At 64.0% G+C, this 57,671-nt stretch carries 43 protein-coding genes and 1 pseudogene (1 of these 44 running past the window's edge); 17 read left to right on the top strand and 27 right to left on the bottom strand.

Features of this window, described 5'->3' with window-relative positions:
• Positions 1-308, bottom strand: the 5' portion of a protein-coding gene (locus C7H84_RS19945; RefSeq protein WP_240462057.1) for a hypothetical protein. Its footprint begins 223 nt before the window's first position; the window shows 308 of its 531 coding nt (coding positions 1-308); the start codon lies at positions 306-308; its stop codon lies beyond the left edge, outside the window.
• A gap of 392 nt (positions 309-700) precedes the next feature.
• Between C7H84_RS19945 and C7H84_RS19940 the strand changes: the two genes are divergently transcribed.
• Together C7H84_RS19940 and C7H84_RS19935 are read left to right on the top strand one after the other, a co-directional pair.
• Entirely contained in the window at positions 701-1,276 is a 576-nt protein-coding gene (locus C7H84_RS19940) for a hypothetical protein (protein ID WP_162999328.1), read from the top strand.
• A 60-nt stretch (positions 1,277-1,336) separates the two neighbouring features.
• The gene (locus C7H84_RS19935; protein WP_162999327.1) at positions 1,337-1,939 is read left to right on the top strand and encodes a DUF1780 domain-containing protein; all 603 of its coding nucleotides are present in this window, start codon (positions 1,337-1,339) and stop codon (positions 1,937-1,939) included.
• Here the strand turns inward: C7H84_RS19935 and C7H84_RS19930 are convergent.
• Positions 1,902-2,672 carry a hypothetical protein gene (locus C7H84_RS19930; protein WP_121860406.1) on the bottom strand — a complete coding sequence of 257 codons (771 nt, stop codon included), beginning with the start codon at positions 2,670-2,672 and terminating at the stop codon, positions 1,902-1,904. The genes C7H84_RS19935 and C7H84_RS19930 overlap by 38 nt on opposite strands.
• Before the next feature lie 374 nt (positions 2,673-3,046).
• Here C7H84_RS19930 and C7H84_RS36490 point away from each other — a divergent pair, with 374 nt between their 5' ends.
• Positions 3,047-3,487 carry a hypothetical protein gene (locus tag C7H84_RS36490; RefSeq protein ID WP_162999326.1) on the top strand — a complete coding sequence of 147 codons (441 nt, stop codon included), beginning with the start codon at positions 3,047-3,049 and terminating at the stop codon, positions 3,485-3,487.
• Positions 3,488-3,491: 4 nt separating this feature from the next.
• Here the strand turns inward: C7H84_RS36490 and C7H84_RS36485 are convergent, their stop codons facing one another.
• The 4 genes from C7H84_RS36485 to C7H84_RS19920 all read right to left on the bottom strand — a co-directional run bounded on the left by C7H84_RS36485 (position 3,492) and on the right by C7H84_RS19920 (position 6,503).
• Positions 3,492-3,956: a hypothetical protein gene (locus C7H84_RS36485; RefSeq protein ID WP_162999325.1), complete on the bottom strand. Its 465-nt coding sequence runs from the start codon at positions 3,954-3,956 to the stop codon at positions 3,492-3,494.
• 104 nt (positions 3,957-4,060) lie between these two features.
• The gene (locus C7H84_RS36480; protein ID WP_162999324.1) at positions 4,061-4,423 is read right to left on the bottom strand and encodes a hypothetical protein; all 363 of its coding nucleotides are present in this window, start codon (positions 4,421-4,423) and stop codon (positions 4,061-4,063) included.
• Positions 4,424-4,558: 135 nt separating this feature from the next.
• A complete protein-coding gene (locus C7H84_RS19925; protein ID WP_121860405.1) occupies positions 4,559-5,470 on the bottom strand; it encodes a hypothetical protein in 912 nt (303 codons plus the stop codon).
• 295 nt (positions 5,471-5,765) lie between these two features.
• On the bottom strand, positions 5,766-6,503 hold the full coding sequence (locus C7H84_RS19920; RefSeq protein ID WP_276208409.1) for a hypothetical protein: 738 nt from the start codon (positions 6,501-6,503) through the stop codon (positions 5,766-5,768).
• Positions 6,504-7,002: 499 nt separating this feature from the next.
• Here C7H84_RS19920 and C7H84_RS19915 point away from each other — a divergent pair, with 499 nt between their 5' ends.
• Positions 7,003-9,195, top strand: coding sequence for a TonB-dependent siderophore receptor (locus C7H84_RS19915; protein ID WP_121860404.1), 2,193 nt, complete (start codon positions 7,003-7,005; stop codon positions 9,193-9,195).
• Positions 9,196-9,223: 28 nt separating this feature from the next.
• Here C7H84_RS19915 and C7H84_RS19910 read toward each other — a convergent pair whose 3' ends face one another.
• The 3 genes and pseudogenes from C7H84_RS19910 to C7H84_RS19900 form a co-directional block, all read right to left on the bottom strand.
• On the bottom strand, positions 9,224-11,146 hold the full coding sequence (locus C7H84_RS19910) for an SMP-30/gluconolactonase/LRE family protein (protein ID WP_121860403.1): 1,923 nt from the start codon (positions 11,144-11,146) through the stop codon (positions 9,224-9,226).
• A 551-nt stretch (positions 11,147-11,697) separates the two neighbouring features.
• Positions 11,698-11,841, bottom strand: a pseudogene (locus C7H84_RS37195) (aldehyde-activating protein); the annotation flags it as partial.
• A 15-nt stretch (positions 11,842-11,856) separates the two neighbouring features.
• Positions 11,857-13,050, bottom strand: coding sequence for a porin (locus tag C7H84_RS19900; protein WP_121860402.1), 1,194 nt, complete (start codon positions 13,048-13,050; stop codon positions 11,857-11,859).
• 325 nt (positions 13,051-13,375) lie between these two features.
• Between C7H84_RS19900 and C7H84_RS19895 the strand changes: the two genes are divergently transcribed.
• From C7H84_RS19895 to C7H84_RS19885, 3 genes are all read left to right on the top strand, one after another.
• Positions 13,376-14,008, top strand: a complete 633-nt coding sequence (locus C7H84_RS19895) for a LysE family translocator (protein ID WP_121860401.1) — start codon at positions 13,376-13,378, stop codon at positions 14,006-14,008.
• 42 nt (positions 14,009-14,050) lie between these two features.
• Complete coding sequence (locus C7H84_RS19890; protein ID WP_121860429.1) at positions 14,051-14,587, top strand: GNAT family N-acetyltransferase; 537 nt, start codon at positions 14,051-14,053, stop codon at positions 14,585-14,587.
• 121 nt (positions 14,588-14,708) lie between these two features.
• The gene (locus C7H84_RS19885) at positions 14,709-15,443 is read left to right on the top strand and encodes a metallophosphoesterase family protein (protein WP_121860400.1); all 735 of its coding nucleotides are present in this window, start codon (positions 14,709-14,711) and stop codon (positions 15,441-15,443) included.
• A gap of 17 nt (positions 15,444-15,460) precedes the next feature.
• Here C7H84_RS19885 and C7H84_RS19880 read toward each other — a convergent pair whose 3' ends face one another.
• Positions 15,461-16,783, bottom strand: coding sequence for an ATP-binding protein (locus C7H84_RS19880; RefSeq protein WP_121860399.1), 1,323 nt, complete (start codon positions 16,781-16,783; stop codon positions 15,461-15,463).
• Positions 16,780-17,520, bottom strand: a complete 741-nt coding sequence (locus C7H84_RS19875; RefSeq protein WP_121860398.1) for a response regulator — start codon at positions 17,518-17,520, stop codon at positions 16,780-16,782. Before C7H84_RS19875 ends, C7H84_RS19880 begins: the two co-directional genes overlap by 4 nt.
• Positions 17,521-17,742: 222 nt before the next feature.
• Here C7H84_RS19875 and C7H84_RS19865 point away from each other — a divergent pair, with 222 nt between their 5' ends.
• A complete protein-coding gene (locus C7H84_RS19865) occupies positions 17,743-18,339 on the top strand; it encodes a thioredoxin family protein (protein ID WP_121860397.1) in 597 nt (198 codons plus the stop codon).
• Between the two features lie 41 nt (positions 18,340-18,380).
• Here C7H84_RS19865 and C7H84_RS19860 read toward each other — a convergent pair whose 3' ends face one another.
• Positions 18,381-19,025, bottom strand: coding sequence for an FMN-binding negative transcriptional regulator (locus C7H84_RS19860; protein ID WP_121860396.1), 645 nt, complete (start codon positions 19,023-19,025; stop codon positions 18,381-18,383).
• A 127-nt stretch (positions 19,026-19,152) separates the two neighbouring features.
• Between C7H84_RS19860 and C7H84_RS19855 the strand changes: the two genes are divergently transcribed.
• Positions 19,153-20,655, top strand: a complete 1,503-nt coding sequence (locus C7H84_RS19855) for a PLP-dependent aminotransferase family protein (protein WP_121860395.1) — start codon at positions 19,153-19,155, stop codon at positions 20,653-20,655.
• Positions 20,656-20,810: 155 nt separating this feature from the next.
• Positions 20,811-23,009, top strand: a complete 2,199-nt coding sequence (locus C7H84_RS19850) for a transglycosylase domain-containing protein (protein WP_121860394.1) — start codon at positions 20,811-20,813, stop codon at positions 23,007-23,009.
• Between the two features lie 19 nt (positions 23,010-23,028).
• Here the strand turns inward: C7H84_RS19850 and add are convergent, their stop codons facing one another.
• Positions 23,029-24,129, bottom strand: a complete 1,101-nt coding sequence (gene add / locus C7H84_RS19845) for an adenosine deaminase (protein WP_121860393.1) — start codon at positions 24,127-24,129, stop codon at positions 23,029-23,031.
• Positions 24,130-24,178: 49 nt separating this feature from the next.
• Positions 24,179-25,528, bottom strand: coding sequence for an NCS2 family permease (locus tag C7H84_RS19840; protein WP_121860392.1), 1,350 nt, complete (start codon positions 25,526-25,528; stop codon positions 24,179-24,181).
• Positions 25,529-25,622: 94 nt separating this feature from the next.
• Between C7H84_RS19840 and C7H84_RS19835 the strand changes: the two genes are divergently transcribed.
• Positions 25,623-26,534 carry a LysR family transcriptional regulator gene (locus C7H84_RS19835; RefSeq protein ID WP_121860391.1) on the top strand — a complete coding sequence of 304 codons (912 nt, stop codon included), beginning with the start codon at positions 25,623-25,625 and terminating at the stop codon, positions 26,532-26,534.
• A gap of 43 nt (positions 26,535-26,577) precedes the next feature.
• On the opposite strand, the gene C7H84_RS19830 is transcribed toward C7H84_RS19835, so the two are convergent.
• The 4 genes from C7H84_RS19830 to C7H84_RS19815 all read right to left on the bottom strand — a co-directional run bounded on the left by C7H84_RS19830 (position 26,578) and on the right by C7H84_RS19815 (position 31,925).
• Positions 26,578-27,630: a nucleoside hydrolase gene (locus C7H84_RS19830; RefSeq protein WP_121860390.1), complete on the bottom strand. Its 1,053-nt coding sequence runs from the start codon at positions 27,628-27,630 to the stop codon at positions 26,578-26,580.
• Positions 27,631-27,640: 10 nt separating this feature from the next.
• Complete coding sequence (locus tag C7H84_RS19825) at positions 27,641-28,753, bottom strand: porin (RefSeq protein WP_121860389.1); 1,113 nt, start codon at positions 28,751-28,753, stop codon at positions 27,641-27,643.
• A gap of 184 nt (positions 28,754-28,937) precedes the next feature.
• Positions 28,938-30,212, bottom strand: coding sequence for a hypothetical protein (locus C7H84_RS19820; protein WP_121860428.1), 1,275 nt, complete (start codon positions 30,210-30,212; stop codon positions 28,938-28,940).
• A gap of 294 nt (positions 30,213-30,506) precedes the next feature.
• On the bottom strand, positions 30,507-31,925 hold the full coding sequence (locus C7H84_RS19815) for an MFS transporter (protein ID WP_121860388.1): 1,419 nt from the start codon (positions 31,923-31,925) through the stop codon (positions 30,507-30,509).
• Positions 31,926-32,345: 420 nt separating this feature from the next.
• Between C7H84_RS19815 and C7H84_RS19810 the strand changes: the two genes are divergently transcribed.
• Positions 32,346-34,790, top strand: a complete 2,445-nt coding sequence (locus C7H84_RS19810) for a DUF3772 domain-containing protein (protein ID WP_121860387.1) — start codon at positions 32,346-32,348, stop codon at positions 34,788-34,790.
• Positions 34,791-34,841: 51 nt separating this feature from the next.
• Here C7H84_RS19810 and C7H84_RS19805 read toward each other — a convergent pair whose 3' ends face one another.
• The 7 genes from C7H84_RS19805 to C7H84_RS19780 all read right to left on the bottom strand — a co-directional run bounded on the left by C7H84_RS19805 (position 34,842) and on the right by C7H84_RS19780 (position 48,738).
• Positions 34,842-36,284 carry a TolC family protein gene (locus C7H84_RS19805; protein ID WP_240462056.1) on the bottom strand — a complete coding sequence of 481 codons (1,443 nt, stop codon included), beginning with the start codon at positions 36,282-36,284 and terminating at the stop codon, positions 34,842-34,844.
• Positions 36,274-37,617, bottom strand: coding sequence for an HlyD family type I secretion periplasmic adaptor subunit (locus C7H84_RS19800; protein ID WP_121860385.1), 1,344 nt, complete (start codon positions 37,615-37,617; stop codon positions 36,274-36,276). Before C7H84_RS19800 ends, C7H84_RS19805 begins: the two co-directional genes overlap by 11 nt.
• Positions 37,614-39,800 carry a type I secretion system permease/ATPase gene (locus C7H84_RS19795; RefSeq protein WP_121860384.1) on the bottom strand — a complete coding sequence of 729 codons (2,187 nt, stop codon included), beginning with the start codon at positions 39,798-39,800 and terminating at the stop codon, positions 37,614-37,616. The genes C7H84_RS19800 and C7H84_RS19795 overlap by 4 nt, the downstream gene beginning before the upstream one ends.
• A gap of 99 nt (positions 39,801-39,899) precedes the next feature.
• Entirely contained in the window at positions 39,900-44,498 is a 4,599-nt protein-coding gene (locus C7H84_RS19790; protein WP_240462055.1) for a calcium-binding protein, read from the bottom strand.
• Between the two features lie 3 nt (positions 44,499-44,501).
• Positions 44,502-45,083 carry a hypothetical protein gene (locus C7H84_RS19785; protein WP_162999323.1) on the bottom strand — a complete coding sequence of 194 codons (582 nt, stop codon included), beginning with the start codon at positions 45,081-45,083 and terminating at the stop codon, positions 44,502-44,504.
• A 681-nt stretch (positions 45,084-45,764) separates the two neighbouring features.
• On the bottom strand, positions 45,765-46,337 hold the full coding sequence (locus C7H84_RS36475) for a hypothetical protein (protein ID WP_162999322.1): 573 nt from the start codon (positions 46,335-46,337) through the stop codon (positions 45,765-45,767).
• Between the two features lie 889 nt (positions 46,338-47,226).
• Positions 47,227-48,738 carry an aldehyde dehydrogenase family protein gene (locus C7H84_RS19780; RefSeq protein WP_121860382.1) on the bottom strand — a complete coding sequence of 504 codons (1,512 nt, stop codon included), beginning with the start codon at positions 48,736-48,738 and terminating at the stop codon, positions 47,227-47,229.
• Between the two features lie 751 nt (positions 48,739-49,489).
• On the opposite strand from C7H84_RS19780, the gene C7H84_RS19775 reads away from it, so the two are divergent.
• The 3 genes from C7H84_RS19775 (at position 49,490) to C7H84_RS19765 (ending at position 53,170) form a co-directional block, all read left to right on the top strand.
• The gene (locus tag C7H84_RS19775; RefSeq protein WP_346428387.1) at positions 49,490-50,974 is read left to right on the top strand and encodes an amino acid permease; all 1,485 of its coding nucleotides are present in this window, start codon (positions 49,490-49,492) and stop codon (positions 50,972-50,974) included.
• Between the two features lie 134 nt (positions 50,975-51,108).
• Positions 51,109-52,377 carry an FAD-binding oxidoreductase gene (locus tag C7H84_RS19770; protein ID WP_121860380.1) on the top strand — a complete coding sequence of 423 codons (1,269 nt, stop codon included), beginning with the start codon at positions 51,109-51,111 and terminating at the stop codon, positions 52,375-52,377.
• A 118-nt stretch (positions 52,378-52,495) separates the two neighbouring features.
• Positions 52,496-53,170, top strand: a complete 675-nt coding sequence (locus C7H84_RS19765) for a TetR family transcriptional regulator (RefSeq protein ID WP_121860379.1) — start codon at positions 52,496-52,498, stop codon at positions 53,168-53,170.
• A gap of 124 nt (positions 53,171-53,294) precedes the next feature.
• Here the strand turns inward: C7H84_RS19765 and C7H84_RS19760 are convergent, their stop codons facing one another.
• Together C7H84_RS19760 and C7H84_RS19755 are read right to left on the bottom strand one after the other, a co-directional pair.
• Positions 53,295-55,118, bottom strand: a complete 1,824-nt coding sequence (locus C7H84_RS19760) for a phospholipase D-like domain-containing protein (protein ID WP_121860378.1) — start codon at positions 55,116-55,118, stop codon at positions 53,295-53,297.
• A 104-nt stretch (positions 55,119-55,222) separates the two neighbouring features.
• A complete protein-coding gene (locus C7H84_RS19755) occupies positions 55,223-55,981 on the bottom strand; it encodes a DeoR/GlpR family DNA-binding transcription regulator (protein ID WP_121860377.1) in 759 nt (252 codons plus the stop codon).
• A gap of 216 nt (positions 55,982-56,197) precedes the next feature.
• Between C7H84_RS19755 and C7H84_RS19750 the strand changes: the two genes are divergently transcribed.
• Complete coding sequence (locus tag C7H84_RS19750) at positions 56,198-56,383, top strand: hypothetical protein (protein WP_006752380.1); 186 nt, start codon at positions 56,198-56,200, stop codon at positions 56,381-56,383.
• 334 nt (positions 56,384-56,717) lie between these two features.
• A complete protein-coding gene (locus C7H84_RS19745) occupies positions 56,718-57,587 on the top strand; it encodes a DMT family transporter (RefSeq protein ID WP_121860376.1) in 870 nt (289 codons plus the stop codon).
• Positions 57,588-57,671 lie beyond the last annotated feature (84 nt).

The raw sequence follows: 57,671 nt of genomic DNA, 5'->3' as shown, positions 1-57,671 counted from the left end.
ATGTCTACGTTCGCATCTGCTGTCGGAACGAAGAAGCCGGGGGTAAAACGGACGCGCGGATCGAACTCAGCGAGATCGAACTTGAAAACCAGTCCGTCACCCAATGTGGGAATTGCACCGCCGTTCCTGACCGCGTGAGGAAAAGCCGCCTCAACCGTCTTCGACAAGGAATTTTCGAGGGTCTCCCCGATATACATGGGGTATCGGTGAGCGCCGCACTGGAACCCCGGCTTCACCTCCTTCCCGGCAGTCGCAAGGTTGTCACTGAACACCACATACGCCTTGTCCTGCTTGACCTTGGTGCTCATCACTTCAGCAGCCCCTGATTGGGACGACACTTGCACGTTATAAGCGCAACCCGAAAACAGACTAACCACTGAAAGAGCGGTTAGTGATTTGATCCATCGCATAGCATTCCCCGTGACTCATTCATTTTGTAAGCCATCCCGCTAAAGGAGATAGCTCGAATAGGTTAACGGCAGCAGTAGCCTCAATCTATAGGTGTTGTCGCCGAACATCGGCTCTTGCAACATGCCTTACAATTGCATATCAACACATAACCACATCTCGGGGAATCATGAGGACAGTGACATCGGTGTGCGTAGCCATTGGACTATTGACTGCGTGCGGGAGGTCGGACCAGTCGACCACAGGCGCGCCGACAGTCGCAGCCCTTCCATTCACCATCGAAGGCGCATCGTTGAGCGATATGTTTCGGAACAACATCAAGTTCGCCAAGATACAGGTCGGCGTGAATGGCGGATCAGCGGCGCAATGGTCCGCAACCTCAATTGCGATAGCCGAGAAGGTCGCGACGTTCGGTGCGGATTCGGTCGAAGTATCAGTGCGTCGCAATGAAGTCACCCAATCGCGTGGAGACAGATTCCGGGAGGTCGCACATGTGTACTACAGCCCAGACCCCACTCACTCAGTCTGGGATGACAAGCAAAAATGGCAGGTGTCGCAGGCTGACGCTGCGCATCTTTCTACGCAGCAGGACGTAAACATCTACGACGACTTCTCGGACCTCAACGAAAGGCTGATCGACAAGGGAATGGACGACAACGCCGCCGACCAGAAGGCCGGGGCGGCTATCGCGAAGAGGTACCATCTTCCGAAAGATTGGCGACTACCCATCGGGAATGTGTTGAAAGTCGTATCCCGAGATGCGATGAATGTCGATGCTACGCCTGCCAGCGATAGCTTAGCCGCACTGGATCGGTGCTTGAACGGCAAGATCGTTCGCATGATGACGAAATGCGTAGATGTGCAGTAAGACCGCTCCATAGCCCGCAGACTATGCTGCCGCGCGACAGCGCAAGATCGAAGGAAAATGATGAACGAGCAAGAACTCATTGCACAGCGCATCGCTGACCTTGCGGATTCGGTTGCCTACTTTGCGCCGCAAAGCAAGATGGCACGAGAACGCTGGGTGGTGGATGCGTTTGTCCGAAATCTTGGACTTGTTCCAACGGAAGGCGAAATCATCAACATCCAGAATGATCCGCCCGACATAGAATTTCGCGATGCCCGCTTCGAGATCAAAGAAATCCTAGACCCCGGCAGACGACGCCATGACGAATACAAACAAGAGTTAGCGCGCGTACGCGCTATCTCCAAGGCCCAAGACCTTCTGAGAGAATTTACACCGAAGGACAGCAGCGTTGGCGAGATATACGATCTCTGTCTCAAAGAAGCGGCCAGCCTCGACAAGTACACGAACGACTTCAAGAAGCAGACCGACTTACTGCTGTACGTCAACCTGCGCGATGTCATGTATGTAACGGAACAACCCTACCCGGACACGTCCGCGCTGACCGCTACTGGATGGCGCTCGGTTTCATTTCTGATGGGAAGACGTAGTTGCTGCCTTTATGCAGGACCGGGTGCTCCCGACTTCATTAAACAAGCCACAGGCCGCATTTGTCATCTCCCTTGATTTTCAGCATGTCGGCCTTGTTCATCGCATAGTCCAGCAAGACCACACCATCGAACGATGTGCAGAAGTGATGCTCGAACACTGAATCGTGTACTGACCATGCCGCCGACCCGCTGAATCCCTGCAGCACGATCAACAGCCAGACATCTTTGACGCGATCCCTATACGCTGCAATCTTGCGTTCCTTTTTATCAATTATGGCCTGTAGATCGGCTGGCGAAGCAACTGGAACCCACCAACCGCCCACCGGCTGCCATCGAGCGCGCGAATAGTTCGGATGATGGTGCAGCCAAACTGACGTGAATAGTTCGGACTCGAAATCCGCACCTTCTTCTAGCCTGACTGCGAACACCTCAGAAGGTATAGAAATGATCCGGGAATGCACTATCTCGACGAGACCCATTGCCGCTGCATCTTGGTCCCTCTGATTCAAGGTGGCATGCTTCCGAAAGATAACCTTTACATCAAGGCAATCCGCGTTCACGTTACGCAGAAATTGCTTCTGGGCCTTTTCACAGATCAGTCGACGAGTTTCCTCAACTGCGCGTACCTCACCGCGTAATAGTTCTGTTACCTCAACGCCGTACCGGCCCGCCACCCCTTCCACCAAAATGTCCGGCTCCTCACCTGTGGCATCGACGGGTCCGTGCGGCCAGCAGGTAAGCAACCCCTGAGTACGCTCGAAAAAGTGCAATTCAGCATGCTTTCTTCGCTGCGCCTTGCTGAAATTCATGTCGCCTCCTTTCTACTCCGGGCACGGCATCCGCCCTTGGACGGCCAAAGCAAACTTGGTTGCAAAGTCCACGGCGAAGGCTGCATCATCTATGGTCAACGCTGGCGCATCTTGCACGCGCTCCCACTCGTAGCCCCCGCCGATTATGCGATGTAGCCACGGTACAACCGATTCGAATCGAACAAGTTCACCTATGTTTACGGCCAAGGCTGGATGAGGTCATCGTCCTTGCCGTTACAAAGACCGACCGTTACGGCTGCCTTACCGAACATCGAAGGCACGGCCAAAAACGATAATCCCAGCAGTGCCAGTTAAACGTCGCATCAGGATAAGATTGAGCGTACCCTGTCGATGACGTTGACTAGACTAAAGCCATGCCAACTTTCGCCCAATACATGTCTTGCGCAGCATTCGCCGTGTCATTCGTCAGTCTGTGCATTTCTGCACACGTTGCTTTTCGTGATCGCGCGAGACTTAGTGTTTCCAGCAAGTTCATTCCGGCATCCAACTACGGTCCCAATCGAATAGTCGTCACTATGGTGAACGTAGGGCGACGTCCTGTCATTCTTCGTCTCATCGGCGGCGCTGATGCAGCCGGAAAGTGGAGCGCAGAATACCTTGCCCGCGAAGACGGCGGTTTGCGTTTGGGAGAGCATGAGCGTTACGAACATATTTTTAACAAGGATGATACTGTCAATTTCCACCCTGAAGACGATGATCTTTTTCTCGAAACGCTATGGGTTGAGGATTCCCTCGGTGTCCGACACAAGGTCCCCAACGCAAATCAGTATATTGAACGTCTTTGGTCCAGTTAGAAAATTACTCAGCACCGATCCACCGGATATCTCTAATGAGCGTGCCGTTTCGGTCGTAACCAATCGTACAATGAACTGAATTTTTGTATCCAAATTCCCGCACAAATGCGCGAAGCTTCTCAAAGTCGTAATCGTGGCTTACGTTAGATGAACTCTTCTTCATTTCGGCAACGAGAAGATTGAATTCGTTATTTCCTCGTTTGTGTACTACGATATCGGGAAAGACCGTGACAGCTTCAAGTTCATAGTCTCGGACTGTTCGCTCTCGTAATGCGAGACGCTTGACCTCAAAGCCAGCCCGATTGTACTCGCAGTCGACATCGAAATCCGGGAATCGACTTGTCAGATGCACCGCAAGCCGATGACTGATACTTCGTTCGCTTGCGTCCACGCGCAATAGATAGCGATCTACTTCGCAAAGAGAGTCAATTGCGCTTTCGAAAATCTTTCTGCATTCGATTTCAGACATGGACTTGATACTCCCAATACATGGCCGAACTGCTTACGGGTGCTGCTGCTGACCGACGCGCTACGACAAGGAAGCGTCATGTGCGACCACTCCTAAGATATCGGCTATTTCGAGCATGTCGCCCCCCGCGCGCACAAGCCCCTTTTTCGGGCAATCTCATTTGCGAGCGCCAATACCGCTTCAAATGAGTCTGAAAGCGGATTCGATTTGCAATAGTTTGTCACCCAAAGTGCAAGTGATGTGAGATCCGTATTGGCGAGAATGTCAACGTCTAGCGAAACGGCCTCGCCCGATAGGAATCCGGCCAGCCATTCATCCTCGACAATCGTACGCCAGCTTTTTCTGTCTGCGTGGTCCTCTACCCATTTTCCGCAAGAGATCGCCCCGATCTGATTCACTGCAAGCGCATTGACAGAAATTGCCATCATGAAGGCCAATACAATCGTTGATCGACCGATATCGTTCATTGGATAGGTCTCCGTGGCGTTCCTTTCCCCATCGCAACAGTAGTTCACACACGACATCGCGTGCAAATCAGTACAAGTACGGGGAACATGTGCCGCAAGGACGTGGCCGAGAGGGCATCGAGGTTCGACGGCGGATCACTTAATGCCGTAATAGCCTCCAAGTACATCTGCCAGCAACTTCCCGCCCGCAGCAATTCCGACGCTCCACGCACCACTGATGGCCTTCTCAGACATATTCCCCATCCAGGCCTTCACCTTCGGTCCGAACTGCTTCGTCTCGGCTACGGTATCTGGATTGTCAGCATTGACGGCGATTCGCAGTTCGTCTACGTCAGCTTCGTTGACGCCTGAGTCCTTGAAGGCTTTTTTCAGCGCGGCGAAGTCTCCCTTCGAAACACTGTTGGTAACGGTGGTTTGATTGCTGTTGCCGATCACCACCGTAGTGTTGTCGCCAAATACCGCTGACGCAAACATAGCCGGAGCATCGATATCTTTTGCGGCTTCCTTCATCTCATCCTCCGCTACGTTGCCCAATTCACCTTGCAGGTTGAGTGCAAAATCCAGTAAGCGAGATCGCACTTCAATCAGCACAGTAACGAGTTGTGTCGGTTCGAACTGTACCCACGCGCTGTCAATGCTATAACTCGATTCGATCGCCCCCTTCGCTAGGGTGCGATACCACTCGGGAGCAATTGGGCTACTGAGAGAGCCATCTGATTTCGATAACTGTTCCAGTACTTGGATCGATTGACGCAGTTTTTCCACCGAAAACCTTTCCTTCACTCCGTTTTCCAGATGGGCCGTTGGTAATTGCGTTTTGGAATACCGCCAAGCCAAATTCGAGACATTGCCATACAATCGCGTTCGAATGGTACGGTAATCTGGCACGGGCCTATTTGCTGTGTAGCCGTTCAGTTCGGCGTTGACCCACTCGGCAAGCTCCTTGTGGCCAATGCGGTGCATCAGCACCTTCGTTTTCAGCAGTGCGTCTGTCAGCGATCCATCCTTGTCACTCAGCAGAGCGATAATTTCTTGTAGCAGTTGCATTTGGCCCTTGCATTCAAAGATGGACGATTAAACAGTTATTTCGATTTCTTCACTTGCGAAGACTCATTGGTCTGCGTCGGTTGTTCCGACGATTGCTGTGCTGGTATAGGATTTACTTTCACTGGTTGCATTGGCGTTCCGGTGAGTGCCTTTCCAAGGTCTTCTCGTTGCGAAATTATCTTCTGCATTTGCGTCCCAGTGATTCCATCGTTCGTGCGAATTGACGTAGTCTTCTTGTCCGACATGTTAATTCCCCTCAGGCAGACGGCGCTGCGACAAATCTCAAGACTCAGCATCAAGGCTTGGTTTGAGATGAAGTCCCACCTTGCTGCGGTTGGCTTTGCGACTGTTGCGACGAAGGAGTGACAGGTTGACTGGATGTAACCGGCTGCATCGGCGTGCCAGTTATTCCTTTCTGTACTGTTGGCGCAGGCGGAGTTACTTTCTGCATCTGCATGCCTGTTACGCCGTCCTGCGCGATGGCGGGGGGTATCTTTCCATTCGTCATGTTTGCACCTTTCAAATTTATTGAAACGAAGAAAATTGTCAATATGATTGCGATTATAAACAGCGGTGGCGACACCCATTGATTGAGGAAATTCGAAAAATTTTCTAGCTTTATGCGCTCATCGTATGCGGCAGCAATATTTTCAAGATAGTATCGTCTAGCCTTCTTGTCTTGAAGGCGAATAACCCTCTGGCTCAGCGGGTAGGACAATATTACTGAAATAATTGCTAGGCAAAAGAATATCCACGACCCATATAGCGTCCAACTATATTTGGCCTGAGTGATCGGGACGAAATCCTTCAACAGACTAAGGGACAAGCCAAGCCCTGCGGCAGAGTACGTCAAGATCGATCTATCGTGATTTTCAGCATTTGAGATTTCTCGTTTCGACAAATCCTCCTTGTAACGTTCGTAAAGCCGTATCCGCTCAGTCGTGGCGGCAACTTCGGCTGCCTCCGCTGCCGCCGCTGCTGCTGCCGCCGCCGCCGCCGCCGCCGCCGCATCGTCACCAATATTGGTAGTCATCGTTACTTCGATCCGTTGCCCTTGGACCCACCATTGCCGCCGCCACCTTGAGTTCCTCCACTACCGCGCGTAATAGGTTGCATTTGCCCGCCGGTGACACCCGCAGTCGCAGGACGCCTTTGCGTCGGCAAGTTCCCCCGCTGCGGCGTGAGCGGTACTTGGGGAGTTTTCTTCGTAGCCATGTGGTCTCCGTATTAGTGACGAATACTGTATCACCTCCTTTTCTCCGCATGCGGCCGTCTGATTGTTCTTCGTATCCGTGATATCGAGGTTCTCACGTCGGCGCATTACATTGCGAAAGATTGCCTGACAGTCCAGGCGAGAGTAGACGCTAATTTGTGTGTTCTTCGCCACAATATTGCAATTCCCGGTCCGCATCGGCCACCTCACAATTGCAAATGCTTCTCATTACATATATCATGCGCATCCTGTCGCAACTCCGCAGCCAACGCGCTGCGGCCCGCGCCCTCATCCTTAGCACTCCATCATTTACCGATTCATGTCATCCCGTCGATCGCCCCGCCGCGCGCGGACCTTGCGCCCGTGGCGTGCGAGCCTGCCCGCCCTGATCACCCTTTGCGTCGCGAGCGGCGCGCATGCGGATGCCGAACCGGCCGCGGCGGCATCGTCGGCCGCTTCTCCGTCAGCGCCCACGCCCGCGACCGCACCAGCCGAGCGCGAACTGCCGACGATCAGCGTCAACGCATCGGCAACCACCGATCCAACCGTCGGCTATCAACCGCGCACCAGCAGCATCGCCGGCGGCGACGATCGCCCGCTCAAGGAGATTCCGCAATCGGTCGCGGTGGTCAGCAGCAGCGTGATGCAGGACCAGCAGGCGCGCTCGCTCGACGACGTGCTCGGCAACATCAGCGGCGTCACGCAGACCAACACGCTCGGCGGCACGCGCGACGCGTTCATCAAGCGCGGTTTCGGCTCGAACAACGACGGCTCGGTGCTCGTCGATGGCGTGCGCACGCCGGTGCTGCACAGCTATCTCGCGACGATCGACCGCGTCGAAGTGCTGAAGGGCCCGGCTTCGCTGCTGTACGGGATGCAGGACCCGGGCGGCGTGATCAACCTCGTCACGCGCAAGCCGGAGGACACGTTCGGCGGCTCGATTTCGGCCTCGCGCACGAACCACGGCGGCAGCAGCGCGCAGTTCGACCTGGCCGGCCCGCTCGGCAAGCCGGGCCAGGTCGCGGGCGGCACGCTCGCGTTCCGGCTCACCGGCGACTACGATACGAGCCGCTACTGGCGCGGCTTCGGCCGCGAGCGCCACGCGCTGATCGCGCCCGCGCTGTCGTGGCACGATGCGAACACGTCGATCGACGTCAGCTACCAGTATGTCGACTACACGATGCCGTTCGATCGCGGCACCGTGCTCGTGAACGGCCGCCCCGACGATGCGCTGCGCTATCGCCGCTACGAGGAAGCATGGGCGCAAAGCAGCGGGATCCAGGAAACGCTGCGGGCACGCGTCGAGCACCGCTTCTCCGACGCCTGGCGCGTGCGCGCGACCTACGGCTGGGGCAGCGACCGCTACGATCAAGCCATCACGCGCGCCACCGCGTTCAACAGCACCACTGGTGCGATGGCACGTTCATCCGATGCGAACCTCGGGCGCAACGACTCCGACCAGATCGCGACGCTCGGCCTGCTCGGCAACCTGACGCTCGCGGGAATGAGCCACGCGCTGTACATCGGCGGCGAGTACGAGCGGCAGCGCAGCTTCCGCGGCGACACGATCCGCGGCGCAGCGACGAAGGGCTTCGATCTCTACGATCCCGTGTACGGGCTGCTCGCGCCGGGCGGCACGGTGAGCGCGAAGCAGAGCGATTCGCTTTCGAAGGTCCACACGTATTCGATGATCGTGCAGGATTCGGTGAAGATCACCGACCGGCTCACCGCGGTCGGCGGCCTGCGCTGGGAGGACTGGCAGCAGGAATCCGGAATGGGGCGGCCGTTCGCGTTCGCCGACCGCTCGCACGGCAACGTGTGGCTGCCGCAGTTCGGGCTCGCGTATGCGCTCACGCCCTCGCTGACCGCCTATGCGAACGTGAGCCGCTCGTTCAAGCCGAACGTCGCGTCGAATGTCGCGGCGCCGCTCGCGCCGGAGTTCGGCCGCGTGCTCGAAGCGGGCCTGAAGTTCAGCGTGAAGCCCGGCATCACCGGCACGCTCGCGGCCTATCAGATCGACAAGCGCAACGTCGCGGTCACGGTGGGCGACCTCACGTCGACGATCGGCACCGCGCGCTCGCGCGGGATCGAACTCGACGTCGCCGGGCAGCTCACGCGGCATCTGAGCCTGATCGGCAGCTACGCGTACACGAACGCGAACGATCGCGACAGCGACACGCCGCTCGTCAACGTCGCGCGCCACACCGGCAGCCTGTTCGCGGTGTACGACACGGCGATCGCGAACCTGCCCGGCCGCTGGCGCTTCGGCGGCGGGGCGCGGCTCGTCGGCGCGCGGCCCGGCGACACCGCGAACAGCTTCACGCTGCCCGGCTACGTGAGCGTCGATGCGTTCGCGGCTTACGAGACGACGATCGGCAAGTTCCCGACGCGCATCCAGCTCAACGTGAAGAACCTGCTCGACAAGACCTACTACCCGTCGAGCAACAGCAATCTGATCGTCGCGGTGGGCGAGCCGCGGCTCGTGACGCTGACGACGACGGTGTCGTTCTGACGGGCGCTTGCGGCGCGCGCATGCACGATCACGGACGCCAGCGATACACGACGAGGCTCGACCCGTTGTAGTTGTCCTTCGTGATCACGTACTCGCCGGTGGAGCGCAGGTACGCGCGGATGCCGTACATCGAGTCGACGTCGTTGCCGACGTCCATCGACGACGTGTTCGAGTTCGTCAGCGTGGTGACGAGGCTGCCGGTGTTTAGGTCGAACACGTCGACGTTCGGCACCGTGTGCACGTAGCCGACGAACAGGTAGTGGCCGGCCGCCGCCATCGATTTCGGATTCGCGCTCGTCAGGTTGATCGCGACGTTCGGCGTGGTCGTGTTGCCGGCCTTCCAGCCGCGATAGACCTCGATGTGACCGTTCATCGCGGTCCAGTCCCAGCTGCCCGAAATGCCTTGCGCGAGGATCATCGTGTCGCTGTCGGCCTGGTAGATGATCCGCGTGAGCGGCAGCACGGTGCGCGGAATCGGAATCTGCACCGGCTTGCCCCACGTCGGTTTCCCGTTCGCGTCGAAACCCGTCATCGGATAGTGCGAGATGTTGTTGGTGCGATCGAGCCCGGCCCAGACGTCGCCGTTGTCGTCGAGCGAGAAGCCGGCCGTCACCTGCAGCGTCGTGTTGAACGGCTTGCCGGGGATCGAGCCGTCCGGAATCGCGATATAGCCGCTCGCGCTGTTGAAGTGATAGAGGTTGTAGTTGCCCGGGTTCTGCCCGGTCGCGACCAGCATCCGCGTGCCGTTCACCAGCGCGAGCTGGCCAAAATGCTGGCCGCGCTGATAGTCGTTCATGTCGAGGCGCGGGTCCTTCGGATAGGTGAACGGATCGATCGTGCTCGCGACGAACGTGCCGCCCGCCGTGCCGGTATAGACGTTGTTGCCGCTGTAGAAGAACGCGCCGTCGGTCGCCGGGTCGGGCGCGGCCGCCGCCTCGAAGTTCAGCGCCTGCAGCTTCCATTGCAGCGCGCCCGTCGGGCTGTATGAATGCAGGTCGGTGCTGCCGTTGCGCCCGAGATCCCAGCCGCCGCCCCACGCGTTGTTCAGCACGTACAGGTTGCCCGCCGCATCCTTGCCGATGCCGGCGACGCGCGTGAAGCGCTTGTCGCCCACCTGCCCCTTGATGCCCGACGTCGTGTCGAGATAACCGCCCTGCACGCCGAACGTGCCGACCTGCACCGGCTGGCCCACGAGCGCGTAGATCTTGATGTTCATGTCGGGGCCTTCGTCGCCCACCAGCAGCTGCCCGCTCGGCGCATCGAAATACAGCGACGCCGGCCGCGCACGCGCCGCCATCTGGATCGTGTTCATCGCGGTGCCCGTCGGGCTGAACTGCGCGACGACGCCGGCGCTCTTGCGCGCGACCCACAGGTTGCCGGCCGCATCCAGCGCGAGCGCGCCCGGCCCCGATACGCCGATGTCGCGCTGCCACACGCCGTCGGTCGTGTAGACGCGCACGCGGTTGCCGTAGAAGTCGCTCACGTACAGCAGGTTGCCGGTCGTCGCGAGACCGGTGATCACGTCTGCGTACTGGATGCCCGTCCACGTGCTGACCGGAATGCGCAGGTCGCGCTGGTTGGTGCTGCGGTTGTAGCGGCCGACCGAGCCGCTGCCGAACGTGCGGTTGTAACCGAGCGCGACGAACAGCGAGTTCGCGTTGCCGGTGATCGCGCCGCCCTGGAATTCGTCGTGGATGCCGATCGTGCCGAGCGTCTGCCCGTTCTGGTAGATCGCGACGCCGCCCGCGTTCTCGTCCCAGCGCGACGACGTGTAGACCACGCCCTCGGGCGCGACCCACAGCGAGCGCGCGCCGTTGCCGACATGCGCGGCCAGCGTGCCGAACGTGTTCGCGAGCCAGTCGGTCGTGTATTGCGCATGTGCGGGAGTGACCGCCGCCAGCATTGCAATGCCCAATCCAAGCAATGCCGAGCGAATTTGTTTCGATAACATGAATGATGCTCCCGGACGATCGTTTGTCGATACTCTAATTCGACGCGTGTGAAATATCGGTGATTTCTGTAAAAACCGGTTCAATGCCGCCACGAATTTCCCATTACGTTCTTTTACAGCGCGACGCGGGTTGACCATCGATTGTGCATTCCGGGATCAGCATGATGGTTCGCCGCCATATGGTGCTGTCGCGCGCTGACGGCTTCGGAATTTTGTTCCGGATTTCCCCAATGCAATTACGTCATTTTTTCTGATGTGCACGCATCGAGTTTCATTGCCGTCCAAGCGATTCAATGATTACAAATCGAAATTGAAATGAAAGAGAAAAAATATTATCCGGCGCATGCTGCATTGCGGAATCGAGCGCGCAGATTGCGTGCCGAAATGCCGCGGCCAATCGTGAAGAAGTGAAATAAGGCGACGCGCGGCGGAATGCCGTGGCGAGAGCGAGAGGATAAGGATGACGAAGTGCCGTGCCGGCGGTGATGGACGGACCACCAACGGCAAATGGAAAAGGCCGCCCGCTCGCGGGGCGTGCCGGCCGGTTCAGGTCAGCTCGCGCGGTCGAACGTCGGGCCGTCCCGGCCGTCGCGGTAATTGGGCAGCGCATCGACGATGTCGATCGCGCGCTGCCGGTAGACCTGATGCATCGTCGGCCGCAGATCGTCGGGCAGGTGCCCGCCGCGGGCACCTGCAGCCGATCGCGCGCGTCAGAACTTCTGCCGCAGCCCGAGGCTCACGATCGCTTGCGAGCGCGAGTCGGACGAATGGCCGTTCGCCTTGTCCGACACCGACGCCGTCGCGGCCACCGGCCGGCCGCGTGCATCGAGCGTCGTGCCCGACGCATGCTGGTACGCGCCGAGCAAGTACACACTGGTGCGCTTCGACAGGTCGTAGACCGCGCCGAGCGTCACGTTGTGATACTGCGCGCGGTTGTCGATGCCGTCGACGTCGCTGCCGCGCGTGTAGCTGTAGCCGGCGAACAGTTGCGTCTGCGGCTGCACGTTCCAGCGCGTGAACACGCCCGCGACGTTGAAGGTCGCGTGGCCGCTGAACAGCGACTGCGCGCCGCTGCGATACTGCACGTTGCTGTAGTTCACGCCGACGACAGCCGGGCCGAAGTCGTACGTCGCGCCGGTCGCGATGATCTGCTGCGACTGCGCGCTTGCATAGCCTTCGTTGATCGACGAGTTGAACAGGCCGTCGTCAGTGCTTTGCCACTTGCCGGCGGTCGGATCGGTCGCGCCGGTCTTGCTGTTGTCCGAACGCTCGTAGCCGACGCCCACGCGCAGCGGCCCGGCCGCGTACGCCGCGCCGACGCTCCAGGTGTTGCGCTGCTTCATGCTGCCCGGCTGGCTGCCGAAGCCGTACAACGCGCCGAACGTGAAGCCCGCGTAGTTCGCGCTCGTGTACTTGATCGAGCTGTCGACACGCGCGGTCTGGTCGAGATCGTCGATGTCGCCCGGGTGCGCGCCGAAGCCGCCGATGAACGACGACGGGCCGACCGGGCTCACGAAGTCGTCGAGCGACGTGTACTGGCGGCCGAGCGTGATCGTGCCGTAGCGGTCGCTGCCGACGCCGACGAACGCCTGGCGGCCGAACTGCCGACCACCCTGGCCCGACGTGCCGTTGGTGATGTCGAAGCCGTTCTCGAGCACGAACAGCGCGCGCATCCCGCCGCCGAGATCCTCGGCACCCTTGATGCCCCAGCGGCTGCCGGACAGGTTGCCGGTCGTCAGGCCGACGTCCGAATGCCCGGTGTACGCGCCCGGCGAGCCGACCCGTTCGTTGCTGCGATAGGTCACGCCCGCGTCGACGATGCCGTACAGCGTGACGGAGCTTTGCGCGGCCGCGATGCCCGCGAGCGAGAGCAGCAGCGGTGCTGCGATCAGTTGCTTGTTCATGGTTGTTTAGCGTCTCTCCGGGCGATGAACCCGTTGTTCTAGGCGAGTAACGCGTACGGTCGGCGAGATTCGCCGTGCTCGGTATGGCAAGGCCGGCGGCGCGCCGCACGCGGGAATGCACGCGTGCGATACGCGCGCGCGGCGTCACGGCAGGCATTCCCGCCGCGGCCGCCATGGTAGTTGGAACCGGTTCCGGTCGATAGCGCAATAATGAAAACAGCTTCTTGCCGAATTCGAGATAATCGGCCGCGCGGCGAACGACGCTGTACAGCGCGGCGACGCGCGCCCGATAATCGAGCGCGCACCTGCCACGGGAGCCTTCGTCATGCATCAAACGACCCTGCTGATCTTCGCCGCCGTCGCGTTCGTCGGAATCGCGACGCCCGGCCCGACCGTGCTGCTCGCGCTGACCAACGGCTCGCGCTACGGCGTGCGCCGCGCGGCCTACGGCTTCGCCGGCGCAATGCTGTCCGACTTCGTGCTCATCGTCGCGGTCGCGCTCGGCCTCGGCGCGCTGCTGATGGCGTCGGCGTTCTGGTTCTCGGTCGTGAAATGGCTCGGCGCCGCCTATCTCGCGTATGTCGGCGTCCGGCTGCTCACGTCGAAGGGCTCGCTGGACGTTGCCGCCGCGCACGGTGGCGGGGCGCCCGAGCGCAACGCGTCGATCTTCGCGAAGAGCTTCCTCACCGCGGTGACGAATCCGAAGGGCTATCTGTTCTTCTCCGCGTTCCTGCCGCAGTTCCTCGATCCGTCAGCGGCGCTCGCGCCGCAATACGTCGCGCTCGCCGTCACGTTCGCGCTGCTCGACGGTGCGGTGATGTTCGGCTACGCGCTGCTCGGCGCACGCGCGGTGCGGCTGCTCAAGCGCGCGGGCGCGCTGTGGCTCGAACGCACGTGCGGCGCGATGCTGCTCGCGCTGGCCGGTTCGCTTGCGCTGTATCGGCGTCATGCTGCGTAGGCGCGTCGGCATGTGCGTCGCATCGCTCGCAACGGCGGCGCGATGAGAGTCGACGCGCCGCCCCGCTCCGGCTTTCCTGGCCTGTCGCTCCGCCAGCTCGACCGCGCGGATCTCGACGCGTGGTACGCGTACCTGTCGAACCCGGACGTCGTTCGCCACACGAGCTGGAACCTGCGTTCGCGCGACGATCTGCGGCCGCTGTTCGATGGTATCGAATCGGCTCATCCGGATTCGATCCGCCGTCTCGCGATCGTCGACGACGCATCGGGCGCGCTCGCCGGCACGATCGGGCTGCATACGGTCTCGACGGCGAACCGCTCGGCGGAAATTGCGTACGATCTTGCGCCGCCGTACTGGGGCCGCGGCATCGCGAGCGCGCTGTGCGCGAGCGTCACCGCGTGGGCGCTCGCCGAAGGCGGCTTCATGCGCCTGCAGGGCGTCGTACTGACCAGCAACGTCGGCTCTGAACGCGTGCTGCAGAAATGCGGCTACCGGTACGAAGGCTTGCTGCGCGCATACAGAATGGTGCGCGGCGTGCCGGGTGACTTTGCGATGTACGCACGCATCGCGACCGACTGAAGCGCCGGCCGGCAGACGAACCGGCGCTCGACGCGCGCCGCGAACGCGCCGCCGTCGACACGATTGGACGACGCACGCCGAATTCGCGACAATCGCCGTTCCCCGCCTCGACTCCTTCGTCATGAAAATCGCCGCGCTGTCCGACATCCACGGCAACCTCGCCGCGCTCGACGCGGTGCTCGACGACGTGCGCCGCCGCGGCGCCGACCTGATCGTCAATCTCGGCGACATCGTATCGGGCGCACTGCACCCGGCCGAAACGGCCGACCGCCTGATCGCGCTCGACCTGCCGACCATCAAGGGCAATCACGAGCGGCAGTTGCTGACCAGCGAGCGCGACACGATGCGCCTGTCCGACCGCTGGGCGCACGACACGCTGCACGACGCGCATCGCGCGTGGCTCGCCGCGCTGCCCGAACGCCTGACGCTCGACGACGACGTGCTGATGGTGCACGGCACGCCCGCCAGCGACCTCGTCTACTTTCTCGAAACGGTGACGCCCGACGGCTGCCGCGCGGCAACTCGCGATGAAATCGCGCAACGTGCGGGCGACGAGCCGGCATCGCTGATCCTGTGCGGCCACACGCATGTGCCGCGCAGCGCGCAGCTCGACGACGGCCGGCTGATCGTCAATCCGGGCAGCGTCGGGCTGCAGGCGTACACGGACGATCAACCGCATCCGCACCGGATCGAAACCGGCTCGCCGCATGCGCGCTACGCGATGGTGTCGCGCACGCCCGCCGGCTGGCACGCGGAGTTCCATGCGGTCGAATACGACTGGCACACGGCTGCCGCCACCGCGGCATCACGCGGGCGCGACGACTGGACCGTCGCGCTGCGCACCGGCCGGTGCTGACGCAGCGTCACGCGCCGTCACCCCGCATTCGCCAGCGTCAAGCGCGCTTCGAGGCCGCCGCCATCCACCCGGTTGCGCAACGTGAGCGTGCCGCCCATCGCGAGCGCGAGTTGCCGCGCGATCGCGAGGCCGAGCCCCGTCCCGCCCGTCTCGCGATTGCGCGACGTTTCCACGCGCCGGAACGGTTCGAACACCGCATCGAGCTGATCGTCCGGAATGCCGGGCCCGCGGTCGAGCACCGCGATGACCGCGCCGCCGCCCGGCGCCGCCTGCACGTCGATCTCGGCCGCGCCCGCGAACTTCAGCGCGTTGTCGACGAGGTTGCCGACGATCCGGCGCAGTGCCTTCGGCCGCGTGACGAGCGCGAGCGGGCCGCCGCTGTGCAGCGCGACGTCCTGCCCCGCATCCGTGTAGTCGCATACGATGCTGTCGAGCAGCGCATCGAGGTCGATGCGGCGCGCGGCCTCTTCCGTGCCGTGCAGCGTGCGTGCATACGCGACGCCCTCCTTCACGAGATGTTCCATCTCGATCAGGTCCTGGCGCATCTTCGCGCCCTGCGTGTCGTCGTCCATCACGTCGACGCGCAACCGCATCCGCGTGATCGGCGTCTGCAGATCGTGCGAGATCGACGCAAGGATCTGCATGCGCTCCGCCATGTACTGCGCGATGCGGTCCTGCATCGCGTTGAACGCCCGCGCGGCACGCGCGACTTCCGACGGCCCCTCCTCGCTCAGGCGTTCGCCCTTCAGGTCGGGGCCGAGCGCGTCGGCGGCCTGCGCGAGCTGCTTGAGCGGCCGTGTCGCGAGCCGCACCGCGAGCCAGCAGCACGCGGCCAGCACCGCGAGCTGCAGCGCGAGCACGGCCGGCAGCCAGCCCGACAGCGGCACCGTCGACATCGGGTGAATGTCGATCGTTAGCGGCGAGCCGTCGGTCAGGCGCAGGTGCACCTGCAGATGCTCGCGATCGCCGGGGATTGCGTTCGCGGTCAGCGGATAGTCGCCGCCGATGCCGTCCGAGATCGAGCGCTCGACGCGCGCCGACAGCCGCGCCTCCGGCGGCGTGCCGGTTTCGCCGGGCCCGAGGATGAACGCGTAGCTGCGCCGTGCGAGACGCGGCAGCCACGCAGCGCGCTGCTCCGGCGGCAGATGATCGAGCAGCGCGACCGAGCTCGCGACCTCGCGCTCGATGTAGCCCATCATCAGGTTGGTGGTCGCCTGGTCGCGCTCCATCACGGTGAGCCAGAACGACAGCGTCTGCGCGAGCGCGAGGCCCACGCACAGGATCAGCGCGAGCCGCGCGAACAGCGAGCGCGGCCAGTGCCACGGCGTGCGCGCGCTCATGCGTCGCCTTCCACCGAGGTCACCGCCGACGAGAACACGTAGCCCTCGTTGCGCAGCGTCTTGATGTAGCGCGGCTCGCGCGCGCCGTCGCGCAGCCGCTGGCGCAGCCGGCTCACCAGCAGGTCGATCGACCGGTCGAACGGATCGGACTGCCGGCCCTGCGTGAGGTTGAGCAACTGGTCGCGCGTCAGCACGCGCTGCGGATTGTCGAGGAACACGCGCAGCAGCCGGTATTCGGCGCCACTCAGCGCGACCAGCGTGCCTTCGGTGTCGAGCAGGTGCCGCCCCGTCGTGTCGAGCCGCCATTCGCCGAACGCGAGCATCGCGGCCGTTTCCGTTACCTGCATGCCGGGCGGCAGCATCCGCGCGCGCCGCAGCACCGAGCGGATCCGCGCGAGCAGCTCGCGCACCGCGAACGGCTTCGCGAGATAGTCGTCGGCGCCCATCTCGAGGCCGATGATGCGGTCGGTTTCCTCGCCGCGCGCGGTCAGCATCAGCACCGGCACCGTACGGAACCGGCCGGCGCGCAGGTCGCGGCACAGCGTGAGGCCGTCCTCGCCGGGCAGCATCAGGTCGAGCACGATCAGGTCGGGCGCGCCGTCGTCGAGCACGTTGCGCATCTCGCGGCCGTTCGCGGCGAGCGACACGCGCATGCCGTTCTTCTCGAGGTAATCCGCGATCAGCTCGCGGATCGCGCGATCGTCGTCGACGATGAGTACGTGGTCGGTCTTGTCCATGAGTCGGTGTCGTGATGTTGCCGCAGGCGATGTCCGCTTTTATACCGCACAGCCGGCCCGCGTTTGTATCCCAATGTATCGCGCCGCCATGGCGACACACAACATTGCACACGCGCGGCCGGCCGGACACATCGCAGATACGTCGGCGCGGCCCAATGAGGGCTGTCGAAACCTGTCCGGCCGACGCACTCGCGCGGCGGCCGGCCCACCCGGAGAACCGCCATGCTGCCCCGATTCAAGACCGCCGCCCTCGTGCTCGCCCTCGCCGCCACGGCCGGGCTCGCCGCGTTCGCCGGCACCCGCGACGACGCGGGCATGACCGCGTCGCTGGAAGGCACACCGGCGCCCGACTTCACCGGCATCGAACGCTGGCACAACAGCGCGCCGCTCAAGCTCGACCAGCTGCGCGGCAAGGTCGTGCTGGTCGATTTCTGGACGTACTCGTGCATCAACTGCATTCATACGATTCCGTACGTGAACGACTGGTACCGGAAGTATCACGACCAGGGGCTCGTGGTGGTCGGCGTGCATACGCCCGAATATCCGTTCGAGCGCGACGCGAAGAACGTCGCCGATGCGCTCAAGCGCTTCGGGATCCAGTATCCGGTCGCGCAGGACAACCGCTACGACACGTGGCGCGCGTACGGCAACCAGTACTGGCCCGCGCTGTACCTGATCGACGCGAACGGGAAGGTCGTCTATACGCGGTATGGCGAAGGCGGGTATGACAAGACGGAGGCCGCGATTCGGGGGGCGCTGGCGCAGGCACAGGCGGCCGCAGGCGCGAACGGGATGAAGGGCGCGACGCGTACGCAGTAGCGTGCGCCGGCGGGGCCGCGGCATGCGCCCCGCGCGATTCATCAGCCTTGCTTCCGCTTCGCTTCGGCCTCCGCCAGCATCGCCTCGCCGATCGCGAGATGGCCTTCCGCGATCAGCCCGTCGCCGGCGCCGCGGATGTCGTCGACCGCCTTGTTCTGCCCAAGCTTGCGCTTGCCGACGAGCCGCGTGATCTCGATCTGCAGCCCGACGATCGACTGCAGCATCGTGTCGAGATAGTCCTTCGGCGCATCGGCCATCTTCCACGGCACCGGCTGCGACGCCTCGTGCGTGCGCGTGAGCCGCGCGACCACACCGCGCACGAACTTCTCGTCGTCGCGCACCGTGATGCGGCCGTGCGCGTGCACGACCACGTAGTTCCACGTCGGCACCTGCCGATGCGCGACGTGCTTGCTCGGATACCAGTTCGGCGAGATGTAGGCGTCGCCGGCGCGGAAGATCACGAGCACCTCGTCGCCGTTCTGGACCGCCTGCCAGACCGGATTCGCGCGCGCGACGTGCGCATGCAGCTCGCCGAGGCCGCCGTCAGCCGGCAGCAGTTCGAACGGAATATGGTTCGCGTCGAGCCCGCTCTCCCCGTGCGTGATCAGGCTGCCGAACGGATGCTGGACGATCAGTTCGCGCAGCACATCGGGGCGGGATTCGGCGAAATCGGCGGGGACATACATGGCGGCTCCACGGTCGGGCAGGTTTTAGGGGAAACGCGTCCGGAGCGGGCGCGTCATGCCCCGATTGTGATCGCTAACTGGTTTATGCTGTAGAGCCGGTTTCGAACAATTTCAGCAGACCAGAATCATGGCCAGAACCGCCCTCGTCGTCGAAATCCCGTCGCTCGGCACGCTCGACCGCGCGGCCGGCGACCTGAGCCGCCAGCTCGCGCAGGCGCTGCGGGACGCGGTGCGCCGCGGCGACGTGCAGCCCGGCGACACGCTGCCGTCCACGCGGCTGCTCGCGGCGTCGCTGCAAGTCGCACGCGGCACCGTCGTCGACGCGTATGCGCAGCTCGTCGCCGAAGGCTTCCTGGAATCGCGCGGCGGCGCCGGCACGCGGGTCGCTAACGCGCTGGCCGAGCGGCCGCCGGCCACCGGCGAACCGCCCGGCGCCCGCCAGCGCGCCGCCCCTGCCGCCGCCGGCCTGCCCGGGCCTGCCGCGACGTTCGCGCGGATCGCCCGCGAATTCCGTCCGCTGCCGGCCGTGCCGTTCGCGATCTCGGTGCCGGTCGGGCTCACCGCGCCCGATGACATCTGGCGCCGGCTCGGGAACCGGCTGCGCGCCCGCGGTGCCGGCGCGCCGTCCGGTTATGCGGACCCGCAAGGCGCGCTGCCGCTGCGCGAAGCGATCGCCGATTACGTGCGCCGCTCGCGCTCCGTGCGCTGCAGCGCCGATCAGGTCGTGATCACCAGCGGCACGCAGCAGGGGCTGCACCTCGCGAGCCAGGTGCTGCTTGGCCCGGACGATCGCGCGTGGGTCGAGAATCCCGCGTATCGCGGCATCACCGCGCTGCTCGAAAGCACCGGGCGGCGCGATGCGATGGTGCGCGTGCCGGTCGACGCGGACGGCATCGACGTCGAGGCCGGCATCCGCGCCGCGCCCGACGCACGCGCGGCATTCGTCACGCCGTCGCATCAGTACCCGCTCGGGATGCCGATGAGCATGGCGCGGCGCAACGCGCTGCTCGGCTGGGCACGCACGCATCGCGCATGGGTCGTCGAAGACGATTACGACAGCGAGCTGCGTTACGAAGGCTATCCGTTCCCGTCGCTGCAAGGGCTCGACCCCGACCGCGTGGTCTATCTCGGCACCTTCAGCAAGATCCTGTTCCCGTCGCTGCGGCTCGGCTACGTGATCGCGCCGGTCGAACTCGTGCCCGCGTTCTGTGGCGCGCGGGTGCTGATGGATCGCCACGCGCCGACCGCCGATCAGCACGTGCTCGCCGCGTTCATCGCCGACGGCCATCTCGACCGCCACATCCGCCGCGTGCGCGGCGTCTACGCGGAACAGCGCGCGCTGCTGATCGACACGCTTCACGCGCGGCTGCCGCGCGAGCTCGCATGGGTGCAGCCGGGCGATCAGGGAATGCACGTCGTGCTGTGGCTCGCGCAACGGCTCGACGATCGCGACATCGTCGCGCGCGCGGCGCAGGCCGGCGTCGCGGTGCGCGCGGTGTCGCCGATGTTCGCGCCGGGCACCGGGCGCCCCGGCCTCGTGCTCGGCTTCGGCGGGTTCGATCGCGCGCGCATGGAAGCGGCCGCGCAGCGGCTCGCCGATGTGGTCGGCGAAGCGGCCGCCCCTCATTGATCCGACGAATTACGGATAGAACGCGCGAGCAAAGATTGTCCGCACGCAACAAACGTAATCGTCTGTAAATCCTGCAAGAAAACGGGCCTTTTAGCCACAGCCGACGTCGCCCGGTTTGCTAGGATCGCGCCTTTTCCGACCGCGCTCCTGCCGCCGTGAATCGCTTCGTGCCGACTCTTCGCAACCTGTGGCTTCGCTGCCTTGACGGCGCCCGCGCACTCGGCCCCGCTGTATGGCAACGCCTGCGCCATCCGACGCGCCGCGGCGTCACGCTGGCCCTCGCCGCGATACCGGTGCTCGGCCTGCTGGTCCTGCTCGCGTTCGTGCCGTTCACGCCGAGCATCGGCGACATCCGCAAGGCGCGCATCGACCGCCCGGCGCGCGTGCTGTCGGCCGATGGCCAGGTCATCGCCGAGTTCCGGCCCGTCAACCGCGAGTGGGTGCCGCTCAAGCAGATCTCGCCGCACATGGTCGACGCGCTGATCGCGACCGAGGATCACCGCTTCTACGCGCATCACGGGATCGACTGGCGCCGCACGCTCGCGGCCGGGCTGCATACGTTCTCGGGCAGCCGCCAGGGCGGCTCGACCATCACGCAGCAGCTTGCGAGGAACCTTTATCCGGACGAAGTCGGCCGCGCGCCGACGCTCACGCGCAAGCTGAAGGAGCTGATCACCGCGTTCAAGATCGAGACGGTGTACAGCAAGGACGAGATTCTCGAAACCTATCTGAACACCGTGCCGTTCCTGTACAACGCGTACGGCGTCGAGATGGCCGCGCGCACCTATTTCGGCAAATCGGCCGACGAGCTCGACATCGTCGAAAGCGCGACGCTCGTCGGGATGCTGAAGGGCAACAGCTACTACAACCCGGTGCTGAATCCGGAGCGCGCGGTCCAGCGCCGCAACACCGTGCTCGGCCGGATGGCCGCGATGGGCATGCTGGCGCCGCGTCAACTCGCGCAATTGCAGCGCCGGCCGCTGCGTGTCGACTTCGAACCGCAGACCGCACAGCCGGGCCCGGCGCCGCATTTCGCGGTGCAACTGCGCAAGTGGCTGATCGCGTGGGCCGACCGCAACAACTACGATCTCTACTCGGACGGCCTCGTCGTGCGCACGACGCTCGACGCGCAGCTGCAGGACATGGCCACGCAAGCGCTCACGCAGCAGACCGACCGCCTGCAGGCGATCGCCGACAGCGCGTGGCGCGGCCCGTCCGGCTGCGGGCTGCGCAACGACCTGTTCCGCGGCTTCATCCGGCAGACGCCCGACTATCGCGCGGCGCGCGATGGCGGGCTCACCGACGCGGTGGCGCTGAAGCAGCTCGGCGCGAATCGCACGTTCATGCAAGCATTGTGCGAGCGCAAGACGCAGGTGCAGGCCGGCTTCGTCGCGATCGATCCGCGCAACGGCGCTATCCGCGCGTGGGTCGGCAGCCCCGACTTCGGCAGCGAGCCGTTCGATCACGTCGTGCAGGCGCGGCGTCAGCCGGGTTCGACGTTCAAACCGTTTGTCTATGGCGCCGCGTTCGCGGACGGCATGCGACCGGGCGATACGTTCATCGATCGCCCCGTCGCGATCCCGATCGGCGCACACGCGGTGTGGCGCCCGACCGATGCCGAGCCGCCGACCGACGCGCCGATGACGCTGCGCGACGGGCTCGCGCTGTCGCGCAATCGCATCACCGCGCAGGTGATGCAGCGCGAAGGCGCGGCGAAGGTCGCGCAGCTCGCGCGCGCGATGGGCGTGCGCGAGAGTCCGCTCGACGCGGTGCCGTCGCTCGCGCTCGGCACGAGCCCGGTCACGCTGAAGGAGATGGTGTCCGCGTACGGGACGATCGCGAACCGCGGCGTGTACGTCGCGCCGCAGATGATCACGCGCATCGAGGATCGCAACGGCAGCGTGCTCGCCACGTTCGGCAGCGCGCCACCCGAGCGCGCGTTGCCGGTGGCCGCCGCGCAGACGCTGATCGACGTGATGCGCGGCGTCGTCGATTACGGCACCGGCGCCGACATCCGCTCGCGCTATGGAATCCGCATCGACGTCGCGGGCAAGACCGGCACGACGCAGGACAACACCGACGGCTGGTTCATCCTGATGCATCCGCAACTGGTGGCCGGCGCGTGGGTCGGCTTCGACGACGGCAGCGTGACGCTGCGCAGCGACTACTGGGGCGCGGGCGCGCACAGCGCGTTGCCGATCGTCGGGTCGTTCTACGATGCGGCGCTGCGTGCGCGCGCGATCGATCCGCACGCGCAGTTCTCGCCCGACTTCCGGCCGCGCAGCGCACCGGCGCCGGCGCCGAGGCGGCGTCCGCACGTCGGGCTGTTCGACTGGCTGAAGATTTTCCGGTGATCGCGGCGCGGCAACGCGCTCAGCCCGCCGCGAGCGTCGCGGCCAGTGCGTCGAACTCCGGCGCCCACGCGGCGCGCCATGCAGCCTTCGTCGCATCGTCGACCCACGCGCCGTCGATCCCGTTCAGCATGAATTGCTTCAGGTCGGCGACGGTGAAGCCGAAGTGGCTGAACATCAGCTCCCACGCTTCCGACGGGTTCACCTTGTGCAGCGTCGGGTCGTCGGTGTTCGGATGGATCTTCAGCCCGAGTCCCGGCATCTTGCGCATCGGATGCAGCTCCGCCCATTGCTCCGGCGGCAGCGTGCGAAGGTAGTACGAATTCGTCGGCACGACCGTGAAGACGATCCCGCGTTCCGCGTAACGGGCACACAGCTCGGGGTTGTCGACGATCGTATAGCCGTGATCGATGCGGTCGACGTGCAGCAGATCGACGGCCGTCTCGACGTTGCGCCACGGCATCCCGAACTCGCCCGCATGAGCCGTCGCGCGGAAGCCGGCCTCACGCGCTTCGCGATACGCTTTCCAGAACAGCTCGGGCGGACGGTCGTTCTCGCGATAGTCGATCCCGATCCCCGCGACTTCGTCCGCGCGATTCGCCTTCATCCAGTCGACGATCGCGACCGCTTCGTCCGGATCCTGCTCGCGGTCGATGCTCGGAATCAGGCGCGCACCGATCCCGAAATCGCGCGCGGCATCGCGAATCGCGGTCACGATCGCGGCCTGCGCATCTGCGTACGGAATGCCCGACACGCGCACGGTACCCGTCGGATTCCAGAAGAATTCTGCATGACGAACGTTGTGCGCGGCCGCATCCTCGAGATACTCGTACGCAATGCGCCGCAGGTCGTCGGGCCGCGTGAGCAGATATTTGTCCAGCGCGCGCAGCACGTGCAGCACGCCGACCGGTTTCTCGCCGCGCGCATAGAACGCGTCGATCTCCGCGCGTTCGATCGGCGCGCCGCTGCGCTGCGCGAGCGCGACGAACGTGTCGTGCCGCACCGCGCCGAGCAGGTGGCAATGCAGCTCGACCTTCGGCAGTGCATGGAAGAAAGCCCGATGCGCGGGCGTGATCTCGATGCCCGTGCGCGCGGCCGGGACGTTGCCTGGTGTTCCCTTCATGTCAATCTCTTTCTTTGCGGTAGTGCCGATGCGTCGTGACAGCCGTCTCTCAATGCGGCTTCACGACGGTCCAGAAGTAATACCCGAGCGGCAGCGCGAGCACGACGAGCCCCCACGACACGTCGCGCCAGCGGCCGGCCAGCAGCTTGACCAGCACGTAGCACAGCAGCCCGCCCGCGATGCCGGTGCCGACGCTGTTCGACATCAGCGTGAGCAGCACCATCGACATCACGGGCAGTGCATCGGTGAAGTCGTCGAAATGCGTATGGCGGATCGTCGCGAACATCGACAGCCCGATCAGGATCAGCGCGGGCGCGGTCGCCTCTTTCGGAATCGCGAGTGCGACCGGCACGAACAGCAGCATCGCGGCGAACAGCACGGCCGCGGCCAGCGACGACAGCCCGCTGCGCCCGCCCGCCTCGACACCCGCCGCCGATTCGATCAATGCCGTCAGCGCGGGAATGCCGAACACGGGGCCGAGCGTCGCGGCGAGCGAGTCGACGAGAAACGGCCGGTTGATGTTCGGCAGGTTCCCCTGTTCGTCGAGCAGGTTCGCCTTCGCTCCGACCGCGAGCGCGGTGCCGAGCGTCGAAAAGAATTCCGCCGCGAAGAACGCGAACAGGTACGGTGCGGCCGCAACGGTCAATGCGCCGCGGATGTCGAGCTTGAACGCGATCGGCGCGATGCTGTGCGGCAGCGACACGAACGACGCCGGCAGGTGCGTGACGCCGAGCGGCACGCCGGCCGCGGCGGCGACGAGAATCGCGATCAGGATTGCACCGGGCACCTTGCGCGCCTGCAGCACGATCGCGACCGCGAGGCCGATCAGCGCGACGAGCGCGCCCGGCCGCGAGAAGTCGCCGAGCGCGAATGCGTTGGTCTTCGCGTTCGCGACGACCATCCCCGCATTGCGCAGCCCGAGCATCGTCACGAACAGGCCGATCGATGCGCCGAGCCCAAGCTTGATCTGCACCGGAATCAGCCGCATCACGACGCCACGTGCGCCGAAGATCGTCAACAGGAAGAACAGCACGCCCGACACGCACGCGATGCCGAGGCCCGTCTGCCAGCCGACGTGCTCCGTCGTCGCGAGCGTCACGCCGATGATCACCGAGCCGCCGATGCCGGGGCCGACCAGGAACGGCAGGTTCGCGTAGAACCCCATCAGCGTCGTGAACAGCACGAACACGACGATCGTCGCGGTCGTCGCCGCGCCGCGCTCCATCCCGCCCGTCGCGAGCAGCGACGGGATCACGACGAGCAGGTAGGCCGCCGCGAGAAACGACGTGATCCCGGCGATCGTCTCGGTGCGCACGCTCGTGCCGCGCGCCGCGAGTGCGAAGCGCCGTTCGAGCCAGTTGGCCGGCGTACGCGCCGGCATCGTGTCAGTCGCTGACATGGTGGTTCTCCTGTGATTCCGATTATTGTCCTGTGTCGGTTCGCGCGGTGCGGTCTTATACTCGCGCGTACCGCATCCCGACCGTACCGTTCCGATGTCGTCCGATCGCTCGTCGCTGCTACCCGCACTCACGTTGCGGCAGGTGCAGCACTTCGTTGTCCTTGCGCATGCGCGCAGCTTCACGCAGGCCGCGCAGGCGCTGTCGCTCACGCAGCCCGCGCTCACCGCGTCGATCCGCCAGATCGAATTCCTGCTCGGCGGGCGCCTGTTCGCGCGCAGCGCGCACCGGCTCACGCTGACCACCGCGGGCGAAGCCGTGCTGCCGCTCGCCGAACGTCTGCTGAACCAGGCGCGCGGCACCTTCGACGACATGACGCGGCTCATCGGCGAACGTATCCAGACCGTGCGGATCGCGTTCATCCCGTCCGTCGCCGGCCGCCTGCTGCCCGCACTCAACGCGCTGCGCGGCACGCATCCGACGCTGCGCTTCACGCTCACCGACCTGCCCAACAGCGCGCTCGTCGAAGCCGTGCGCGACAGCGTCGCGGATCTCGGCATCGGCGTGCGCGAACCCGACAGCGACGACGGCACGCTGCGCTACCGGCAGCTCTTCGAGGACGAGATCGTGATCGTCGTGCGGCACGACGATCCGCTCGCGGCCGCGAAGAGCGTCACGTGGGCGAAGCTCGTCGATCGCGAGCTGGCCGTATTCGTGCGCGGCAGCGTCAGCGAATCGCTGCATCGCACCGGCGGCGCCGAGAAGCTGCGCCTGAACGTTGCATACCGGATGGAATACACCGAGCCGCTGTATGCGCTCGCTCGCAACGGCCTCGCGACCGCCGTGCTGCCGAGCCTCTACACGATGCATCTGCACGATCCCGAACTCGTCGCGCTGCGCGTCGAGAAGCCGCGCGTCACGCGCGCGATTTCGCTGATCTCGCTCGCCGCCGACGATCGCGGCCCGCACGTGCGCACCTGTCGTGAATGGATCGAGAAGCACATCTAGGCCGCTGCCCCGCGCAACACGCGCATCACGCTCATCGCCTCGCTCAAGGCAGCTTCGCGATGCGCTCGACGAGCGTCGCGTAGAAGCGGTCCGCGTCGACCTCGTTGATCCACGTCGCGTTCGCCACGCGGCCGCTGCGGCCATTCCAGTCGACCACCGTCTCGCCGAGCGTCCACTGCCCGCTCGTCTCGACGACGACATTCACCTTGCGTCCGTTGAACAGCGTCGGATCGACGAGATAACCGACCGCCGTCGGGTCGTACATCGGCCCGTCGTCGACGCCTCGCCGCTTCTTGTTGTACGCGAGCTCGGCATCCATGATGTCCGCGACGATCGCGCCGCAGCGATTGCCGAGCGCGCGAAACGGCGCGACGCGCGCCGGCGTGATCGGCGCCTTCGTCGCGACGTCGCGCGGCAGCACGACGATCGGCACGCCGCTGCCGAACACGACTTCAGCCGCTTGCGGATCGACGTAGATGTTGAACTCGGCGGCCGGCGTGATGTTGCCGCGCTCGAAGAACGCGCCGCCCATCAGCACGATTTCGCGCAGCGCGCCGCGGATCTGCGGCGCTTCGACCAGGGCGGTCGCGATGTTCGTCAGCGGCCCGAGCGCGCACAGCGTCACGCTGTTCGGCGCGGCGCGGCTCAGCGTATCGACGAGGTACGACACCGCGTGGCCGGTCGCGAGCGGTGCGAGCGGTTCGTGCAGCGCGACGCCTTCGAGGCCGGTCTTGCCGTGCACGTTGGCGGCCGTCACGAGCTCGCGCACAAGCGGGCGCGGGCAGCCCGCGTAGACCGGCAGCGTCTTCGTGCGGCCGGCCCAGTCGCGGATGATCCGCGCATTGCGTTCGGTCAGCTCGAGCGGCACGTTGCCGGCGACGGTCGTCAATGCACGCACGTCGAGGCGGTCCTGCGCGCCCAGCGCGAACAGGATCGCGATGGCGTCGTCCTGCCCCGGGTCGGTATCGATGATGACCGTGCGGCGCGCGGGGTCACCGCCGGCCGCGAACGCGCCCGGTTCGGGGAGCAGCGCGGTGCCGGCCAGCGCGGCGGACAGCTTCAGGAAGGTGCGGCGCGAGGCGATCGGATGGGTCATGGTCGGGCTCTCAGAACACGTGCCGGACGCCGAGCGTCGCCATCATCTGGCGCGTGCCGGTCGAGCGTGCGTACGCGAAGATCTGCGCATGGTCCGCGTCGCCGGCCGCCTGCTGCGCGATCACCGTCAGCGCGACGTCGGTGCGTTTCGACAGGAAGTAGTCGGCCTGCAGGTTCACCTGGTGCCATCTCGGCCGCTTGTCGATCACGTCGAACTTGCCGTTCGTGAACGCGTACGCGGCGCCGAGGAAGAGCTGCGGCGTCATCGTGTAGACGATGTTCACGCCGACGTTCTGCAGGTGCAGATGCGAATTGTCGAGGTAATCGTAGCGCACGTCGGTAAACATCGCCGCGAACTGCGCGCGGCCGATCGTGTAGAAGCCGCCCGTGCCCGCGATGCGCTGCCGGCTCGCGAACACCGCCGGCGACGTCGCGCTCTTCGCGAAGATCAGCAGCGGCGACGCGTAGTCGTTCGCGATCGCGCCGTCCGGATTCGTGCTGCTGTACGGATGGTTGTACTGCGCATAGACCGCGCTCCAGCGCAGCGGGCCGCGCTCGTAGCCGAGGCCGAAGCTGTATGCGCTGTTGTTCGCGAAGCCCGTCGTGTTGCTGAAGCCGTACACCGCGGTGAACTTCAGGCCGTAGTAGACGGGGCTCACGTACTTCACCGAGTTCTGCACGCGGATGTCGTTGTAGCCGTTGTCGTTGTCGCCGATGTTCACGCCGTTGCTCGCGATGATCACGGGCCCGATGTAGTCGTGGATCGCGTCGTACTGGCGCCCGAAGGTCAGCGACCCGTACGTGCGATCGGCAAGGCCGACGTAGGCCTGGCGCCCGAACTCGCGACCGTTCTGCGCGGCCGTGCCCGTCATCACGTTGAAGCCGTTCTCGAGCTGGAAGATCGCGGACAGCCCCTGCCCGAGATCCTCCGTGCCCTTCAGCCCCCAGCGCGGGTTCTGGTTCGTGCCGGACAGCGCCTGCCAGGCGTTCTTGCCGCCCTGGTTGGTCGCGTACCCGACGCCGGCCGAGATGAGACCGTACAACGTGATGCTGCTTTGCGCACAGGCATGGGTCGCGAATGCGCCGAGCATCGCGAGCGGTGCGAGCTTGTAGAGAGTTTTCATGCGGGTCGTAGGGTCGGTGGTGGTCCGGGCGCGGCAGGGTTCCGCGAAACTGGACTCGACTATACGAACCGCGATCGGATAATAAAAGTTTGCTTTACTTATGTCTCAATAAAACGGATTTATTCTCATCCGTTGGTCCGCCGACCTCCTGCGCCGACCTCCCTTGCCGGCGGACCGGCCGTCGTCAGTCCGCCGTGTCGCCGCCCTTCGGCAATTTCGACCACGCGTTGCGCCCCGGCGCCGGCGACCAGGCCGGACGCGTCTTGCGTTCGCTGTCGATCACGACCAGGTAGCGGCCGGCGATCGGCGTGATGTCGCGATCGTGGCGCAGCACCCACAGCGACTTGCCGGCCTCGACGCGCGCCTGATAGTCGTCGTCGAGGATGCCGTGGCGGTCGAGGAACGTGTTCAACGATGCCGGAATTCGCACGCAGCCCTTCGAATGGCGGATGCCGAGCAGCGGCTCGAGACGATCGGGGTCGGTCGCATGCATCTGGAAACGCATCGGCGACTTGCCGCCCTTGCCCCAACCGCGCTCGCCGTCCACCCAGCCGAAGTCGAAGATGCGCATGTCGCGCTGGCCGTAGCCGCGAATCCCGTTGTCGTTGGTCGTGCCTTCCGCGCGGAAATCCATATGATCGGGCGAGTGGTGAAACACGCCGAGCGGCGTCAGGAAGTGATCGTACTGGCCCGGCCAGCCCGTGCCGACCGGCGCTGCGCCGATCAGCAGCCACGCATTCTTCGGCGTCGCACGGAAATAGATGAACAGCGCCTGCACGTTCGGCGCGCGATCGACCATCGCGACGTATTCGCCGGCGAGGTCGCCGAGATTCGCGTCGTCGAGCGCATTCTGAAGACGCGCGCCGTATGCGCGCTGTTCGTTCGCGGGCACGTTCAGACGCCGCGTGACTTCCTGTGTGAAGCGCTTGCGCATGTCGATCGCGCGCGCGGTTGCGTCTTTCGCTTCGTCGGCCGACAGCGGCGGATGCCGGCGCGGCGGCGTCGGTGCAGCCGCCTCGGCTTCGCTTGCCGGCGTGCCGGACGCTGCCGACGCAGGCGATGCGGCGGACGCAGCCGATGCCGCGGAGGCCGGCGATGCGGCGGACGCGGCGGAAGCCGCCGATGCGTCGCTCGCGGACGATGCGTGATGCGCGGCGGATGCCGCCGACGATGGTGCCGCTGCCGACGACGCATGCGCCGACGACCCCGGATGCGCGGCCGACGCCGTTGATGAGGATGGCGTAGCAACGGACGACGGTGCGTCGGACGCGGCCAGCACTGGCCCCTCGACGAGCATGGAAATCGGGAGGGCGGCCGCGAGCCATACGGATGCGACTGCGAGGGTACGGCGACGCGGCTTGGGAAAACGCCGCGCGAGGTCGGAAAGTGTCATGCGTTCGAGGCCATCGGCCGAACCGGCCGCCGCACGCGGCGACGGCGCGACTTCCGCACGAGCCATCGACACGCCGGACACATGCTGCGCATCCGGCGCCGACGCCTCTTCGCGGTTGAGCCGTTCGTGCAGGCAACGCGTCCGGTCCGATGGCGGCTAATGAGTCGTCAGAACTTTCATTTTACTAGCGCGACCGCGAATCGGCAGGGCCGAACCCCCGGTTTTGCGGGGTTTTGCGCTTGGTCACGCTTTGTTTCAACTCGTTGCGGATAGTATCGCCACTGCATGGCACGCTGTTGTGTTGGCGGCTTTGAACTACGCGAACGATGCGCGACACACGAGCGCGCATCCATCCGCTGCCTACTTCGAAATGGCTTCGAGCGCGATGCCCTTCGTGCGCGGCCCCATGAGCCCGATCGCGGCCATCACGATCACCATCGCGCCCGCGATGAACGCGAACACGCCGAACGTGCCGAAGCCTTTCAGCACCGCCGCGATCACGAACGACGAGAAGATCGCCGAGAAGCGGCTCCACGAGTAGACGAAGCCCACCGCGCGCGCGCGGATCGACGTCGGGAACAGCTCCGCCTGGTACGCGTGGAAGCTGTACGACATGATGTTGCTCGCGAGCGTGAGGCCGATGCCTAGCACGATCAGGAACGCCCCCACCGTCGTCTGGCTGAACAGCAGCCCGCAGACGACGATCGCCGCCGCCATCGCGACGATCACCGACTTGCGCTCGAAGCGGTCGGCGATCACGAGGCCGATCAGCGGACCGAGCGGCGCCGCGAGCGCGATCACGCTCGAATACATCAGGCTCGACGTGATCGTGATGCCCTGCTTGATCAACAGCGTCGGCACCCAGTTTGCGAAGCCGTAGAAGCCGACCGTCTGGAACACGTTGAAGATCGTCATCATGATCGTGCGGCTGCGATACGGCGGCACCCACATGTCGCGGAAGCTGCCGCGCGGCGGCACCGGCTCCGCCGGCGCGGGCGGCGGCAGCGGCCGGCCGTATTCGGCTTCGACCTTCGCCTCGAGCGCGCGCATGATGCGGTCGGCCTCGTCGACGCGGCCCTGCTGCGCCAGCCAGCGCGGGCTCTCCGGCAGCTCGCGGCGAATCCACCACACGAACAGCGCGCCGTGCGCGCCGATCAGCACGACCCAGCGCCAGCCGTCGAGACCGAACGGCGCATGCGGCACGAGCAGGTAGGCGAGGAACGCGACCACCGGCACCGCGACGAAGCCGACCGCCTGCTCGCACGCGAACGCGCGGCCGCGGATCTGCTTCGGCACGAGTTCCGAGATGTACGTGCCGATCGTGACCATCTCGACGCCGAGGCCGAGCCCCACGACGAAGCGCCAGAAGTTCAGCCCGCCTGCCGTATCCTGGAACGCCATCACGACGTTGGCGGCCGTGTACCACAACAGCGACCACGTGAAGATCGCGCGGCGGCCGAAGCGGTCCGCGAGGAAGCCGCATGCGATCGTGCCGATGAAGAGGCCGGAGAACAGCGCGGCGATGAAGCTCGCGACGCCCGTGGTCCCGAACAGGCCGTGCGTCGTCGCGGACAGGATCCCGCTTTTCACGAGGCCCGGCGCGACGTAGCCGCTGTACAGCAGATCGTAGAGTTCGAAGAAGAAGCCGAGGCTCAGCAGCACGACGAGCTTCCAGACGCTGCGGGTCGGCGGCAGTCGGTCGAGGCGGGCTGAGATCGAGCCGGCGTCGATGGAAGAGGACGAGGCGGTTGCCGCGGGAATGCTGTCCGTTGAGACCATCTTGGTCGTGTCTCCTGATCGTGTCGTGTATGTTGTTGTGCGGCGGCGGGCAGGCCGCCGTCGGATGATTCGCTGCATTGTACCGGCACGCCGCATCACCGGCGTCGCATCGCGAACCGGTTCCGGCCCCGCGTTTTGGCGTCCGACGATATGTAAATTGCGTAACCGTCTGTCGGTTTCGTAAGGAATGCCGGCGTCGTGAAATCGCGCCGGGCGACTGAGCGGGGAGCCGGCGCGGCCCCGTCGGCATGGGCGTGCGGGGCCTTCGCCAGCCCATGCTGGCCCTCCGGCGCGCGACACCCGCGAACCGTGATCGGCACGACTGCCGCCGCCACTGCCCGGTAACATGCCTACCGGGCCAACTTCCGGCTTCCGGGCGCCTTTCGGCATCCGGCCTTGTCGGCAAAATGTAAGCATTCCATGTCCATACAACGACTATCCACGTACGCACGCCGGATCGCGCTGTTCGCACTGCTGCAGTTCGCGGCGCTAGCGAGCGCGTCGGCGTTTCCGTCGGCCGCCTCCGCGCCGACCGCGAGCGGCGTCGGCGTCCCGGCGCCGACCATTTCGCTGAGCGACGCCGTTGCGCAGCTCAAGCAGATGCAGGTGCAACAGGACCGCATCAAGCAGCAGACGTCGAACGCGACCAACAGCAAGGAGCTCGACGAGCTCGGCGAAGCGACCCAGGAGCTCAGCGCCGACGTCGACAAGCTGCAGAGCCAGCTCGCACCGCAGCGCACGCAGGTGCAGGCGCAGCTCGACGTGCTCGGCCCGCCGCCGGCGCCGGGCGCGTCGCCCGAAACGCCCGCGGTCGCGCAGCAGCGCGCGGCGCTCAACGCGCGCAAGACGCAGATCGACGCCGCGCTGAAGGAGGCAGCCGACCAGAAGACGAACCTCGCGAACCTGAACGACCAGTTCGCGAAGCTGCACCGCAGCCTGCTGAAGAACCAGCTCGCGTTCCGTTCGGGCAGCATCTTCGCCGCGCAGTTCTGGCTGCCGCTGTTCCGTCTGTCGCCGGACGATGTCCAGCGGCTCGAGGACTTCAACGACGAACTGCGCGACATGCTGCGCTCGTCGTGGACGCCCGGCCAGCGCGCGATCACCACGCTGCTGCTGATCGCCGCGCTCGCCGCGTGGCTCGGCGGGCGCCGCATCGTCGAGCGCGGGCTCGCATGGGTGTGCCTGAACCGCCTGCCGCCGACCCGGCTGCGGCGCAGCGCGCTCGCGCTGTCGACGGCGTTCGCGACGCTGCTGGCCACCGCAGTCGCGGTCCAGATCCTCTATCTCGCGCTCGCCCGCCACTACGAACTCACGCCGTCGATGACGGATCTGTGGGACCAGTTCGCGAAGCTCGCCGTGACCTGCGCACTGATCGCCGGCCTCGGCCGCGCGCTGCTCTGCACGAAGCATCCGTCGTGGCGGCTGCCCGCGCTCGCCGATCCCGTCGCGCTCGCGATGAAACCGTTCCCCGGCGTGCTGGCCGCGCTGCTGCTGATGGCCGGCACGCTCGAATCGATCAACCGGATCGTCGACACCAGCCTGTCCGTCACGCTGTTCGGCCGCGGCATCGTCTCGCTCGTCGTCGCGGTGACCGTCGGCGCGTCGATCCTGCGCGCGAATCGCGTGCGCAGCGCGCTTGCCGCATCCGGCGAGGCGCCCGAGGTTCGTTCGACGCTCGCGGGGCTGATCCACGCCGCCGTCACGCTGGCGATCGTCGCGTCGCTGGTCGCGCTGCTGATCGGCTACATCACGGTCGCGCGCTTCATCACGTACGAACTCGTGTGGTTCGAGATCGTGCTGTGCAGCGTCTACATCCTGACGCAGCTGACGCGCGACGCGAGCGAAAGTCTGTTTTCCGCGAACCTGTCGACCGGCAAGCAGATCAAGCATCTGTTCGCGCTCGACGACCGGCATCTCGACCAGGCGCACACCGTCGTGTCCGGCCTCGGCACGAGCCTGCTGATGCTGGTCGCGGCGATCGCGCTGCTGACCGGCGGCTTCGGCACGACGCCGAGCGACCTGCTCGACAGCGCGGTCGCGATGATCGGCGGCCAGCGGCTGCAGAGCCTGAACATCATGCCCGACCGGATCATGAACGCCGTGATCGGGCTCGCGATCGGCTTCTACCTGCTGCGCTCCGTGCGTCGCTGGCTCGACAGAGAGTTCATGCCGGCACTCGGCATGGACACGGGCATGCGCGTGTCGCTGATCACGCTGTTCACCAACGTCGGGTACGTGTTGCTCGTGCTGATGACGCTCGGGCTGCTCGGCGTCCGATGGAGCAACCTCGCGTGGATCGTCAGCGCGCTGTCGGTCGGTATCGGTTTCGGCCTGCAGGAAATCGTGAAGAACTTCGTGTCGGGGCTGATCCTGCTGACGGAGCGGCCGGTGAAGGTGGGCGACATGGTCAGCATCGCGGGTGTCGAGGGCGACATCCGCCGCATCAACGTCCGCGCGACCGAGATCCAGCTCAGCGACCGCTCGACCGTGATCGTGCCGAACTCGCAGCTGATTTCGCAGAACGTGCGCAACGTGACGATGGGCAACAGCACGCAGGGCGTCGCGACGCTGATGCTGACGTTCCCGCTGAACACCGACCCCGAGCAGGTGCGCGACCTGCTGCTCGACGCGTATTGCGAACACCCGGCGATTCTCGAGAAGCCGGCGCCGTCGGTCACGTTCAGCCAGCTGACACCGGAGGGGATCACGCTCAGCGTGACAGGCTATGTGGCAAGCCCGCGGATCGCGACCACGACGAAGAGCGATCTGCTGTTCGAGATCCTGAAACAGTTGCGCGCGGCGCAGATCACGTTGTCGACCCCGCAGATGCTGGTGGTGCAGAACATGCCGGCGGTGGAGAAGTGAACGAAGACGGCCGATCGCGGACTGCGGCTATCGCGATGGCCGTCTCTAGTACTACCGGAATGCCCATCGTCCGATGACGCCAGCGCTGGCAAACAGCCGAAGCCGCGCCGCCTCCCACTCGGCCAGCGTTCGCACCCGTTCCTGGCGGGCATCGGCAAGGGCCGCTTGTGCCGACAGCAGTTCCAGAATATCTCCTGCGCCGAACGCGTAACGATTGCGTGCCGATGTCAGCGCCGCTTCCGCGGCAGCCAGCAAGCGCGCAGACGCATCCAGGTTATCCGCCGTCGTCTCCGCATCGGCATGGGCCTTCAGCACGTCACGCAGAATCTGCTGCTGCGTATCGAGAAGCTGTGCCTGCGCCAGTTCGGCCTGAGCCTGCGCGCCACGAATCCGATACGTGCGAGAAAAACCGTCAAAGAACGGAATCGTCAAAGTCAGGCCGATGCTGGTTTGCGTCGCACGTACCGACTGCAACCCCTGATTCGGGTAGCCGTTCCGGGACAACGTCCCGCTCAGATCCAGCGTCGGCATGCCCTCTGACCGTGCGGTCGTCACCTTCGCTTCCGCAGCCTTCCATTTGGCCCGCGCCACCCGGATTTCCGGATGAGCTCCCTCCGCAGCGCGAAGCCAGTCGCTTAGCTGGCGTTCCGCATCCAACGCAACCGGTACGACTGCCGCCTCGACTTCGATTCGCGTACCCGCAGGCAGCCCTGCCGCAAAGACCAGCTCCGCACGCGCGCGCGCCACGTCCCCGTCCGCTCGCCGCGCAGCCAATATCGCCTTGGCCCATGCCGTTTCTGCCTGCAATACGTCTGCTCGTGATGCTACGCCCCTGGCCAACCGCTGACGCGACGCACGCAATGTCGACTCGGCCAGTGCCGCGGACTCGGTACGCGCTGCACGCGCCGCTTGTGCATTCTGGAGATCCAAATAGCCGCCTATGACATCCACGACCGCCTTTTGCATCGAGGCATCGTGACCAGCCAACGCGGCCGTCAGCAGTTGCTGTGCTGCGATGCGGTTCGCGGTCCGGCCGCCAAAGTCGAGCAATCGCCAGCTCAGGTTTGCATTCATTGTTCTGCCGACGCCGTGCGTATTCATCGTCCGCGCGTCATGATATCGGTTATAGGTTGCCAGTTGGCTGATCGATCCGTTGACGGTGGGTAGCCATGCCGCTCTCGCTTCACCCAGCGCAGCGGCCTGGATCTTGATCGATGCCCACGCCACTCGAATGCGCGGGTTGTGGCACAGCGCGAGGTCAACGGCATCACCAATCGTCAGCGGCTTCGTCAGGTCCAGGGATGAAGGACACGCAATCGGCATGTCGTCGCCCGGTAATCGCGGCTCCGCATCCAGTACTGGCGGACGAGTCAGCAACGGATCGACGAAGCCATCCGGCACGCCACGCGTTTCCGCGGCGCATGCAAACGAAACGAACATCAAAGCGTAGATCCAGCGGCGCATCCCGCTCCCTTTCATGCCGTTATCGCTCACGCAAACTCTCCCGCGCATGCTGCAGCACCGGCGACAGCACATATTCGATTACCCGCCGCGTACCGGTTCTGATCTCCGCACTGCCCGACATACCCGGCGACAGTGCGATCTCGCGACCGTCTACCGCCAGCACCGAACGATCAAGCATGATCCTGACCGAGTAGACGAGTCCCTTCTTGTCGTCGTCTATCGCATCGCGCGAGACATGACTCACGGTCGCCGACAACGTGCCGTATTTCGTGTACTCGAATGCGTCGATCTTCACGCTGGCGGCCTGGCCTTCCTTGACGAAGCCGATATCCCGGTTGTCGACGAATGCTTCCATTTCTACCGGCCCCTCTCGCGGCACGATCTGCATCAGCGGTTGCGCGGCCGGCACCGCTGTCCCAATGGTATGGACGGCAAGCTGCTGCACGGTTCCGTCGATCGGCGCGGTCAGGCGCAGCAGTTCGCCGTGTGCCTCCGCAAGCCGCATGTCGCCCGACGACGCGTCCACGATACGCTGCGCATCGTTCAACGCATCCTGGGCATTCCGTCGCGTCTCCGCCACGAGAGCCGCGCGTTGGTGACGCGCATCCGCAAGCTGTCCCGCCGTATCGATGCGCTGCTGTTCGGCCTCGATCCACGCGTGCTCCGCAACGTCACGGGTCTCCATCAACTTGGCGTAATCGTCCGCACGACGCGCCGCAAGCGGAGCGGCCTGACCGTACCTCTGTACTTCGCTGTCGAGACGGTCCCGTCGCGCGACGAAATCGCGCCATTGATCCAGCAGATGCCGCTCGACCTCGCGCCGACGCTCGGGCGACACACCCTCCACACCCGCCAGCCGAGGCTGTCGGCCCGTGTCGATCGCGTCGATCAACGCCCGGGCACGCTCGGCTTGCAGTACCGCATTCAGCCGGTCGCCGTCCGCCCGTTGACGTTCGGCGTCGATCACGCGCGTATCGAGATCGATCAGTGCGTCGCCAGCCTTCACGACCTGTCCGTCGCGCACGTGCAGCGCTCGCACGCTGGCGACCTCGACCGCCGCCAGCGTCTTCGTCCGGGAGGACGGAATGATCTTGCCGCCGCCGTCGACAACAATGTCGATTTTCCCGAAATACGACCAGACGATCGCCGTCATCACAAGCAGGATGAGAATGCGCGCGACCCACCGGCCCGCCGGCGAGACAGGTGTCGCCTGGACAGACAGCGCCGCCGGCAGAAACTCGGCCTCGTTCGCATTGAATGCCGGCAACGTCATCCGATGGCGCTGCTTCCAGCAGTGACGCCAGACATCGCGGTAACGCCCGACCAGTTCACGCCACGCCCCTGCCTGCTGTCGCATGCTCATGTCCGCGCCTCCGGTGCGTCGCGATTGCCCTGTTGCAGCGAATACAGGTGTGCGTAGATGCCATCCTGTATGTTCAGCAGTGCGTCGTGCGTGCCGCTTTCCACGATTTGCCCGCGGTCCATCACGAGAATCCGGTCGGCATCGCGCACCGCCGAGAGCCGATGCGCAATGATCAGAACCGTGCGCCGCGCGCAGATGTCCCGCATGTTGGCCTGTATGACGGCTTCTGATTCGTAGTCGAGCGCGCTCGTCGCCTCGTCGAATATCAGGATGCGTGGATCGGTCATCAATGCGCGGGCAATGGCGATTCGCTGCCGCTGGCCGCCCGAGAGCCCGGCGCCCTGCTCGCCGACGAGCGTGTCGTAACCCTCCGGAAGCTCGCAGATGAACTCGTGTGCGCCGGCCAGCCTCGCCGCACCGATCACCGCATCGATGGACGCAGTGGGTCGAGCCAGCGCGATGTTGTCCCGTACCGAACGATTGAACAGCGTGTTTTCCTGCAGAACAACGCCAATCTGCTGGCGGAGGCTCGCCGTATCGATCACGGCAATATCGTGCCCGTCGACGAGCACGCGCCCGCGATCCGGCACGTAGAGCCGCTGCGCGAGCTTGGTCAGCGTGCTTTTGCCCGACCCGGAGCGGCCGACGATTCCGATGACCTCCCCCGCCGCGATCCTGACGGAGACTTGCCGGATGACATCACTCGCATCCGGCCGGTAGCGAAACGACACCTGGTCGAATTCGATCGCGCCGTCGAGACGTGGCACTCGCGTCTTTTTGGCGGCGGTTTCGGGAGCCGTGTTCAGGATATCCCCGAGGCGCCCCATCGAAATCCCCACCTGTTGAAAGTCGTTCCACAACTGCGCGAGACGCAGTATCGGACTGGACACCTGCCCGGCCAGCATGTTGAACGCGACGAGCTCGCCGACGGTCAACTTGCCGTCGATCACCAGCGTGGCGCCCAGCCACATGATCGCCGCGGTCACCAGCTTGCTGATCAATGTCACGCCGCCGCTTGCAATCGTGGCAACGTTGGTCGCCGACAGGCCCGCACTCACGTAAGCGGCCAGTTGACGGTCCCATCGATCCGTCCAGCGCGGTTCGAGTGCCATCGCCTTGACCGTATCGATTCCGCTGATGGTCTCAACGAGGAACGACTGATTCTCGGCGCCTTTATTGAATTTCTCGTTCAGACGCCGCCGAATGATCGGCGTAAACACGACCGACAGCAGCATGTAGAGCGGAATCGAAACAACGACGATCAACGTAAGCCACGCGCTGTACCAGAGCATCACCCCGAGGAAAACGAACGAAAACGCGAGGTCCATCACCAGCGTCACGGCGTTGCCGGTGAGGAACGCGCGAATGTTCTCCAGCTCGCGAATACGGGCGACAGAATCGCCGACACGGCGCGCCTGAAACCACGCCAGCGGCAATGCCAACAGATGACGAAAGAGCCGCGCGCCGAGCTCGACGTCGATCTTGCTGCTCGTATGCGCAAAAACCCAGGTTCGTATCCCTGAAAGCGCCGCCTCGAATAGCGTCGCGCAAATCAGGCCCACGGCGATCACGTTCAACGTCTTCATCGCGTGGTTGACCAGCACCTTGTCCATCACCACCTGGAAGAAGAGCGGCGTGGCGAGCGCAATCAACTGCAACACGAGAGAGATCGCGAGGACCTCGCCCAACAGCTTCCGGTATGTGACGATTGCCGGAATGAACCAGCTGAAATCGAAACGCGCGAGGGTACCTGCAATGCTGTTCTTGCTCGTGAAATAGATGAGCTCGCCCGTCCAGATTTCCAGCAGACGCTCGCGCGTCAGCACGATAGGCGCTTCACCTGGAAACTGGACAAGCGTTCGAGGCGTGCGCGTTCCATCCCCTGCCTGATACTGCGCGACCACGAAATAGCCACCGTCGTCTTTCGCCCGTGCGACCGCGGGCAAAGGCGCCCGATCCAGTCGTTCGAGATTCTGTTGAACGACCTTGGCCGTCATGCCGAGGGAACGCGTGGCTCGCAAGATTGTTTGAGTATCGAAACGGCCGAAGCCGAATTCATGTCGCAACGCGGCTTCGTCGGCTGCGATGCCGTGCAGGCTGGCCATCGTCAGAACGACGGCGAGACCGGAGTCGACTTCCTGCGTCGGAGACGCCGCTGGAGGCAGGAGAATGGAACTGTCCATGAAGGGAACGCGAGGCGAGGAAGAAATGCGATACGGCCGGCAGCAGGCCGTCCGGTCACGAAATGCGCAACCGGACGGATTGACCTTCGGAAACCGGAATTAACGCCAGCTCGTAGCCAGCGTCGGCGCAAGCGCGGCCTGATGCTCCGGGGACAGCGAGACCGCCCCAGCGGCCGGCGGCGACCATACCGCCATGGCCTGTACCAGCTTCTCGACATCGGCGTTGACGAGCGTCCGACCGTCGTCTACCCGGATCTGCTCGATCTGATACCGTGCGCCCAGGTACCAGTCGCGAACCGTCGCGGTATCGCTGGTGCCGAGGATACTGATCTCCAGATCATTGCCGACGTGACGGAACCACAATTGATCCGCCGATACGCCTGCCCCGATGCTGATCACATCGCTGTTGCCGAGCGTTTCGTCGTCGTCGTGGAACGTGTCGCGGCCAGATCCGCGACCGAATCGATAGGTATCGTTGCCCAGGCCGCCGACCAGGATGTCATTGCCGCCACCGCCATCCAGCACGTTGTTGCCCCGGTTGCCGATGATCGTGTTGTCGAGTGCGTTACCTGTGCCGTCAATGTCCTCGTTCCACAGTTTCAGCGCCTCGGCCGTGTAGATCGCGTAGGCATTCGGTACGTCGGCGGCCGCCCGAAACTCCTGAAGGCTGATGTAACGCGTCATGTCGCTGATGCGCTGGCGGCCCGAATCTGCAATATAGAAGCCTTTGAGCTCGCCGTCGGCGTCTCCATAAACTGCACCCGTCACGGTTACGACGTGATTCACGCCGCCGCCATCGAGATACGCGCTGTCTTCCCAAAGTCGACCCGAGTTCAGCGCCAGTATCACGCCACGACCACTGCGGATGAGATTCGCGACCGCATGCTCGTCGTATCCGGCAAGCAGATTGTTTGCAATGCCGTAACTCTTGAGCAGTGCCTGCTGTTGAACGTAATTCGATCCGCCTCGCTGGTAGTCCGTTGCGGCCGGGCTGGTGACGGCCCATTGGTTGTCGATTGCGCGCCGGACGACGTCTCCCTCGGTAGTCGGCGTTCCGGTCTGCGTGAGCAAATTCGCGATCGACGTCAGCGCACACGTTCCCTGGAACCTCGGAACCGCGTCGCCTTGCATGTAATCCAGCTCGTTGGCTTTCGGGTATCCGTAGACGTGAACGGCCACGCCATCGACGAGCCCTTTTTCCGGCTTGCCGAAATCCAGCAGGTTCAGGTTCTCGACGTGTTCGCCCAACGTATAGCTGATCTTGCTCTGCACCGTATCGATGCCCTCGCCGGCAAATTCGACGACGCGGTCGCCAACATTATCGACGTAGTAGGTATCGTTTCCCTTTCCGCCGATCATCGTGTCGGCACCGGTAACACCATCGAGGATGTTGTCTGCGCTGTTGCCGACGATCCGGTTATCGAGCGCATTGCCCGTGCCATTGATGTTGAATCCCTCGACGAGTCTCAACTCTTCAAGGTTGGCGTTGAGAATGTAGTTCGCGCTGCTGATTACCGTGTCGTAACCCTCGTTGGCGTATTCGAGAATCACGTCATTGACGCTGTTCACGATATAAGTATCGTTGCCCTCGCCGCCTTCCATGTGATCCGCGCCGGCCCCGCCGTCGAGATAGTCGTCGCCCAGACCTCCGAGGAGCGTGTCATTTCCCTCTCCACCGTAGAGATAGTCATTGTCGGTCTCGCCGGGACCTAGCGTCCGCTTCGCCTCGTTGTTGCCGGTAAAGCCCACCAGCAAATCGTCGCCTGCGCCACCGTACAGAATGTCGTTCCCGACCTGGCCAAACAGTCGGTCGTTGCCATCGCCGCCATAAATCTTGTCGTGGCCGTCGCCACCCTGAATTTCATCATTGCCGGCGTCGCCGTGGAGCAGATCGTTGCCGAGACCGCCCAGAATCAGATCATTTCCGGCTCCGCCGTAGATCGTATCGTCGTCGGTTTCCCACGCGGCCAGCGACTGCTTCGCGTCATTGCTGGCCGTAAAGCCGACCAGAATATCGTCGCCGTCGCCGCCCCAGATCGTGTCGTTGCCTGCGCCGCCGAAAATCTTGTCGTTACCGGTTTCTCCGGAAAGCGCGTCGTGGCCGTTGCCGCCGTTCAGTTCGTCGTCGCCCGCGCCGCCAAAGAGCCGATCGTCGCCATCGCCACCGTCGAGAAAATCGTTGTCGTTGCCGCCATCGAGGTAGTCGTTGCCGAGACCTCCATACAGCGCATCGTTGCCGTTGCCGCCATACAGCACGTCGTTGTCGGATTCACCCCACGACAACATTTGCTTCGCATCGTTGCTGGCGGTGAAGCCGACCAGCACGTCATCGCCCTCGCCGCCCCAAAGCACATCGTCCCCGGCCTCGCCGAAAATGCGATCGTTGCCGGCGTCTCCAAGAAGCCGGTCGTTGCCTGCGTCACCATGCAGTTCATCGTTCCCCGCGCCGCCGAACACCGTATCGTTTCCGTCCCCGCCGCTCACGAAGTCCGCCCCGTCGCCACCGTCCATGTAGTCGTGGCCGACGCCACCCCACATCCGGTCGTTACCTGCGCCGCCGTACATGACGTCGTCATCCGTTTCGCCCCAGGCCAGGGTTTGCTTGCTTTCGTTCGATGCGGTAAAACCCATCATGATGTCATCGCCGTCGCCGCCGTTCATGATGTCGTTACCGACCTGGCCGAACAGCCTGTCGTTACCGGCTCCGCCATCGAGCACGTCGTTGCCGGCGCCGCCGTTCAGCTCGTCGTCGCCCTCTTCGCCATAGAGCCGATCGTTACCCTCATAGCCGAACAGCGTGTCGTTACCCGTTCCGCCCCACAGGTTGTCGTCGCGGCTGCTGCCACCCATCATGTCGTTGCCGTCGCCTGCGAGGAAGTTGACGAGCAGATTGCTGTTGATCCAGTGGCCATAAGCAGCGTAGTAATTCGCATCGAATACGTCGTCCCCGTCGGTACCGATGAGATAGCTCCGATTGGAAGGACTGACCTTGATCTGATTGGGGCCGAAAAAGATAAAGTCATTGTTATTGATCCAATAGACCTTCTCGTTGTCGCGCAGCCATCGATAGTTCGAGAGCGGAACGGCCGGGGCCAGATACATTCGACCGGGTTGCGATGCTTCCGAGGGTTTCCACGGCGCCGCGGCAGGTGCCGATGCGTGGTGGTGGTTACCCCGCGTGATGACGTCGTAGTCGACGGCGCGAATCTCGCTGATCCCGGCTTGCGCCAGCGACCTGAATTCACCTGCGTCGCCGATACCGTCTTCGTTCGCGTCGATCCAGACTTGCAGCCCGTCCAGTTCCGCGCCGGTCAGCTTGCCGTCGCGGTTCGCGTCGCGCGACTGGAGCGCGCTGACGCCCACACCCCATCGGTTCGCGTCGAGCAGGACAGGCGTCTTGTCGGCAATGGAGGCGGCTTTGTCGAATGCGGCGCTTTTGGCTTCGTAGAATGCACCGATCGGGTTGTACCAGCCGGACGGCATCGTGAAACCGTAGCCGTTTCGACCGCCGTAGGTCAGCGTTCGGGAAATGATCTGGCTCAGGTCGAGGAAACTCGTGCCGCTCAGCAGCCCGGTGGCGCGATATCGTGACAGCAGGCTGTCGGCAAAGGCGGCATCGCGGACGTTGGACAAGTCGTAGCGTTGGCCGCCGTTCACGACGAAGTTGCGGTCCGCAACCCCGTCGCCGTTGGTGTCTTCGCGGATTACGCTGGCGCCGTCGCCGAGGCGGGTTTGTTTCTCGACATAGGTGAATACGCCGTCGCCGTTAATATCGGTTTTCGTGACCGTGCCGGACTGTCCGATGTACTGGACGGTATGACCACCCTTTCCATTGGGCGTGGTAATCTGGATTGAGTATCCTACCCACTCGCCCCCGACCCCAATGTATCCTGGCTCGAATCCCGGGCGATAATCTTCCAACGACAGGGTAGACATTTTTATCTCGGCACCATTGCTGTACGTCGTGATACTCCAGGCTCCATCGGTGCGAGTGCTAGTCACGGTAACGCCGGACGACGACACCCCCATCACACGGTCGATGGTGCGCGACACTTCATCGCGGAAAAGTGGGCTGTTACCAGCACTCCAATCAAGAATGCTTGGGGCAATGTATTGCTTCCAGGCGGTTTCAGCTGCTCTGGCCCAAAATAGTCCCCCCATAACGGACGTAACGCCAACCAACACTGTCGCACTGGGTAGTGCCGATGCCGCGAGCGCCCCCGCCATTGCACCTCCCAGCATTCCACCCAATACTCCAATAGCGGTACGTCCAACTTCAAAGGAAGACGCATTAGGATCTTTGATAGTCCACAGCAACTGGCTGGCTGAAATAACACCCCCCAATTGCCGCCCGAATCCCGACATTAATTTTGCAGCAGAGTCCGCCTCCTGTGCAATCTTAGAAAAAGACTCCATCTTTCCAAGCTCTGTTCGCATGGTCTCAACGCGAGCCACGAGCTGCGCATCGAGTCGACTCCGATCAACGTTATCCAGTGCCTTGAGCGTTGCGTTGCTTAATTCATCCAAGCTCTGCGACACCGCTCGTGCATACTGGGCGCGAGCGGCGGCATCCTTAGAAAGATGCACCGCATTGCTCGCAACATGTTCCATTTGCGTAGCAGCTTTTTGCAATGCGGCCTTAATTCCCTCCCCCGCCACACCCAACGCATCCCATGCGTCCAACTCATACCAAGCCATGTTCTACTCCTCTTTGCGCGTAAATTTGTTGCGCAACGTTATGAAAATCACGACTGAGCCAACAGCAATTGCCGTAATATCAGCGCCGCCGGCAAACAACGGTCCGATAAATCCCAACCACAGGCGCGATCGACTTACCGCCACGAAATTCCACTCAAAATAATAACCAGCAATGAAAAGCGAAAACAACCCCATTCCTGCAAATGCAAAAACAACGGTCACCGAGTAAATTTTTCTTGCAAACGAAAATTTCGAGTACTGATTTACGACCCGATCTCGATACGAGCAACAAATACGAATCGCAACCCAAAATCTAAGCGGAACCGCGATCAACATCAGCGCAAAATAAAGCGCCGTGATATCCGGAAATTCAGATTCCTTTATCGCATTAAAAACCAGCGGGAATATTTCCCCAATGCCTTTCACTACAATTCGCAGATATGGCCAACGCGTTAATGCATCGTCCGGCGCGAACCATGCGATCAACGCGCCAGCAAGGTGCAGCACCAAGAGCGCTGGATTCACGCGATAGATCTCGATCATAAAACCGAGGACGTCCCTGGGTTCCGCGCCGTTATTTTCCACTGCCCACACCGGCGGTTTTTTTTAGCGCAGTCTTAACACCTTCGCCTGCCGTCCAAATCGCGTCCCAACTTTCGAGTTCATTCCACGCCATTTCTTACCTCCTTGTTTTTAAAAACACCCGCTAAAGAAAGATGAACATCCACGCAAGACGCGCCGCCACACCGAATCCTTCTGCGCCGCCTGCAAATATAGGATCAATCAATCCGAGCAAAATTTAGATTCTGAAATCGCAAGAACATTTATTTCGTAGCACGGCCGCCCAAACAACACATCAACCACCCCAAAAGCAGAGAAAAACACCACCCCGGCCGACAAAAAATCACTTCTTCAAAAAATGATTTTATTATTACGGCCATCGCATAGCCTCTGTCCACATAGAAAGCGCGAGCCGAATCAAATATCCTCACAGACAAGAGCGCATACACAATAGAAAAATAGACACCCTTCACGCCAGGGAAAGTGGAACTTTCCATTGCCTCATTGACAACCGGAAATATGCGGCGAACGCATAACACAAAATCCGCAATCCGCCGAGACTTTTTTCAACGACACCATCACCAGCACTTCTGAAAACAACTGGATGTGTTCGCAAGTATTTTCGCATCACCTATCGTCGATCAGATACGCCATGCATTTCATCAATTCTTACGAATATCTACTCGAGAATCTCCACCATTCTGCTCACCTTCTCTCTCGATTCATAGAAATATAAACACCACCGACACAGCCACCTCTGTCAATCGAAAAAACCACCCTTGAATTCATGCCATCTTTTTTATACATATACGACCACGAATTCCAATGAGAAGTCGGATATTTTTCAACATCACCAAACACTTCGAGAAGATCGTACGGAGTGACACATATCGCCTTACCATCAATTGGGAGCGACAATCCGGCCCTATAGAAATCCGCCCCGGCGGGCCAAAACAGCCCATAATAAAAATTTCCTTCCTTCTCGTATTCTTTAGAGGATGCAGTACATTTCACATCGACCCCATACCCTTTGATTGTCCCCTCTCTATCTCGAACTGGCTCCTTCTGGCCAATACCGCAGTCAATCCGTAGCTTATCCCTAACGAATTCAACGTTTTCAAGATCGCCAGAATCCACAACAATCTTGATATCGATCAGAAAGCTTTTTTGCGATCTGACAGGGCGATCCCTCACGGAATTAATGACGCAAGCTGATAAAATAAATTGAAGCATTAATAAAACAAAAACGCCCCTCATAACACCCCAATCTACCGACACTGAGCCCCCCCTGCGATTAAAAATCGCGAATTATCCTTATTTGCACTCACATTTCACATAGATAACCAATCAAATATAGCCACGAGGTAGTCGTTTTATGCGGCGCGATTTTGGCCCCTCACCGAACCAAGCACATTCCATCTGCCAAGCTCAGAACCTGTCACGATCTACTCATCTTCACAAATAAAGTGCAGCGCAATGCAATGAAAATCGCAGTCGGCCAGCCTCGATAGCGATAACCTCAGCTCCACCCGCAAGAAACGGCCCGATCAAACTCGGCAAAATGCGCGATCGGCTTATCGCCACAAAGTTCCACTCATAGAAAAAACAACGCAATCAGCGCGCCCGCGAGATGCAAAGTCGTTAGTGCGGGACTTCGACGATAACTCGATCAAGAAGGAAGGGATATTTCGAGGCCCAGTGCCTCCTTCTTTCACAATCAATAGCGGCCGACGGCGTGCCTCCTCTTCGCGCCCGCTAGCGCGTCTATGGCCTCTTGATTCCAGCCGCCATTTCATACGTATACCTAATCAATGTGTCGGAACGTTACCAAACAGAATCCTAAAATCACACTAGTCACTGATCAGACTCAATGCCATGAAGATATAGAAAGAATTGAAAGAAAACAAGAAATCGCCTTATTTTCATACACATACGAAACATCAAAAATAATGCGAAAATTCCGTACTTGTACGATTACTTATCTCCGACACGCTATCAACGAATCCACTCACGCGAAAACATCCCGAAGCCACCCGTCCCAGTCAATCACCGCACCGGAAAACAAAAAAGCCGGCTCATGGCCGGCTTTCCCGTTTCAAGCGATAACAACGCGACATCAGTCGCCCGATGAAATCAGCGTCAACAACACGCCAATCCCACCCCGGCATCAAACATCAAACTTCACCCCCTGCGCCAGCGGCAACTGCCGGCTGTAGTTGATCGTGTTCGTCGCGCGTCGCATATAAGCCTTCCACGCATCCGAACCCGACTCGCGGCCGCCGCCCGTTTCCTTCTCTCCGCCGAACGCGCCGCCGATTTCCGCGCCGCTCGTGCCGATGTTCACGTTGACGATCCCGCAATCGCTGCCCGCTGCCGACATGAACTGCTCGGCCTCGCGCATGTCGTTCGTGAAGATCGCCGACGACAGACCTTGCGGCACCGCGTTGTGCACATCGATCGCATCGTCGAAGTTGTCGTAGACCATCACGTAGAGAATCGGCGCGAACGTCTCGCGCTCGACCACCGCCGATTGCTTCGGCATCCGCACGATCGCCGGACGCACGTAGTACGCATCCGCGTGACCGACGTCGACGCGCTCGCCGCCCTTCACTTCGCCGCCCTGCTCGCGTGCATCGGCCAGCGCCTTTTGCATCGCGTCGAACGACGCACGGTCGACCAGCGGGCCGACCAGCGTGCCTTCTTCAAGCGGGTTGCCGACCTTCACCGACGCATAAGCCTTCTCGATGCGCGGCAGCAGTTGCTCGACGAGACTGCGATGCACGATCAGGCGGCGCAGCGTCGTGCAGCGCTGGCCGGCCGTGCCGACCGCCGCGAACGTGACGGCGCGCACCACGAGGTCGAGATCCGCGCTCGGCGCGACGATCATCCCGTTGTTGCCGCCAAGTTCGAGGATGCCGCGCGCAAGGCGCTGGCTCAGCACCTTCGCGACTTCCTGGCCCATCCGCACGCTACCCGTCGCGCTGACGACCGGCACCTTCTTCGACGCCGTCAGCGCCTCGCCGACATCGCGCATGCCGAGCACCAACTGGCTCAGCTCCGCCGGCGCGACGCCCGGATGCGTCTTCTCGAACTCGCGGAGCGCCTTCTGGAGCAGCACATGGCAAGCGATCGCGGTGAGCGGCGTCTTTTCAGACGGCTTCCACACGACCGAATCGCCGCACACGAACGCGAGCGCCGCATTCCAGGCCCACACCGCGACCGGGAAGTTGAACGCCGAGATCACACCGCACACGCCGATCGGGTGCCACGTCTCCATCATCCGGTGGCCCGGACGCTCCGACGCGATCGTCAGGCCGTACAGCTGGCGCGACAGGCCAACCGCGAAGTCGCAGATGTCGATCATTTCCTGCACTTCGCCGAGGCCTTCCGACGTGATCTTGCCGGCTTCGAGCGTGACGAGGCGGCCGAGCTCGGCCTTGTGCTCGCGCAGCACGTTGCCGAACACGCGCACGAGTTCGCCGCGTACCGGTGCCGGCACCGTGCGCCACTTGAGGAATGCGTCGTGCGCGGCGTCGATCTTGCGCTCGGCGTCGGCAGGCGAGTCAACCGCCAGCGTCGCGAGCGTCGCGCCGTCGAGCGGCGAACGCGCGGTCAGCGCATTGCCTTTCCACTGGGCGAGATCGATGTCGAGCGCGGCAAGAATATCGTTGAATTGCATCACTTCCTCTTCAGGGACAGATTAATCGGTGCGGCGGCGACGCCGCCCGCGTGATTCGATTGGAGCGCGTTAGCGCGCCCTGTGCAAGCGGATGCGCAGCGCGGCAGGCCCGGTGCGCCGCACGGCGCATCGCGCCGCGCCGCCGCCGGAAGCCCGGCCGGACGGCGCGCACCCGCCTCGCAAGGCACGATCCATGAGACACATTGTCGGTGGCCACAAGCCGGGCCGCTATTGATATTAACTCACGACTTCATTCCGAAAACGCAACAACCGGGCCGGACGAGTCCGCCTGGTTCGACGCGAGTATGGGACGTATCCATGGCCGGTAGCCGGGCCACCGTGGCGTGTGCGGCCGTGCTCCCACTTGATGACAAAGCTGCATCACCCTGTGCGGAAAAATCGTTTGCCGGCCCCGCGGCGCGCACCCACAATCGGGGCCACGTCGAGGTGCACCGCACCCGGCCCACCGACGGCCGCCCGCAGCGGCCGCAGGACAGACGAAGGCGACACGCATCGCGGCGCGACCGATCGCGGCCCGACCGACCGCGGCCCGACCGATCCAGATCGGTCCCGCTGGCACCACCGCTGCGCGGCCGGCGACGCGTCGCACTTCGTAGCCAAAAAACAATCCCGGAGACAGCGCCCAGCACCCGCCATGCATTCAGATGCCCGCACCGACTCGCCCCGTCCGTCCGGCTCGCCGCCCGCGAAGCCGTCCCTTCACCGCAGCCTGCAGGCGCGCCATCTGCGAATGATCGCGATCGGCGGCTCGATCGGCACGGGCCTGTTCGTCGCGTCCGGCGCGTCGATCTCGCAGGCCGGCCCCGGTGGCGCGATGCTCGCGTACATGATGATCGGCCTGATGGTCTATTTCCTGATGACGAGCCTCGGCGAAATGGCCGCGTTCATGCCGGTATCGGGCTCGTTCGCGACCTACGGCTCGAAATTCGTCGACGAAGGCTTCGGCTTCGCGCTGGGCTGGAACTACTGGTACAGCTGGGCCGTGACGCTCGCGGTGGAACTCGTCGCCGCGCAGCTCGTGATGAACTACTGGTTCCCGCACGTGCCGGGCGTCTGGTGGAGTGCGATCTTCCTCACGCTGATCTTCGCGCTCAATGCGCTGTCGGTGCGCGGCTTTGGAGAAGCCGAATACTGGTTCGCGCTGATCAAGGTGCTGACGGTGCTCGCGTTCGTCGGCGTCGGCCTGCTGATGATCTTCGGGATCATGCAGGGCGGCCCGAGCGCCGGCTGGAGCAACCTCACGATCGGCGACGCGCCGTTCGCCGGCGGCTGGGCAACCATGCTCGGCGTCGCGATGATCGCGGGCTTCTCGTTCCAGGGCACCGAAATGATCGGCGTCGCGGCCGGCGAATCGGAGAACCCGCGCACGACGATCCCGCGCGCGGTCAGCCAGATCTTCTGGCGCATCCTGCTGTTCTACGTGTTCGCGATCTTCGTGATCGGCGTGCTGGTTCCGTACACCGACCCGAGCCTGCTGAAAAGCGACGTGACCGACATCGGCGTGAGCCCGTTCACGCTGGTGTTCCGCCACGCGGGCCTCGCGTTCGCGGCCGGCGTGATGAACGCGGTGATCCTGACCGCCGTGCTGTCGGCCGGCAACTCGGGCATGTACGCGTCGACGCGGATGCTCTACAACCTCGCGGTCGAAGGCCGCGCGCCGAAGCTGTTCGCGAAGGTGTCGCCGGGCGGCGTGCCGCGCAACGCGCTGTATGCGACGACCGCCGTCGGCGCACTGTGCTTCCTCACGTCGCTGTATGGCGACAAAACCGTCTACCTGTGGCTGCTCAACACGTCGGGCATGGCCGGCTTCATCACGTGGCTCGGCATCGCGGTCAGCCACTACCGCTTCCGCAAGGGCTTCCTGAAGCAGGGCTACCGGCTCGAACAACTGCCGTACCGGTCGAAGTGGTTCCCGTTCGGCCCGCTGTTCGCGTTCGCGTTGTGCGCCATCGTCGCGCTCGGCCAGGACTACCAGGCGTTCCTCGCGGACAAGATCGACTGGGCCGGCATCGCCGCGACCTACATCGGGCTGCCGTTCTTCCTCGCGATCTGGCTCGGCTACGCGCTGGTGCGCAAATGCCGGCTGGTGCGCTACGAGGACATGGAAATCGCGCCGTGGATCGAGCGCAACGCAACGCCCGACGCTACCGAACAGGCCGACGCCGGCTATCCGGCCTACATCACCAGCCCGGCCAACCCGACGCCGGGCGCCTGACGCCCGTCGCGCAGCGCAAGCCGCCCCAACCCGGCGACCGCTGCAAAGAAAACCCCATTCGACGCGGCGCGCGCGTTCAGGCAAGATCGACGCGCGCCGCCCGTTTTTTCGTCGTTACGAGTCACCGAACCCGCATGCAGAACTTCTACGAAGCCACCGTTACCCGCCAGCCCTACCCGCAACTGACCGGCACGATTGACACGCAGGTCTGCATCGTCGGCGGTGGCCTCGCCGGCCTTTGCACGGCACTCGGCCTCGTCGAGCGCGGCGTGCACGATGTCGTCGTGCTCGACGGCGAACGGGTCGGCTTCGGCGCGTCGGGCCGCAACGGCGGCTTCGTGTTCGGCGGCTACAGCCTCGACAACGCGGATCTGCTGCGCACGCTCGGCCGCGACGAAGGCCGCCGGCTGTATCGCCTCACCGTCGATGCGGTCGACCTGATCCGCGCGCGGATCGCCCGCTACGGCATCGACTGCGACATCGTCGACGAAGGCGTGATGCTCGCGAACTGGTTCGACGATCCGTCGCGGCTCGACGGCGTGCGCACGCTGATGAAGCAGGAATTCAACGTCGACTGGGAACCGGTCGCAACCGACGCGCTGCGCGCGCGGCTCAAGACGCAGCGCTATTACGGCGGCCTGTTCGAGCCGAACGCGTTCCACTTCCATCCGCTCAAGTACGTGCTCGGCGTGGCCGCGGCCGCGTCGCGCGGCGGCGCACGCGTGTACGAACGCTCGGCCGCGCTCGGCATCGCACGCGAAGGCGCCGGCTACGTCGTGCGCACGGCGCAGGGCACGGTGCGCGCGAAGGACGTCGTGTTCGCGGGCGGCGGCTATGCGCGCGGCGTGTCGCCGCGCATCGAGCGCGCGGTGCTGCCGATCGCGACCTACGTGATCGCGACCGAACCGCTCGGCACGCGGCTGCCGGATGCGATCGATGCGCCGTACGCGATCTACGATACCCGCTTCGCGTTCGACTACTACCGTCCGCTGAAGGACACGCGGATCCTGTGGGGCGGCCGCATCTCGGTGCTCGACCGCGGCCCAGACGCGATCGCCCGCTTGCTGCGACGCGACCTGCTGCGCGTATATCCGCAGCTCGACGGCGTGAAGGTCGACTATGCGTGGGGCGGGCTGATGAGCTATGCGCGGCACAAGATGCCGCAGATCGGCCGCGATGCGGACGGCGTGTGGCACGCGATCGCGTTCGGCGGCCACGGGATGGCGCCGACCACCGTCGCCGGCGAAGCGCTCGCCGCCGCGCTGGCGGGCGAACGACCCGTGCCGGAAGGCTTCGCCGCGTTCGGGCTCACGCGTACGTTCGGGCTTGCAGGCCTCGCGGCCGCGCAACTCACGTACACCGCATACCAGGCCCGCGACGCGCTCGCGTCGTGCCGGCGCTGAGCGACACGGACAGCAGTCGAAACCGCGCGGCCGATTAGAGCGGAAGGTCGGCCGGGCGGGGATTTCCCGCATGCTAGAATGGTTTCTCCATGCCGCCGCGAACCCACAACAAAGTCACATGAAAGCTGGAAGCAAGGCCGCCACGTCCGAAAGCCGCGCGCTTGCGACCGATGCGCGGCGCAAATACGATCCCGAGCAAACCAAGCGCAACATCCTCGACGTCGCCACGCAGGAATTTTCCGCGATGGGCCTCGCCGGTGCGCGCGTCGACGCGATCGCCGAGCGTACCAACACGACGAAGCGGATGCTCTACTACTACTTCGAAAGCAAGGAAGGCCTGTACGAGGCCGTGCTGGAGAAGGTGTACGGCGACATCCGCGAACTCGAGCAGGAACTGCACGTCGGCGACATGGAGCCGCGCGAAGGCATGCGACGGCTCGTCGAATTCACGTTCGACTATCACGACAAGCATCGCGACTTCGTCCGCCTCGTGTCGATCGAGAACATCCACGGCGCGAAGTATCTCGAACAACTGAAGTCGTTCAAGAACCGCAACGTCAGCATCATCAAGACGCTCGAGGAACTGCTCGAGCGCGGTGCGGCGAGCGGCGCGTTCCGCAAGGACATCGACGCGTTCGACCTGCACCTGCTGATCAGCTCGTTCTGCTTCCATCGCGTATCGAACCGCTATACGTTCGGTGCCGCGTTCGGCCGCGATCCGTCGGCGCCGCGCCTGCGCGCGCGGCATCGCGAGACGATCGCCGACTCCGTGCTGCGCTACGTCGCCGCATAAGCCCACGGCACCATTCCACCGAAGGCCGGCTGGCGAGCGATGAACTCGCCGTCCGGCACATGTCCCGAACGACACCGCACCGCGTGCAACGGGCATGAGCCGGATGCACGCGGCGTCCGTCCGCTCAAGCCACTCGACGCCGGGCGGCCGTGACCATCGCGTCGGCCGGCACGCTCGACGCCAGTGCGATCCGCGCCTTCTCTTCCGGGCTGCCCGCCACGTAGTACTTCTTCGCCCAGCTCGCATCCGGCGCGAGCGCGAGTTGCCGATGCGAACCGGCGCCTCGCTGCTTCGTCTCGATCGACAGCGCCCGTGCGCGGTAGTGCTCGTAGAGCCGCAGGAATTCCGCGAGATAGATCGCGGCGATCCGCGTATCACGGATCTCGAGCAGGTTCTCGTCGTTGTACTGCTCGGAATTGCGGCTCATGTTCGCGGAACCCGTATAGACGATCGGGTTCGCGCCTTCCGCATCGATCACGATGAACTTGTGATGGATCACGACCGGCGGATAGGCCGGCGCCGGCTCGCCCGGAAAGAGGCGCAGCTCCGGCTCGAAACCCTGCGGCACCGTTGCCGGCGAGAAATACGCGGCATCGATCACGTCGCGACGATCGCGCTGGCGGTGGTACAGCTCGAGGTTCGCGAGCGTCGCCGCGTCGAGCGACTGGCCGTCGTGCCGCGCGGCATCGGCCTTCGTCGCGCTGCCGACGTTGATGCGGTTCACCAGGCCGAACATCATCAGGCCGCGGTCGCCGGCGGCGAAGCATGCGTCGCGCAGCGCCGCGTCGGTCGGCATGAACAGGCAGAACGACACCGAATGCTGTGCGGCCGCGATCGCGGCGACGATCGTATCGATTTCCGTGCGCTGCCCGGCCGGCTCCGGCGAAAACGCGACGCGCACCTGCGCGCTACCGACCGTCAGCGGCGCCGACCAGCCTGGCGACAGCCGCGCCGTCTCCGCGATCGGCGGATTCGCGGCCAGCGCATGCGCACGCGCGTTGTACAGCGCGGCGAGTTCCGGCGAATCGAATGCGTGCAGCACATTCGCCTGTTCCGTCAGCCCTTCGGTCGTGAAGTTCGCGGAACCGGTCAGCACGCGCGTGGGCGCAGCGTTCGCTGCAGTGTCGGCCGTGTCGGTCACGATGAACTTGTCGTGCATGATGTGCGTCCGGTCGCGCGGCGCCAGCGTCGCCAGCCCTTGCAATGCGTCGACGGCCGGCTGGTTCGGCGACGGCAGCGCCGGCTTGCCCTTGCGCGCGGTCGCGTGTGCGTCGTAGACGATCGCGAGCGATGCCTCGCCGTGCTGGCGGCCGAATGCCTCGAACGCGGGCAGTGCCCACAGCGGGTCGGTCAGGTGATAGACGGCCGACACCGCGCGCGACGCGGGGCCGAGCATTTCCGCGAACACCTGTTCCATGTCGTTCGCGAGCCACGTGCGCAGCTTCAGCGCCTGAGCCGCGCTCGGCGCCGCATTCGGCGCGAGGCCCAGCGCCGCTACCTGCTTCGCGAACGCCTGCGAACTGACCACCGCGCGGTTGAACCACGTGCCGACCCCGTCGACGATGTGCGCGGGCAGCACCACGTCGCACACGCCGGCTTGCGCCTCGAGCACCTGCAGGTTCGCCGGCGTGCCGACGACCGGGTAGACGTCGTAGCGGAACGACGCACCGCGATCCTGCGGATCGATGCGTGCGTCCCACCACATGAATTTCTGGATCGGCGCCTGATCGGTCGGCGCATCGCCCTGCGTATCGGCCGCCGGACCATCGAATGTGAGCCGGTTCGGCAGCCAGCTGTTCGGCGCGCGCGTCCTGCCGTCGGCCGACCAGAAACCCGGCGTGCGCCGGATCGCGAACCCGAGGAAGTCGGTGCGCGCACCCGCATCGGGCCAGTCGAAGGCCAGCAGGACCAGGGTCGGGGAAAGATAGCTGCGTACGCTGACGGTCATTCTTTGCTCCTGGCGCGCCGGCCGGTCGAGAAGAATGGGTCAGTGTCGGCGGCGGTTCTTCCCGCGCGATGACCGTTCGATGAACGTTGTGTGTCGGCGCCGCGTCAGTCGCACACGAGCAGTTCGATCCCGCGTGCGCTCAGCGCGCGGCGCACGGCCTTGTCCGGCGTGCGTTCGGTGACGAGGTAGCGCGCGGCCGCCGTGCCGTTGATCCGCACCGGCGTCACGCGGCCGAACTTCGAATGGTCGGCGACGATGATCGCCGTGCCGGCCGCCGCGATCATCCGGCTGCGCACTTCGGCGGCAAGCCGCGAGTAGTCGGTGCAGTCGCCGTCGGCCGTGATGCCGCCCGCGCCGACGAATGCGAAATCGACATGGTATTGCGCGAGTTGCTGGATCGTGTCGAGGCCGAAGGTCGCGTCCTCGTCGTCGGACAGTTCGCCGCCGAGCAGCGTCACGCGATTGCCGTTGCGCCGCGCGAGCACGAACGCGGTGCGCCAGTCATTCGTGTAGATCGACAGCCGATGGCGGTCGGCCAGCGCGAGCGCGACCGCATGCGGCGTGCTGCCCGAGTCGATGAGTACCGAGGCGTCGTCGGGCACGAATTCGGCCGCGCGCCGCCCGATCGTGCGCTTCGCTTCGGCATTCGCCGCTTCACGCTCGGACAGGCTCGGCTCGCGGCGATCCGCCGCCAGCGCGCCGCCGTGCGTCATCACGAGCAGGCCGCGCGCCGCAAGCGCGTTCAGGTCGCGCCGCACGGTCTCGCGCGACACGTCCAGCGAGCGCACGAGTTCGGCGACCGACAGCGCACCCGATCGTCCAAGCTCCGACAGAATGTATTGATGACGTTGTTCCGCCAGCATCGCAATGCGCCCGAGGCGAGTGGTAATGGGTAAGCCGACCATTGTATTACGGCCGTTTGACCGCCATTTGACGACGGCGCGGTGGGCGGCGGCCGCGGTTCACCCGCGGTACACGAACACGAAATTCTGTATTGCCCGATGCGCGCGAATCGGTGCGTCATGCGGTTGCTACACTCTGCGCTTCGCCGAACGACAGACCATCAAGGAGCTTGCGCAATGTATCGCAAAGGCAGTGTGCTCGAAATCCAGTTTTCGCCGGAACGACTCAACGACGGCGCCGGCGATCCGTACTGGATCGACCTGACGCTCGACGAGGCGCGCCGGTTGTATGAACAGCTCGCCGCGCGCTTCGCGACCGACGCACGCGCGAACCAGCCGCTCGACACGTTCTCGCTCGACTGAACTCCGTTCCGTGGCGCGCGCCACGGCGCGCGGTCATGCTGTGGCCGGTTCAACCCGTGCGCCGATATCCGAACGGCCGGTACGCGGCCACGCTCGCGATGCATTCCGTACGCGGTCGCCGCCTGCCTCGCTTGTCTCGCTTGTCTCGCTTGTCTCGCTTGCCGCCGGTTGAGCCGAAGCAGCAAAAGCAGCGAACGCAGCGCACCGGGCATCGCCGCTGCACGCCTTCCACACACGCCGTGAGCGAATGCAGAATCCGACAAGACGCCGGCACCGCTTCGCCCGATACTGACCGACTTCACGATTCGTCCGGCCGTATCGCGGCCCGCTCCGCATGTTTACCTCGCTCGTCGCCGCGGCTTTCGTCGCGCTGTGGTCCACCGGCTTCATCGTCGCGCGGGCAATCAAGCCCTACGCCGATCCGAACCTGTTCCTGCTCGCGCGCTTCGCGGGGACGGCCGCGCTGTTCGGCGCGGTGGCGCTCGTCGCACGCGCGCCGTGGCCGGCCCGCCGCGAATGGCCGCGGCATCTGATCGCCGGCGCGCTGCTGCAAGGCGTCTATCTCGGCGCCAGCTACTGGGCCGTCGCGCAAGGGCTGAACGCGGGCGTGATGGCCTTGCTCGGCGCGCTGCAGCCGCTCGCCACCGCCGTGCTCGCCGTGCCGTTGTTCAACGAGCGGCTGCCCGCGCGCGGCTGGCTCGGGATGGCGCTCGGGCTCGCCGGCGTCGCCCTCGTGCTCGCGCCGAAGGTCGCGGGCGGCGTCGCGCCGCCGCCGGGCGCCGCGCCCGCGTGGTTCGTCGTCGCCGTGTCGGTGCTGTCGGTCGGCTCGATCACCGCCGGCTCGCTGTACCAGAAGGGCAAGCTCGCGCAGAACGACCTGCGCACGGCCGTCGCCGTGCAGAACCTCGGCGCGGCGATCGTCGCGGCCGTCTTCGTCGTGCTGCTGCACGAAACGCGCTGGATCGGCGCGCCGGCGCTGTGGATCTCGCTCGTGTGGGGCGTCGTGTTCCTGTCCGGCGGCGCGGTCACGATGCTGATGTGGATGCTGCGGCGCGGCAACGCGGCGCGCGCGACGTCGTTGCTGTTCCTCGCGCCGCCGCTCGCCGCGCTGCAGGGTTACCTGCTGTTCGGCGAAACGCTCGCGACCGTCCAGCTCGCCGGCTTTGCGCTCGCGCTGGTGGGTGTCGTGCTCGCAAGGCGCTGATCGGGGCGAGCTAGAGCTAGAGCTAGAGCTGGAGCTGGAGCTGGAGCTGGAGCTGGAGCTGGAGCTGGGCTGGGCTGGGCTGGG

This window comes from Burkholderia sp. Nafp2/4-1b, assembly GCF_003635165.1.
In the GTDB taxonomy this organism is placed as follows: Bacteria; Pseudomonadota; Gammaproteobacteria; order Burkholderiales; family Burkholderiaceae; genus Burkholderia.
This window is presented reverse-complemented; position numbering and strand designations above follow the sequence as displayed.

Coding starts and splice junctions, on each gene's coding strand:
- C7H84_RS19935 (WP_162999327.1), top strand. CDS start 1,337: ATGAACGAGCAAGAACTCATTGCACAGCGCATCGCTGACCTTGCGGAT.
- C7H84_RS19930 (WP_121860406.1), bottom strand. CDS start 2,672: ATGAATTTCAGCAAGGCGCAGCGAAGAAAGCATGCTGAATTGCACTTT.
- C7H84_RS36490 (WP_162999326.1), top strand. CDS start 3,047: ATGCCAACTTTCGCCCAATACATGTCTTGCGCAGCATTCGCCGTGTCA.
- C7H84_RS36485 (WP_162999325.1), bottom strand. CDS start 3,956: ATGTCTGAAATCGAATGCAGAAAGATTTTCGAAAGCGCAATTGACTCT.
- C7H84_RS36480 (WP_162999324.1), bottom strand. CDS start 4,423: ATGAACGATATCGGTCGATCAACGATTGTATTGGCCTTCATGATGGCA.
- C7H84_RS19925 (WP_121860405.1), bottom strand. CDS start 5,470: ATGCAACTGCTACAAGAAATTATCGCTCTGCTGAGTGACAAGGATGGA.
- C7H84_RS19920 (WP_276208409.1), bottom strand. CDS start 6,503: ATGACTACCAATATTGGTGACGATGCGGCGGCGGCGGCGGCGGCGGCG.
- C7H84_RS19915 (WP_121860404.1), top strand. CDS start 7,003: ATGTCATCCCGTCGATCGCCCCGCCGCGCGCGGACCTTGCGCCCGTGG.
- C7H84_RS19910 (WP_121860403.1), bottom strand. CDS start 11,146: ATGTTATCGAAACAAATTCGCTCGGCATTGCTTGGATTGGGCATTGCA.
- C7H84_RS19900 (WP_121860402.1), bottom strand. CDS start 13,050: ATGAACAAGCAACTGATCGCAGCACCGCTGCTGCTCTCGCTCGCGGGC.
- C7H84_RS19895 (WP_121860401.1), top strand. CDS start 13,376: ATGCATCAAACGACCCTGCTGATCTTCGCCGCCGTCGCGTTCGTCGGA.
- C7H84_RS19890 (WP_121860429.1), top strand. CDS start 14,051: ATGAGAGTCGACGCGCCGCCCCGCTCCGGCTTTCCTGGCCTGTCGCTC.
- C7H84_RS19885 (WP_121860400.1), top strand. CDS start 14,709: ATGAAAATCGCCGCGCTGTCCGACATCCACGGCAACCTCGCCGCGCTC.
- C7H84_RS19880 (WP_121860399.1), bottom strand. CDS start 16,783: ATGAGCGCGCGCACGCCGTGGCACTGGCCGCGCTCGCTGTTCGCGCGG.
- C7H84_RS19875 (WP_121860398.1), bottom strand. CDS start 17,520: ATGGACAAGACCGACCACGTACTCATCGTCGACGACGATCGCGCGATC.
- C7H84_RS19865 (WP_121860397.1), top strand. CDS start 17,743: ATGCTGCCCCGATTCAAGACCGCCGCCCTCGTGCTCGCCCTCGCCGCC.
- C7H84_RS19860 (WP_121860396.1), bottom strand. CDS start 19,025: ATGTATGTCCCCGCCGATTTCGCCGAATCCCGCCCCGATGTGCTGCGC.
- C7H84_RS19855 (WP_121860395.1), top strand. CDS start 19,153: ATGGCCAGAACCGCCCTCGTCGTCGAAATCCCGTCGCTCGGCACGCTC.
- add (WP_121860393.1), bottom strand. CDS start 24,129: ATGAAGGGAACACCAGGCAACGTCCCGGCCGCGCGCACGGGCATCGAG.
- C7H84_RS19840 (WP_121860392.1), bottom strand. CDS start 25,528: ATGTCAGCGACTGACACGATGCCGGCGCGTACGCCGGCCAACTGGCTC.
- C7H84_RS19835 (WP_121860391.1), top strand. CDS start 25,623: ATGTCGTCCGATCGCTCGTCGCTGCTACCCGCACTCACGTTGCGGCAG.
- C7H84_RS19830 (WP_121860390.1), bottom strand. CDS start 27,630: ATGACCCATCCGATCGCCTCGCGCCGCACCTTCCTGAAGCTGTCCGCC.
- C7H84_RS19825 (WP_121860389.1), bottom strand. CDS start 28,753: ATGAAAACTCTCTACAAGCTCGCACCGCTCGCGATGCTCGGCGCATTC.
- C7H84_RS19820 (WP_121860428.1), bottom strand. CDS start 30,212: ATGGCTCGTGCGGAAGTCGCGCCGTCGCCGCGTGCGGCGGCCGGTTCG.
- C7H84_RS19815 (WP_121860388.1), bottom strand. CDS start 31,925: ATGGTCTCAACGGACAGCATTCCCGCGGCAACCGCCTCGTCCTCTTCC.
- C7H84_RS19810 (WP_121860387.1), top strand. CDS start 32,346: ATGTCCATACAACGACTATCCACGTACGCACGCCGGATCGCGCTGTTC.
- C7H84_RS19800 (WP_121860385.1), bottom strand. CDS start 37,617: ATGAGCATGCGACAGCAGGCAGGGGCGTGGCGTGAACTGGTCGGGCGT.
- C7H84_RS19795 (WP_121860384.1), bottom strand. CDS start 39,800: ATGGACAGTTCCATTCTCCTGCCTCCAGCGGCGTCTCCGACGCAGGAA.
- C7H84_RS19790 (WP_240462055.1), bottom strand. CDS start 44,498: ATGGCTTGGTATGAGTTGGACGCATGGGATGCGTTGGGTGTGGCGGGG.
- C7H84_RS19780 (WP_121860382.1), bottom strand. CDS start 48,738: ATGCAATTCAACGATATTCTTGCCGCGCTCGACATCGATCTCGCCCAG.
- C7H84_RS19775 (WP_346428387.1), top strand. CDS start 49,490: ATGATCGCGATCGGCGGCTCGATCGGCACGGGCCTGTTCGTCGCGTCC.
- C7H84_RS19770 (WP_121860380.1), top strand. CDS start 51,109: ATGCAGAACTTCTACGAAGCCACCGTTACCCGCCAGCCCTACCCGCAA.
- C7H84_RS19765 (WP_121860379.1), top strand. CDS start 52,496: ATGAAAGCTGGAAGCAAGGCCGCCACGTCCGAAAGCCGCGCGCTTGCG.
- C7H84_RS19760 (WP_121860378.1), bottom strand. CDS start 55,118: ATGACCGTCAGCGTACGCAGCTATCTTTCCCCGACCCTGGTCCTGCTG.
- C7H84_RS19755 (WP_121860377.1), bottom strand. CDS start 55,981: ATGCTGGCGGAACAACGTCATCAATACATTCTGTCGGAGCTTGGACGA.
- C7H84_RS19750 (WP_006752380.1), top strand. CDS start 56,198: ATGTATCGCAAAGGCAGTGTGCTCGAAATCCAGTTTTCGCCGGAACGA.
- C7H84_RS19745 (WP_121860376.1), top strand. CDS start 56,718: ATGTTTACCTCGCTCGTCGCCGCGGCTTTCGTCGCGCTGTGGTCCACC.